Raw genomic sequence first — 46,913 nt, forward strand, 5'->3', positions numbered from 1 at the left:
ATCACACAATGGCCACGATGCCACCGCGATGACAATCCGTCACCCCATCACGAAAATCTTGCCAGATCCCACTTCTCGACCAAGAGCCGCGCCTACTCCACCACCCTCGGCGACCTACGACAGGTGCGCTCCACCCACCGCGCCACCGAAGCACGCAAGCAGCGCGGCCTTCCGGTTCTCGGTGATGAGACGACGCTCGTGCTCGGGCACTGGCGCTTCGCCGGAATGGGCTACACCCCCGGTGAGGCGATCATGGCCGAACACATCCGGCACCGCGTCTCCCAGGCCCGTGCCATCGCGGCGAAACGGGAGGACGGTTGACCGTACCCCGACCGTCCGCCGATCGGCGGCTGTATCGCGTCAGCGAAGCCATGTACCTGCTCAGCATGAGCCGCAGCGTGATCTACGAACAGATCCGATCGGGCCGTCTGCGCTCGGTCACCCAGGGCCGTACCCGGCTCATCCCGGCCTCGGCCATCTCCGACTACGTGGCACTACTCGAACAGGAAGCGAGGGCATCATGACCACACGACGCAGCCGGGGAGACGGCGGCCTCCACTGGGACGAGAAACGACAGCGCTGGATCGCCACGGCCAGTCTCGGCCACGACCCGAGCGGCAAACGGGTCATCAAGCGCGGCAGCGGCAAGACCAAGACGGAGGCCAAGGCGAAGCTCAAGGAGGTGTTACGCGACTACGAGGACGGCCTTGCCATCGCCCCATCGGACTACACGGTCGCGCACGCCGTGAACGACTGGCTGACCTACGAACTCAGCAGGCGGGACACATCCACGGTGGAGACCGGCAAGATCCTTTGCCGGAACCACGTCATACCCGCGCTGGGAGCACGGAAGCTGCGCGACCTAAGTGCACAGGATGTGGACAAGTGGCTCGCCGACAAGGCCGCCACCCTCAGCACCAGCACCGTGCAGCTTCTCCGCTCCTACCTGAACCGTTCGGTCAAGCGCGCGATGGCGAGAGACAAGGTCAAGCGGAACGTCGTAGAGCTGTGCGCGGTCCCGAGAGGTAAGGAGGGCCGTCCCTCCAAGGCGCTCACCCTGGCCCAGGCGGAAGCCGTACTCAAGGCATCCGAGGGCAGCCGGATGCACGCCTACATCGTGGTCGCCCTGCTCACCGGAGCGCGAACGGAGGAGCTTCGGGCGCTGACGTGGTCGCACGTGGATCTGGAGAGCAGGCAGGACGAACAGGTGCCGCCGCATGTGGCCGTGTGGCGCTCCGTGCGGACCGGTGGAGACACGAAGACCCGGAAGTCCCGGCGTACGCTGGCGCTGCCTGATCACTGTGTGAAGGCGCTCATGACCCATCGGGAGCAGCAGGACAAGGACCGCGCCTCGGCGGGTGAACGATGGCAGGAACACGACCTCGTGTTCGCGTCGGCGGTGGGCACTCCGTTGGATGCGGCCAACGTGCGACGGGCCTTCCGACTGATCATCAAGGGTGCTGGCCTCGACCCGGCCCAGTGGTCGCCACGAGAGTTGCGGCACAGCTTCGTGTCCGTACTCTCCGACAGCGGCATCCCCCTGGAGGAGATCTCCCGCCTGGTCGGACATAGCAGTACAGCCGTGACCGAGCTGGTCTACCGGAAGCAGATTCGCCCAGTTATTCAGGGAGGTGCAGTCATCATGGACCGCCTTTTCGGCTCCTGACCTGATGGCAGGAACCCGAACGGCAAAGGCCCGTAACCACTCGACGTCTCCGCATCCACGCCGAGGCATGACGGCGAGGAAGAGGTGTCTGATCGCATCCCAACCAAGATCTAAAACTACTGTGAGTAACATCACCATCACACAGTGGCCACCCTGTCAACCCGCAGGAATGTGATCTCAGTCACGTGGATGTAACGTGACAAAACGGGATGTTCACATAACAACTAGTGGCATTTTGTCTCGAAATGATCAAGTTGCTGCGCGTGGTGGATCGCTACTTGTAATGAGGTTCGGCCCGCTCGGCGCTCGCCGACACGCCCTTGCCTGCCGTAGCCACTAGACTGCTGCAAGCACGAAAACCCCGGCTCCAGATGGGCTTGGGCGTGTGCCTAGTCATGTCTGAAGCCGGGGTCTGTCTTTCGTAGCAGAAGCGACCTTAGCAAATACCTGACGCCCTGCTGTGCAGGGGGTCAGATTTTGACTGGGCACCGGCGTGCTCGCACAGACAGAAAAGTTCTGTTTGTGGCTGTAAGGAGCAGAAAAATGCCGGTCCCTCTGGGAACCACCGCGCGTACCGGTGAGAAGTGCCCCGAGAGTGGCGTGTGGGAAGTCACCACGGCCCCCTCTACCACGGCGCCTATTGCCAAGAGCAACGTCATGCCGCCCTACAGCGGCCGGGCGGTCGTGTGGAAGCTCAAGCGCTACGCGTAGTGCATAGGAGTTAGAGCGCCAGCCCCAGGGGACTCAATGAGTCCCCTGGGGCTGCGTTCGTTTTGCTCAAGCTGGCGACGCCAAGTTCCTCGCAGCCGCTCACGCAGTCAGTACTTAATTCTGATAGTCACGCACTTAGACACGCAGAAGGCCCCCACGATCTTCGTGAGGGCCTCTGAGCTGGAGCCGCCTTGGGGAATCGAACCCCAGACCCCTTCATTACGAGTGAAGTGCTCTGGCCGACTGAGCTAAGGCGGCGTGCCATGTTTCACCACGGCCTACGGCAGTCTACAGGCTCTCGGGGCCTTCCCGCGCCCTGGAATCAGCTGATCTTGGGGCAGCGTGTTCCGTCCCTGGGAACGGTCAGATCGATCAGGTAGTCGTCCACCAGGCGATCCACGCACGCCGAACCGGTCAGGTAGGCGGTGTGCCCGTCACCGTCGAAACCGACGAGGACGCCGGAGGAGAGCTGGGAGGCGAGGGCCTCGGACCACTGGTAGGGCGTGGCCGGGTCGCGTTCGGTGCCGACGACCATGATGGGCGGGGCTCCGGGGGCGTCGATCTTCGCCCGCGGGCCTCCCTTGGCCGGCCAGTACGCGCAGGGCAGCGAGCTCCACATGACGTACGCCCCGAAGAGAGGGGCCTCCGCGGCCGACGCGCGGGCCGCCGCGGCGTAGGCGGCGGTGTCTCTGGGATAGGGGGCGTCGACGCAGTTGACGGCCAGGTTCGACTCGGTCTGGTTGGTGTACTCGCCGTTCGCCTCGCGGTCGATCAGCAGGTCGGCCAAACGGAGCAGGGTGGTGCCGTCACCCTTCAGTGCCTGGCCGAGCGCCTGGCGGAGAACCGGCCAGGCGTGCCGGTCGTAGAGCGGGGTGATCAGGCCGAGGGTGGTCCAGGCCTCGGTCACCGTACGGCCGTCGCCTGTCCTGTTGGTCAGGGGAGCCGTGTCCGCGCGGCGGAGCAGGGCGGCGATCTCCGTGCGGGCGGAGCCGACGGAGCCGCGGAAAGGGCAGTCGGTGGCCGCGAGGCAGTCTCCGAGGAAGGCGTCGAGGGCGACCTCGAAACCGCGTGCCTGCGCGGTGTTCAGCTCCAGCGGGCTGAGCGAGGGGTCCACGGCGCCGTCCAGGACGAGGGCGCGGACGCGGCCGGGGAAGAGGTCCGCGTAGACGGCGCCCAGCTGGGTGCCGTACGACTTGCCGAGGTAGGTGAGGCGGGAGTCGCCGACGGCGGCGCGCAGGAGGTCCATGTCCCGGGCGGCGTCGGCCGTGCCGACGTGCGGCAGGAGCCTGCCCGAGCGGGCCTGGCACCCGGAGGCGAACCGCCGCGAGCCCTCCTCCAGCATGGTGACCTCTCCCGGCGAGTCGGGTGAGCTGTCGAGGCCGACGTAGGTGTCCAGCTCGCTCGACGACAGGCATCGGACGGGCGCGGACCCGCCGACCCCGCGCGGGTCGAAGCCCACGACGTCGAAGCGGTCTCGCACCGCCTTGCTCACCGCCGTGCGGGCCCCTCGCGCGTACTGGACCCCGGAGGCGCCGGGTCCGCCGGGATTGAGGAGAATCGAGCCGATCCGGTCACCCGAGGCGGGAAGCCGGATCACGCTGATCTCGATCTTCTCGCCGTCCGGCTTGGCGTGATCGAGGGGAACGGGGAGCTTCGCGCACTCGAAGCCGTCCCCGCACTCGTCCCATGCGAGCGACGATCTTCCTACCTCGCCACCGCCCGTACCGCTGCCGGAACCGGCGTTGGCACCGGTTCCGGTGCACGCGCCCGCGAGCAGGGCCACCATCGCCAGTACGGCGACCACAGGGGATCTCACGCCTTGTCCGCTCCGTGAGGCGGGTCGTATGCCGATCCGGCATACGAGGTTCGGTCATGGAGCTCCCGACGCGGCGAATCCCCATACTTCTGAGGTGCACGCATCCGCTTCACCTTCTTAAGGCCGGAATGTCAAGATTGTGGGACACGGTCGTCACGCGCTCGGCAGGAGAGCCCTGTGTCCTCCGAATGGCCACCGGTGGCATCTTAGCCACCGGCCTGGCCCCGAAGGCTGTCCTTCACGGTCTGCTACACGAACATGACGATCGGCGAGCGGACGAGGCGTGCACCCTCACCGTCGAGGAGGCCTCATGTCCAGTAGAACATCCCGCCGGGATCCCAGCCCTCCCTGGCCTGCGGGGACTCTGATCTCGACCCTTGACGACAGGGGGCGTAACGAGCTTTTCAGCCTGGGTGAGTCGCAGCGTCACGAGCCCGGAGCGATCCTGATCCGGCAGGGTGACACTCGGTGCGATCATGTTCTTCTGCTCCGTTCCGTCCGGTCCGCGTCGCCCGCCTGCGCGAAGATCACCGCGATTCTCGACAACGGCGCCGAGGCGTTGCTCGGCATAAGACTGAGCGGTGACCTGGTGGGCGAGATGGCCACGCTCCGGGAGACGGACCGCTCGGCGACGGTCACGGCATGCACCCCGCTGGTGGCCTTCCGGATCCCCGCGGCCACGTTCTTCGCCTATCTCGACGAACGCCCCCGTCTGTGGTCCGCGCTGGCCTCCATGATCGCGGAGCGGCTGGAATGGGCCAACCAGCGCCGGCTTGAGTTCACCGCCTTCGATGTCCCGGTGCGACTGGCGCGGGTGCTCGGCGATCTGGCGGCGCGTCATGGATTCGCCGTCGCGGGCGGTACGGACCTCGGCATCAGGCTGTCGCAGCCCGAGCTGGGACGGCTCATCGGGGCGAAGGAGGCCGCGGTGCACAACGCGGTCCGGCTCCTCAAGAGGAACGGGTTGCTGCTGACCGACTACAGGCAGCTGGTCATCACGGATCTGGAGGCGCTTCACGCCTTCAGCACCGCGAACTGAGCTCGCCGCGGCGGTGCCCTGCGGCGACATGGTGACGCGGGGACGTGGTGTGGCGGGGACGTCGTGTGGCGGTGACGCGGCGTGGCGGGATCATCTCCATGCCACGACGAGCACCGTCAACGCTATCGCCGAGACGAGCGTCAGCCCGGTCCAGGGCAGCGCGCTGGACACGTGGCGATACTTGCGCTCGGCGATCCGAGCGAGGAGACGCGTCATCTCCCACGCCTCGTCGATCCTGGTCGCGATGTCCTCACCCACCGTCGGGGGCATGTGGCCGACGGCTCCGGTGATGCCGTATCGGCTCCGCGCGTCCGGCGGCCGCAGGCTCGGCCGGATGGTCTGGAGCATGTGATAGCCGGACACGAGAAAGCCCAGCACGAAGAGGCCCAGCAGCACGGCCCCCGCGACGAGACCGGCGTGGGTGAGTCTGGCGACACCTCCGACCTGGGCCGCGACCATCGCCGCGGCCCCCGCGTGCGAGACGGCCAGGACGCCCACCTTCCCGTCGGCATGCTGAACGTAATTCTGGAACGAGATCGTCACCGCCAGCGCACCATCTAGATCCTGATTCGTTAACTTGTGAGGCTTTTGTCGCATCCAGCGCACCGTTTCCCCTTGTCTCTTGGCATCAAACTCCAGGAAAGGGTGCGAAGAAGGTTCCGAGTATGTATTAATCCACCTTGGGGCTTATTCTCCATATTTGCTAGGGCCACATCCCCTACCAGTAGGGGATGTGGCCCTCGGCATTCCCTCATACTGATGGCTTCAAGCTGGATTTACTACCAGACCGTAAGGAACCGGAAGAATCCATGAAAAGCGGCGATTTCGGACGCGCCCTCATCATGACCAGCGATCTACGAGGATACGGACGAGGAGATAACAAACGCCACGAGGCCATGCAGCACGGCTTCGTCGACCTTCACAGAGGCGCGGCCGCCCAGGCGGGGCTCGATCGGCACCGGTGGGTGATCCAGCCGGGAGGCGACGGCGAGCTCGCGGTGCTCCCCGCCGACGAACCCGACCCTCTCGTCGTCGACCAGTACATACGCGCGCTCCACCAGGGACTCGTCGACCACAACGACGGCCTGGCGCCAAAAGAGCGGCTCCAGCTCAGGGTGGCTCTCGCCTTCGGCACCGCCTACCCGTCGGCCAACGGGTACGCCGGCCAGGCGGTCGTCGAGGCGAGCCGGCTCGTCGACTGGCAGCCGCTCAAAAAGATCTTCAAGATGAGAGAGGACATGAACATCGCCCTCATCCTCTCCCAACGAGTTTTCGAGGATGTGGTGCAGCAGGGACACACTTCCTACGGCGTGGGCGACTTCCACAGGGTGACGATTCAGGAGAAGGAGTTCTCCGGTTCCGCATGGATATGGAGTCCGGAGTTTAATTCTGGAGATCTGCGCCTCCTGTCCGATTCAACGAACACGGAAGCGGACACGCAAGCGGGCGCGAAAACGGACAGCCGGGCGGAGAGCATCGGAACCGGCACTTCCCAGCAGGCGGAAGTGATCAATAATCTGAGTGGTTCCATTGACGCGCGCCGCGCGGTCTTCGGGGTCGGCCGTAAATGACGACAGCGGACCCCCCTCCGGGCGACGATCCACCGGCCGAGCCTCTCCCCGAGCCGGAGCAGAAGGAACGGCAGGAGGAGGAACGGCAGCAGGCCGACCCGGACGAACCGGCCGCCGAGCGCGCCGACGAGGATTTCGACGAAGGTGCCCTCGGCCAGACGGCCACGGTGATCAACAACTTCTTCGCCGAGGTACAGGCGCAGAAGGCGACCTTCGGCATGGCGGGCGGCAGAACCGCGCGATCGACGTCGAGGCGGCTCGACGAGAAGGAGATCGATCACGCCCTCAGGCACTTCGTCAGGCCGCCGGGCTTCGACAGGGCCGTGACGGCCCTGCGCGAAAACCGCGTGGTGGTCCTCGTCGGGAGGGAGGGCATCGGCAAGTGGACGAGCGGTACCGCCCTCCTCGCACAGGTCAAGCTGCCCGCGGACAAGATCGTCGTCCTCTCTCCCCGCCGTGACCTGGACGACCTGCTGGCGACCTCGTTCAGGAAGGACCGCGTCTACTTCATCCACGACTGGATCAACGACAAGGCCGAGAAGGGCCTGCGGCGCTTCACCTTCGACACGCTGAGCGCCAAGCTGGCCCAGGCGGAGGCGCATCTGGTGATCACTCTCAACCGCGCGGAGGTACGTTTCGAGCTTGAGGCGTTCGAGATCGGATGGGAGCCTCCCGACTCCCTGAAGCTGCTCGACGCCCATGTCGGCACGGATCACCCCGCCCTCTCCGACGCCCAGGTCCGTGAACACGTCGCCGGACTGCGCTCCCCGCAGCGGGTCGTCGAGCTGGCCGAGCAGATGATCGGCGGCGCCCGGCACGCGCGGGAGATCCTGGCCGATCTGGACGGCAGTACCGTCGTCCAGTGGTTCGACGGCGAACCGAAACGCTCCGAGGTGCTGGCCGTCGCGGCCCTGGCCTTCGCGTACGGCATACCGGAGCGGGTCTTCGAGCGGCTCCTGGTGCGGCTGACGAGCATCGCGGACGAGATCGAGCGGCAAGGGGCCGAACGTGAGACGCGCCCGATCGGAGAGGACCTTCCGCAGAGCCGGAAGCTGTGGAACAGCCGGCACCCGCTGATCGGCGTATCCACCGAGGCGGGCGAGCCCAGGGTGGTCTTCTGCGGCCCCCGCCACCGCGAGCACGTGATCACCCAGCTCTGCCTGCGCTACGGGTACAAGGTGTGGGAGCCGTTGCGCGAGTGGATCCGCGAGCTGGCCGGGGAGCTCCCCGAGGTCCAGGTACAGGTCGCGGCGGGGCTCGCGCTGCTCGCGAGGACACGACCCGAGGAGGTCGGGGAGTCCTTCCTGCGGCCCTGGGCCGCGGGCCTGGTCCAGGAGCGGCTCACCGCGGCCAACACGCTCTCCATGATGTGCGTGGACGACGTCACCGCGGCCATCGCCTTCGGCACCGCCCTGAGCTGGGTGGAGAACGCCGGGCAACCGCAGGCCATGACCGCGGCCCTCGCCCTCGCGGGCGGCCTCTCCATCCGATATCCGGGTGAGGCCGTCGACTGGCTCTGGTACCTGTCGCTCCGCGGGATCCGGGTGAGCAACGTGGCCCAGAGGGCCCTGACGCTCCTGTTCCAGACCGCGGCGGAACGAGACGGTGAGGCGCTGACCGGCCTGCGGCTGCTCGCCAAGCACCTGGAGCGTGACCTCGGTGAGGGCATGCCACCGCGGTTGGCCAGGAGGGCCCTCGAAGCCGTGCTCGGCGTGCTGGAATCCGACCGGCTGGAGAGCGAGAGGCCACTCATGGCATGGCTGCTCCTGTCCCAGCCGTCAAGCGCCGAACCGATCGGCGTCCTGTGGGCATGGACCCTCCACAACGCCCACCACCGCGCGGAGGCGGTTCGGGCACTCTGCCGCACCCTTCAGGCCCTCGAGGAGCAGGACGGCGCCGTGGCCGCCGCGGAGGCGCTGGGCCAGGTGATCTGGGCGATCCTGCCCGGCGCCGTGTCGGTGCTGGTCAAGCGCGCGATCGATCGCGCCTGCGGCGAGACGCACGCGCGGTGGGATCCGCCGCTCGCCAAGGAGATCGTCCTCGCCCTGCTCAACGCGGGCACACGGCGAAGCCACCAATGACATCAAGGAGAACATCGATGCCCGCGTACAGCGAATACCCCATCGTGGAGGAACGCACCCTCCGGCCTCCCCAGCGGCGACTGGGACTCTTCCCCCGCCGCAACCCCGACGAGCTTCCCGAGACCCCGGTGGGAACGGTCCTCGTCTTCGCGCTGAACGGAGGCTACAAGGCGTACACGGAGGGCCAGCACCTGCGCGGGTCCGAGGACGCCGTCGTGGAGGCGAGATCCGTGAGCGTCGTCTACATGCGCAACCGGCAGGTCACGCTGGCGATCGAGATCCCGTCACGGGACATGGGCTACCAGTTCCTGCTGAAGGTCGCCTTCAGGTGCCGGGTGACCGACGCGGAGGCGGTCGTCTCCGCCGGTATCGAGAACGCCGCGGACGTGCTGACCAACCATCTCCGTGACGACGCGCAGCTGATGCGGCTCGGCACGACGCGGCCGATCGAGGAGGTGCACCTCCTGTCCGAGGAGGTGACCAACAGGGTCCGGGCCTATCTGGAGTTCTACCCTCCCCGGATCGACGGGCTGGAGGTGGCCCTGGTCAACGTCGACCTTCTCCCGCCCAACGACATCCTCGTCCACGGCCAGCGGATCAAACGGCTCAAGTGGGACGGGGAGAGCAAGGAACTGGAGTCGGCGATCGAGAACCGTGACGTCGCCAGGATCGAGGAGATCTTCAAGCGCGGCGCCGAGGCCACCGTGGCGTTCGGCGTCAGCCGGGAGCAGCTGCTGATGACCGACGCCGTCGGCATCACCCGCGAGGCGCGGGAGAACCGGATGAAGGCCCTGTCCGACCTGATCAACGGGATGCCCGACGGAGCACTGGACTTCCTGCCCATCGACACCCACAGGCTCATCGAGAGGATGGTGACGTCGGTCACCGGGGACAGCCTGTTCGCCGAGGCGCCGAAGGCCGTGGAGCCACCCGCGCCGGGCGCCGGCAGGTCGTTCCAGAACGGGCACGACGGCCCGCGCAGGATCGGCCTGGAGGACCTCGATGACTGACGAGGCGTCACCCGGCAGGCACTCGAAGGCCCCGCCCGCCGAGCCGGGCGGACGACTCGACCTGGGACGACGGCTCAGGGTCCTGTCCGGGGTCGACGAGGAGATCCTGGACCAGGTGCCGCTGGAGCGGACCCGGTACGTGGGTCTCGGCGGCGTGGTGCTGGGCACGGCGGTCGTCGCCGGGATCTCGATGTGGTTCGCCCTGAGCCAGGTTCTGGGCGGCTCCCACATCGGGCTGGTCGTTCCCACGGTGATCTGGACGCTCATCGTGCTCAACCTCGACAGGTGGCTCGTCTCGACCGTGACCGGTATCTGGCAGCGCAGGCTCCTGATGCTGGTCCCCCGCCTGCTCGTCGCCGTGGTGCTGGGTTTCGTCATCGCCGAGCCGCTGGTCCTGAAGGTGTTCGAGACCGCGGTGGTCCAGCACGTCCTGGACGGACGCCAGGACGCCCGCAACGCGGAGCGGGCCCTGCTCCTGAGGTGCAACCCCCAGGAGCCCTCCGGCGCGCGGGACCGGCGGGGGTGCGAGGACGCCGAGCTCCTGGCACCGGCCGCCGAGTCGGACGCGACCAGGCTGCGTGACCTGGAGCGCGACGCCGACAAGCTCCGCACCCGGGTCAACGCCGACAACGCGCGACACGACAGGCTGCTCACCCAGGCCACGAACGAATGCCAGGGAGTCAAGGTGGCGGGCACGAGCGGCAGGAAGGGCGCGGGACCGCTCTGCGAACGCCTGGACGCCGCGGCGGCGGCCTTCGCCACCCGCAGCAAGCTGGCCGAGAACCAGAGGAGACTCCGCTCCCTGGACGACCAGGTGTCCACGCTGCGCGGACCTCTCGCCGACAAGCGGGCCGACTTCGGGCAGCGGGTCGAGGCGGACGTGCGAAAGCGGGTGGACGCGATGCCCGGCGCGGACGATCCCGTCGGGCTCCTGGAGCGCATGCGGGCGCTGCACGAGCTGACGGCCGAGAACCCCTACCTGTTCGGGGCGAGCTGGCTGCTCCGGCTGTTCCTGATCCTGATCGACTGCCTGCCCGTCCTGGTCAAGCTCATGGGAGGCACGACCACCTACGACCGGATGGTGGATCGCGCGAACCGTACCCAGGAGAGGATCCACGAGAAGCGTCTGCAGTTCAGCGCGGACGGGCGCGTCGGCGAGCTGGAGCTCCGGGCTCACCGCGACGCGGAGGACCGCCGGCGGCGGCGCCAGCTGATGGACATCGACAGCAAGGCCGCCGACGCCGAGGCACGCGCCGCGGTGGAGGCCATGATCAGGCGCCGGACGGAGGAGATGGGTTTCCAGGGCGTCAAGCACGTCATCAGGGAGGAGCGACGCAACGGCTCCCACCCGCACATCGACCTGACGGGCTCCCAGAACTGACGGGCACCCTGAAACGACAGGCACCCGGAACCGACGGGCACCCTGAAACGACGGCCGTCCCGGGCCGGTGGTCATCCCCGCGGCGAGGGCCCTCTCCGGGGCGAGGGCCCTCGCCGCGGACTCACCAGGTGAGTCCGCGGACGGCCCTCGACGGCCCCGGTCATCTCCCCTCCGGCCCGCCGTCGGCGACCTTCACCGCGTCCCCGTACGCCGCGTCGTGCTGCTTGCGGGGGGAGCACACCGACGCCGAAGGGCACGCGCAGCGGCGGCCGCCGTCCTCCAGGCGGACCACGACGGAGTCGGAGGGTACGTTGCGCCCCACGACGGTTCCCGCCCCCTCGGGGGTGTCGACCTTCAGCCCGACGCGGGGCATCCTGCTGTGCGCGTCGAGATAGAGAGGGTGCTCGTACTTCAGGCAGCACATCAGCCGCCCGCACGCCCCCGCGATGCGCAGCGGGTTGACCGGCAGGTCCTGGTCCTTGGCCATGCGGACGGAGACCGGTTCGAAGTCCTTGAGGAAGGTGGCGCAGCACAGGTCGCGGCCGCAGGGGCCGATGCCGCCCTGCAGGCGGGCCTCGTCGCGGGGGCCGATCTGGCGCAGCTCCACCCGGGCGCGCAGGTTGCGGGCCAGGTCACGGACGAGGGCGCGGAAGTCGACCCGCTGGGGGGCCGAGAAATAGACCGTGTAGACGTTCTCGGCGTCCGTGTAGTCGACGCCGACGACCTTCATGGGCAGCGTGTGCCGCTTGATCAGGCGCTTGGAGACGCTGCGGGCCTCGGCGCGCCGCCGCTTGTTGCCCTCGTCGCGGGTCAGGTGCTCCTCGTTCGCGATGCCCGCGCACACCGGCAGCCCGCCGACCTCCTCGCTCGTCCACTGGGGCGCCCAGACGCACTCGGCCACCTCGGGCCCGGCGTCGGTGGGGACGAGCACCTTGTCTCCGACCTTGGGGCTGTGCTCACCGGGATCGAGGTAGTACAGCCTGCCGTAGCGGGTGAAACTCACCGCCATGATCATGCCCATATGGCTCCAAACCTGGGGGTACGGCTCGTGCTCACCCTACGCGTCATACCCGGGGACGCGGATAGCCGCCCGAAGACCAGGAAGACGAGGTAACGCCCGGCGGCGCGGCACCGCACGGGCCCCCGTCGAGCACCGCCGAGCACCGCCGAAACCCGTCGAGCACCGCCGAGCGGACGCACGCCGGCGCCCTGCCGGGATCGCGCGGCCGGCGCCCTCCCGCGCGGGTCGGAATCGGGGGTTCCTCCCGAAGATGACGGGGGCACGTCACGGAGACGCCCCGCCGGGCCGTCCGCCGCTTCGGTCAGCGACCGAGTTCGGCGAAGGACTTCTCCCAGCGGGAGACGATCATGGAGATGTCGTAGTTCTTGGCCGTCTGGAGGGCGTTGTCGGCCATCCGGAGGCGGCCCTCCTCGTCGTCGATCATCTGGATCAGCCCGCCGGCCAGGGCGTCCACGTCGTCGGCGGGGACCAGCAGCCCGTTGACCCCGGAGGTGATGATCTCGCGGGGGCCCCGGGGGCAGTCGAAGCTGATCACCGGCACCCCGGAGGCGAACGCCTCGATGATGGTCATGCCGAAGCCCTCGAAGCGGGAACTGACCGCGTGGATCGAGGCCTTGGCGAGCTCGCCCTCGATGTCCCCGGTGGGACCCATGAACGTGACGTTGTTGTGCAGGCGCAGCTTGACGGCCTGCTTGACCAGCTTGTCGCCGACCCGCCCCTCGCCGTAGATCCGCAGCTTCCAGTCCGGGCGTTCCTTGGCCACCCGGACGAACGCCTTCAGCAGCCGGTCGTACCCCTTGACCGGCACCAGCCTGCCCGCGGCCAGCACGATCCGGTTCTCCTGCCGGGAGCGCGGGCGCGGCCCGCCGGGCAGCCCGTTGCCGATGGTGAACACCCGGGTGGGCGATCCGTTGAGCATCTTCCGGTAGTCGTGCTCGTCCGCCTCGGTGAGGGTCACGACGGCGTCGAGCTTCGGGTACCAGGTCCGGATCTCCTCGAAGATCCCGGGCTGGTGGGCCTCGAAGTGCAGGTGCTCCTGGGCGATCGTGAGTACCCGTTTACGGGTGTATCGCGCGGCCATGATGTTGAGCCCCGCGCGGGTGGTGATCAGCACGTCGCTGCGCAGCCTGCGCAACTCGCGGACGAGAACCTCGTCACTCCAGGCACTGAAGGAGGCGTACGCGCGCTCCTCGGGGTGGATCAGCGCGCTCTCCTGCGCGCTCAGCCGCTCGGCCTTCTTCGTGTACGGCCAGCGGACCCTGGCTCCCTCCCTCAGGTCCACCAGCGAGCGCAGGCGAACCTGCGAGCCCAGCGGCAGAAAGGGGTTGTCGGTGTGCTGGAAGACGCTGACGATCTCGACCTCGTGCCGCTCGGACATGGCCGTGGCCAGGTCGAAGGTGGCGCGGATGGTCCCACCCATGCCGTAGGCGTTGAGGATGAGAAAGGAGATTTTCACGAGCTCTCCTCCTCGATGCTGAGCGCGACGGCGAGGCTGTCGGTCTCGGTGTAGTACGGCCGGACCCTCACCTGCCCGACACGCTGGGCAGGAAAACGAATTTTGGTCTTCTTGTCCGTTATGTCATCAAGGCGGGTCGCCAGCGGCAGCCGGGTTCCGGAGATCTCCGCGTAGAGATCCCAGAAGACCCGGCGGCGCACCTGATTCTCGGCCATCGGCGCGATCTCGACCCCTCCCTCGAACCACCGCCCCTGGAAGCTCGCGGGCCCGCTCACGGGCTCCGGTCCCCGGCGGGCCACCGCCACGAGCCTGGCCGCCCCCCGGATCGGCTCGCCGTACGCGACGGCGCCCTCGACCTGGATCACACCGTCCTCCGCGGTCACGCGGATCACCTCGACGTACGGCTCGACCTCGCGGACCCGCAGGCCCAGCGTGCCGAGGGAGGTACGGAACGCCCTGATCTCCCGGTTGCGGGGGGTCTCGGCATAGGACCACAGCCCGTCGAGCGAGAAGCCCGGGTCGTCGGTGGCGACGGGCTCGCCGCCGCGCGACGCCATCCAGACACCCGAGGACAGCGTCGTCAGGTCCGTGGCCCCGCACTCCTCACCGGTCTCCACGTGCCGCAGGACGATCCCCGCGACGTTCCCGTCGTTCCCGGTGTTTCCGTCGATCGACTCCGGCCACTCGATTCTCAGCGTGTCGTCGTTGCCCACACGGCTCGTGACGGCCCGCCCACTCACGGACAGGCTCACCCCGTGGCGTGCCCCAATGCTCACCAAGAGTCCCCCGGTCTTCTCTGCTCATCCCCGTAGAGCAGGACACTGCCCACTGATTTATGACGAAATAGCTTATTTTTGCCTGTTAATCCTAACGACACACACTCATACTTTGAGGTGACTTAGCGATGAATGGTTCCATGTAATCGGAAACAGACGGTTAGTGACCACTTGGTACGGCCGCCATCCGTCTTCTCACCAGCCGATATCCGCTCATCCGGCTCCGGGAAAACTCTGAAGTGTCCGATACCGGCCAGAGCTGACCCCCTGAACTCCGTCCCCCGGTGGGCCATGAGACGCTCACCCGAACCGTCGCGTCGACCGGCCGGAAACCTCCCCGATCGTCGTGATAGAGCACGGCCGACTGGACACCGTCCTCCGCGTCGAAACGCACGATCTCGGCGGTTCCGGGCACGAAGGAAAGGCGGCCTCCACCCGCCCTCTCGACGATCCGGCCGAGCACCGCGACAAACGAGCACCACGACAAACGAGCACCGCGACAAACGAACGCCACGACGAACGAGCGGCCGTCGGGCTCGGCGCCCCGGACGGTCACCGCCCCCACGGCCACCAGCGGCACGGCCACCGGCGGCACCACCCAGGACCGGGCCGTCGCGACGTAAAACCAGGCCCCGCACGACGCGGAAGCGCGACCGGTTCGGAAACGAGCCGGAACCGGCCCGACGTGAAAGCCCGACCGGTTCAGAGCCGGGGCCGGTGCAGCGAGATGGTCATCGACTCGACCGCCATCTGCGGGCTGACGTTGGACGCCAGCCGCACCCGGCAGCGCATGATCGCGTCGATCCTGCGCAGGGTGTCCTCCGGCGTGGAGGCGCGGGCCAGATCGTCCAGGTCGGCGCGGCGGTCCTCGCTGGCCAGCTCCACGTGCGCGCCGAACTGCACCGCCAGCACGTCGCGGTAGAACGCCACCAGGTCGAGCAGGGACGCGTCGATGACGTCGCGCTTGGTGCGGGTCGCCCGGGACTTCTGCCGGTCCTCGAGATCCTTGAGCGCCCCGGCACCGCCGCGGATCAGGCCCCTGTTGAGCCCCTTGCCCGTGGAGCCCTCGCCGTAGGCCTGGCGCAGCTCGGTGATCTCCGACTCGTTCAGCACCGCGGTGACCGCGGCGGCCTCGTCCTCGGCGGTCTTCACCAGCCGCTCGGCGGCCATCACGCACTCCCCGACGCCGGTGAGCGACCGGGGGATGGACAGCACCGCCTCGCGGCGCGCACGCGCCTCCTGGTCCATGGCCAGCCTGCGGGCGCGGTCGACGTGCCCCTGGGCGGCCCTGGCGGCGAACTCCGCCATCGCCGGCGGCACGTTCTCTCGCGTGGCCAGCACGTGGGCGACCGCCGCGGTGGGCGGGGTGACGAGCGTGACGAGCCGGCAGCGGGACCTGATGGTGATCATCATGTCGTCCGGGGAGGGCGCGCAGAGCAGCCACACCGTCTTCGGCGGCGGCTCCTCGATGGCCTTGAGCAGCGCGTTGGAGGCCCCCTCGGTCGCCCGGTCGGCGTCCTCGAACAGCACGACGCGCCAGCCGCCCAGCGTCGGTGCCCCGGCCGCGCGCAGGATGAGCCGCCGGGTGTCCTTGATGCCGTACGAGAGTCCCTGCGGGCGGACGATCTCCAGGTCGGGGTGGGAGCCGACCGCCACCTGGTGGCACATGTCGCAGTGGCCGCACCCCTGGTCGGGGCAGAACAGCGCGGCGGTGAACGCCCGCGCGGCCTCCTCGCGCCCGGACCCGGGCGGCCCGGTGAACAGCCACGCGTGGGTCATCCCCGCGCCACGGCCCCCGGCCAGCATGTCGGCACCGGCCGCCGCCGCCCGGCGGAGCGTCGCGGAGGCCCGCTCCTGCCCCACAAGATCATCAAAGACTCCCACGCCCCCCAACCTACCGCCGGGAACGCGGGCTCAGTCGCGGATCGCGCTCCTGCCGGTACGGTACGAGCGCACCGTACCGGCTACCGCCACGCGGGCTCAGTCGCGGATCGCGGGCATGGTGCCGGTGACGTCCTCCGACTCCCTCGGCACCGGATCGGGCAGGATCTCGCGGACCCGGTCATGGATGATCAGGGAGATCTGGCTCTGTGGCAGCGTCCCGTCGACGACCAGGTAGCGGTCGGGCTCGGCGGCGGCCAGCGCCCGGAACTCGCGGCGGACGCGCTCGTGGAACTCCAGCGGCTCCGACTCGATGCGGTCGGCGGCCCCGCCCAGCCGGGCCAGACCCACCGACGGCGGGGTGTCGATCAGCACCGTGAGGTCGGGGACGAGCCCGCCGGTGGCCCAGCTGTTGATCCTCGTGACGTCCTCGGCGTCCAGCGCCCGGCCCGCGCCCTGGTAGGCGAGCGAGGAGTCGACGTAGCGGTCGGAGATCACCATCGCCCCCCGGTACAGAGCCGGGCGGATGACCTTCTCCACGTGCTCGGCCCGGTCGGCCGCGTACAGCAGCGCCTCGGACCTCGCGGACAACCCCTGGTGCACCGCGTCGAGCAGGATCGCCCGCAGCCGCATCCCCACCTTGGTCGAGCCGGGCTCACGGGTCTGCACGACGTCGAAGCCCTGGTCACGCAGCCAGATCGCCAGCAACCTGGACTGGGTGGTCTTCCCCGACCCCTCGCCGCCCTCGAACGCGACGAACATCCCGCGCCCCTGCTCGGCGCTCTCGGGGGCGAACCGCTCGCCGCGCACCGCGGCGAGCAGGTCGACGAAGATCGAGACGCCCCTGCGGTCGTCCATCTGCCGCAGCGCGACGATCCCGACGATCACCGCGAGCAGCCCGCCGACCAGCAGCACGAGGTTCGAGCCGTCGAACCGGTAGACCGGATCCTGGCCGACCCTGATCTGGCGCTCGCCGAACAGGCCCGCCAGGGTCGGCGCGACCGCGACCACCAGCAGCAGGGTCACCCGGGCGAGCGACTGCAGGAAGGAGAACGTACGGCCGCGCAGGTTGTCGTCCACCTCCAGCCCGATCATGGTGTAGCCGATGATCCAGGCGATTCCCGCGCACGCGCCGAGCAGCACGGTCAGCAGGACGACGATCACCAGGTTGTGGACGAGCGCGATCGCGACGAGAACGAGCCCGGCCACCACGATCGCCAGGCCGAACAGCCTCCGCCGCGACAGCTCCCTCAGCAGCTTGGGCCCGAAGAACATGCCCGAGGCCATACCGACGAAGACCGCGCCGAAGACCACGCCGTACGCCGCGTCGCCGCCGCCCAGCGCGTCCACGTAGATCTTGGCCACCCCGACCACCGCGCCACCGGCGGCGAACGCGCCCAGCATGCCGATGATCAGACCGCGGATCAGCCGGTTGCCGCCGACGAACCGCCAGCCCTCGAAGATCTGCCGCAGCACCGACGGCGGGGAGGCGGCCCGCGCGCCGCTCTTCGGGATGTCCTTGAGCGAGAAGATGATGACGGCCGAGACCAGGTACGCGAGCGCGTTGATGAACAGCGCCAGGTAGGTCTCGCGCTGGGCGAGGAACGGCACCAGCCTGCCCAGGAAGTCATCGGCGACCGACAGCAGCGCGAACAGCAGCGCCGCGACGGGCGCGGTGCCGTACGTGACCAGGAGGTTGAGCTGGTTGGCCTCCTCCAGCCGCTCCTTGGGCACCAGGTTGGGCACCGTGGCGTCCTTGGCCGGGACCCAGAAGAGGTTGACGCACTCGACCAGGAACGTGGCGACGATCACCCACTGGTAGCTGCCGATCAGCGGGATCGACAGCACCAGCGCGAAGCGCAGGAGGTCGCAGAAGAACATCGTCAGCCGCCGGTCGAACCGGTCGGCGAACGCGCCCGCGAGCGGGCCCAGCAGAATGGCCGGGAGCATCTTCGCCACGAAGACACCGCCGATGGCCAGGCTCTGGACCTTGTAGCCCTGCGCCGCGGTGAGGTTGCCCGCCAGGGCGGTCAGCGCCAGGAGGTTGAGCCAGTCTCCCAGGCTGCACACCGACATCGCCGTCCACAGCTTGCGGAACGGGGCGTTGGCCAGCACGTGGGGGGGCTTGCGTCGCGCGGTGCTCCGGCCAGGGGTGGTCATAGTGTCAGCGTATCCAGATGCTCGCTGGGCTGGGGAAAACACCAGCCAGGCGGAAATGCCCGGCTGCCCGTCGCATGAGGGTAATACGTCCGCCCCGCGCCTCGCAGGTCGCACCCGCGAAAAGAAGCGCCCGGTACGACTGTTTCCAGAGTTACCTGTCGCGGACTTCCAGAAGGGTGATCTCGGGGGGTGCGCCCACCCGGACCGGCGGCCCCCAGAAGCCCGCGCCCCGCGTCACGTACACCTGGGTGCCGTCCACCTCGCCGAGGCCGGAGACGACCGGCTGCTGCATCGGGACGACCAGGTTGAAGGGGACCATCTGACCACCGTGCGTGTGACCGGACAGCTGCAGGTCCACCCCGTACGTGGCCGCCTGGACGGCCTGGACCGGCTGGTGGGCGAGCAGGACGGTGGACCGGGAGCGGTCGCGGTCGCCGCCCAGCGCCCGCTCGAAGTCGGGGCCGTCACCCGAGGCGACGCCGCCGAGGTCGTTGACCCCGGCGAGGTCGAGCACGGCTCCCCCGTGAGCGATCTCGACGCGCTCGTTGCCGAGCGGGCGGATGCCGAGCCCGCGCAGCTCCTCGATCCACTCCTGCGGGCCGTTGGCCGTGTAGTACTCGTGGTTGCCGGTGACGAAGTAGGCGCCGTATCGGGATTCGAGGTCCTTCAGCGGCCGGGCCAGCGGGCCGAGCTCGGCCACCGTGCCGTCGACCAGGTCACCGACGACGGCGACCACGTCGGCCTCCAACGAGTTGATCATGCGGACGATGCGCCGGGTGTGCTCCGTACCGGTGAGCGGGCCCAGGTGGATGTCGCTGACCACCGCGAACCGCAGGCCGCTCAGGCGCGGATCCAGCCTGGGCAGCACGACCCTGACCGGTTCGATCACCGGGTCGCCCAGGGCCGTCCTGACCCCGAACCCGACCGTGCCCAGCGCCCCCGCCCCGGCGGTGACCGCGGCCGTACGGGCGATGAACAGCCTCCTGCTCATCCCGGCAGGGCCGTGCGGCCCGTCCGGTCCCCTTCCGCCGCGCCGCGCGCCCCCGGCACCCGGAACGACGATCACACCGCCGATCTCGGTCTCCCCCTCGGACACGGACTCCGCCTTGGCCGCGGACCGGTCCGCGGCATCGGGCCGGACGGCCGACACCGGCTGAGCGGCCACGAGCGCGGCCAGCTTCTCCCGACGGGCGGCCACCCCCGGCGGAACCGTGCGGCGCTCCGCCCTCCGTTCCACCCCGCGCAGGACCATCAGGGCCACGCCCCGGGGAATCTCCAGAACGACCAGGACCACGAAGAGGTAGAACATCACCGCGATCCAGAAGAACCCCGGCCACGCCAGGAAGTGCCCCCACTCGCTGCGGGAGGCGACCAACGTCACCGGGGCGAGCACGGCCAGGCCGACGAGGACCCACGTCAGCACCCGGCGGGTCCGTCCGGGCCGCGTGGTCGAGCGGATCAGACGGTGCCACAGGTAGAGGTGGACCAGCGTGACCGCGCAGATGACCAGTGACACGAAGCCCACGATCGACATTGCCTCTCCCGCTCGCCCACCGGCCGTTCCCGGCGCGTTCCGAAGAACGCCCGGGACGGCGAATGCGTTCCCAGAACCCTGGAAACACCGGAAACAGGCGTCAGGCCTTCGCCTTGGCCCTGGTGGTGGGACGCTTGGGCGCCGGGCCACGGGCACGGCGGTCGGCGAGGAGTTCGGCGGCGCGCTCGGTGGTGATCTGCTCGACCTCGTCACCCTTGCGCAGGGAGGCGTTGGTCTCCCCGTCGGTGACGTAGGGACCGAACCGCCCCTCCTTCACCACGATCGGCTTCTTGGAGACGGGGTCCTCGCCCAGCTCACGCAGTGGCGGCGCGGCCGCGGCCCGCCTGCCCCTGGCCTTGGGCTGGGCGAACAGCTCCTTGGCCCGGTCGAGGGTGACCGTGAACAGCTCCTCCTCGGACGCCAGGGAGCGCGAGTCGGTGCCCTTCTTGATGTAGGGCCCGAACTTGCCGTTCTGGGCCGTGACCTCCTGGTCGTCGATCGCCCCGAGCACCCTGGGCAGCGAGAGCAGGAGCAGGGCGTCCTCAAGCGTGATGGTGTCCAGGGACATCGTCTTGAGCAGCGATCCGGTGCGCGGTTTGGGAACGTCGGCCTTCTTGGTCTTCTTCTTGCCCTCGGCCGGCGGTGCCTCCTCCGGCAGGATCTCGGTGACGTACGGGCCGTAACGACCGTCCTTGGCCACGATCACGTGCCCGGTCGCCGGGTCCTTGCCCAGCTCCCGGTCACCCGTCGGGCGCGAGAACAGCTCCTCGGCCATCTCGGCGGTGAGCTCGTCGGGAGCCAGGTCCTCCGGCACGTTCACCCGGGCGCCGTCACGGTCCAGGTACGGGCCGTAGCGGCCCACCCGGATCATGATGTCGGTGCCCCTGATCGAGAACGAGCTGATCTCCTTGGCGTCGATCTCGCCGAGGTCGGTGACCATCTCCTTCAGGCCCTCGTCGCCCTCCACGCCGAAGTAGAACCGGCGCAGCTCCGGCAACCGCTCCGCCCTGTCGTTGGCGATGTCGTCGAGGACCTTCTCCATGTCGGCGGTGAAGTCGTAGTCGACGAGGTGGCCGAAGTGCTGCTCCAGCAGGTTGACCACCGCGAACGCCAGGAAGGACGGCACCAGGGCCGTGCCCTTCTTGAAGACGTACCCGCGGTCGAGGATCGTTCCGATGATCGACGCGTACGTCGACGGGCGGCCGATCTCCCGGTCTTCCAGCTCCTTGATCAGCGACGCCTCGGTGTACCGCGCGGGCGGCTTGGTGGCGTGCGCCAGCACGTTGAGGGCGGACGCGGTGAGCGGGTCGTTCTCGGTCAGGTTCGGCAGGCGCTTCTCGGCGTCGTCCCTGTCGGTGGACGGGTCGTCCGCGCCCTCGACGTAGGCCTTCAGGAAGCCGTGGAAGGTGATGGTCCGCCCGGAGGCGGTGAACTCGACCCGCTCGCCCGAGCCGGACGTGCCGCCCACCTTGACGGTGACCGACTCGCCGACCGCGTCCTTCATCTGGGAGGCCACGGTCCGCTGCCAGATCAGCTCGTACAGGCGGAACATGTCACCGCTCAGCCCGGTCTCGCCCGGCGTGCGGAACTCCTCGCCCGAGGGACGGATCGCCTCGTGCGCCTCCTGCGCGTTCTTGACCTTGCTGGTGTAGACGCGCGGCTTGTCGGGCACGTACGCCGCGCCGTACAGCTTGATGGCCTGGCTGCGGGCCGCCGCGACGGCGGTCTCCGACAGCGTGATGCTGTCGGTTCGCATGTAGGTGATGAAGCCGTTCTCGTACAGGCGCTGGGCGACCTGCATGGTCGACTTCGCGGAGAAGCCCAGCTTGCGGCTGGCCTCCTGCTGCAGCGTGGTCGTCCTGAACGGCGCGTACGGCTTGCGGGTGTACGGCTTGCGCTCGACGGACTTGACCTTGTACGAGACACCGGCCAGGCGCCCTGCCAGGGCGTGGGCGGCCTGCTCGTCCAGGTGAAGCACATCGGCGTTCTTGAGGGTGCCGTTGCTCGCGAAGTCACGGCCTTGGGCGACGCGCTTGCCGTCCACGCCGGTCAGCGTGGCGGTGAACTCGTGCGGGACCTCGTCGCGGCCGGTGTCGAGCAGCGCCTGCAGGTCCCAGTAACTCGCACTGGTGAACGCCAGGCGCTCGCGCTCGCGCTCCACGACCAGCCGGGTCGCCACCGACTGCACGCGCCCGGCGGACAGGCGGGGCTTGACCTTCTTCCACAGGACCGGGCTGACCTCGTAGCCGTAGAGGCGGTCGAGGATGCGCCTGGTCTCCTGGGCGTCGACCAGCCTCAGGTTCAGGGTGCGGGGGTTGGCCACCGCCTCCTGGATCGCCCTCGGGGTGATCTCGTGGAACACCATGCGGTGCACCGGGACCTTGGGATTGAGCACCTCACGAAGGTGCCAGGCGATCGCCTCGCCCTCGCGGTCCTCGTCAGTGGCGAGATAGAGCTCGTCGGCGTCCTTGAGCAGCTGCTTGAGCTTGCTCACCTGTGCCTTCTTGTCGTGGTTGACGACGTAGAGCGGCTCGAACTCGTGATCCACGTTGACGCCGAGGCGTGCCCAGGACTCCCCCTTGTACTTCTCCGGGATGTCGTCGGCCTTCTCGGGGAGATCGCGAATATGCCCGATGCTGGACTCCACGACGTAGCCGCGGCCGAGGTACCCGGCGATGGTCTTCGCCTTGGAAGGCGACTCGACGATCACCAGGCGGGTTCCGCCGGCGTTGCCGTTCTTGGCTGGCACGCTGCTTCCTACCTCGCTGTTCGCATTCGTTCCCCGTTTTCTTCCCCTCGGGTTACCCGGTCTCAGCCGGAGACACTCCCAAGAGAAGCCGCAAGGACGCAGAATAAAGCCCTATGAGTGTCGACGTCCCCCAGCTCACCCTCGGAGACTAATCGCTGTGCTCGACTACTCCTACTTGGTTCTCCACCTTCCGCGTGGCACATCCCGGGACGCAGCCCGGCGGATACTGACCGAACATGCAGAATACGGCGACTGGGAACTCGACCGCCTGCGACTGTATCCCGACGGCCGCCGGGACGTCCGACTGCGCCGGAAGATCATACGCGTGACCAGGACGATGTGACCCCGGACATGGCTTTGCCCGCCCCGGGCCGCGCCCCCGGAACGGGCAAAGCTTCCATGCCTCGCCAGGCGAGCGGACGCCGCGCCACAGGGGCGCGGCCGTCCTGTCTCACCGCCGTCGAGGCGTCTGCGCGCCTTCCTCAGCGGCCCTGGGAAAGCGTGTCCATTGGGTTACTAATGTCTTACTTCTTGCCGAAACGGATCCGGCGGGTGGTGCCGAAAACCGTCGCGGCGGCCGCGGCCATCGCGCCGATCAGCAGGGTGACCAGGGAACCTATGTTCATCCCGGTCACGCCGACGGGCTGGGCCGCGCTCATCAGACCCAGGTCGCCGACCGGCAGGGCGCCGGCCGGGGTCGAGGAGGCCATGCCGGCGACGGGAGCCAGCGGCGAGCCGTTCCCCGCCTCCGCGGCCCGGCCGCTCGCCGGGCCGGCGGGCACGGCGGGCACGGCGGGGAGCTCGGGCAGCCTCGCGGCGGCCGGGAACTGCGACTGGTCCGCCGCTCCCCGGGCCGCGGGCGCCTGGCCGGAAGCGGACGCCTGACCGGCCGCGCCGCCGAGGGCCGGAACGGCCGGGAGGACGGGCAGCAGACCGCTGGTCCTGTGCTTGCCGGGCTTGGAATCCCCGTCATCGTGACCCTTGTCATAGCCGCCGTGACCACCGGGGCCGCCAGGGCCGCCGTGACCGGGGCCACCCGGGCCACCCCACTGGCCGCCGTCAGGTCGGCCGGACGGCCCGCCGACGCGGGAGCCCCCGAGGCAGCCCGCGGCGGCGTCGCCCAGGACGGCCACGGCGTTGCCGCAGATGTTGATCGGCGCGGTGATCGGCGCCACGACCTGGTTGCCACCCAGCACGGAACCCCGGCCGGACGTGGTGTTGCCACCGGCACCCGCACCCGCGCCACCCGAGACCGAGGCGCCACCCCTGCACGCCGCCGCGGCCTGGCCCAGCACGCCCACCGCGTTGCCGCAGACGTTGATCGGCGCGGTGATCGGCGCCACCACCTGGTTGCCACCCAGCACGGAACCCCGGCCGGACGTGGTGTTCCCCCCCGCACCGCCGGCACCGCCGCCGACGACGGACGCGCCGCCCTGGCAACCGGCGAACGCGCCGCCCAGGACGGCCACCGCGTTGCCGCAGACGTTGATCGGCGCCGTGATGGGCGCCACCACCTGGTTGCCACCCAGCACGGAACCCCGGCCGGACGTGGTGTTGCCACCGGCACCCGCACCGCCGCCCCGGCCCGCCCCGGCCGACGCCCCTCCCGGGCAGCCCGACCGGCCGTTGCCGACGGCGTTGCCGCAGACCTCGGCGGGTGCGGTGATCGGCGCGACCACCTGGTTGCCGCTGCCCGCGCCGAAGCGCCCGTCGGTGTCGTTCCCGGGCCGGCCGTAGCCCCAGCCGGGACCGCCGGGACGGGGGCCGTGCCTCCAGTCATCGCCGGGACCGCCCGAACCGGGGCCGCCCGGACGCGGGCCGTGCTCCCAGCCGCCGGGGCGCGGCCCCTGCTTCCCACGATCGCCGTGGTCACCGTAACCGGGCTTGCCGGGCTTGCCCGGCCTGTCGTGCTCTCCGGGGCCGCCCGGCTCGCCGGGCCGACCGGGTCCGTCGTGCTCTCCGGGCTTACCGGGCCACCCCGGACCACCCGGGTGTCCGGGCCCCCCCGGGTGCCCAGGACCGCCGGGCCGTCCGGGCCCACCGGGCGTGCCGGGCCCACCAGGCCCACCGGGCGTGCCGCCGCCGATGACCTCGGCGCCGCCCTCGCAACCGGAGAAGGCCTCGCCGACGACGGCGACCGAGTTGCCGCAGATGTTGATGGGCGCGGTGATCGGCGCCACCACCTGGTTGCCACCCAGCACGGAACCCCGGCCGGAGGTGGTGTTGCCACCGGCTCCGCCTCCGGCCCCGCCCTGGTTGCTCACCGAGGCCCCGCCCCGGCAACCGGCGGTGGCCCCGCCGAAGATCGCGAAAGAGTTGCCGCAGGCGTTGACGGGCGCGGTGATCGGCGCCACCACCTGGTTGCCGCCGCCGATGCTATGGTCACCGTTCGTACGGTTGCCGCCGGCTCCGCCGCCGTTCCCGCCCGGGTTCCGCACCGAGGAGCCACCCCGGCAGCCCGCCTCGGAGCGGCCGAACACCGACACCGCGTTGCCGCAGGCGTTGACGGGCGCGGTGATGGGAGCGACGACCTGGTTGCCTCCCAGCACGGAGCCCCGGCCGGAGGTGGTGTTGCCACCGGCGCCCGCACCGCCACCACCGTTCTCGACGGAGGCGCCGCCCTCGGAGGAGGCGGACGACTGCCCGGCCACACCGACGGCGTTGCCGCTGATGTCGATCGGCAGGGTGATCGGGAGGTTGACCTGGTTACCTCCCCCGATCGAGTTGTCGCCGTCGGTGTCGGCGAAGGCCGTACCGCCGCCCATGGCCATGACGCCCAGTGCGAGCAGTGCTGCGGGAGCCGTGCCCGTAACCCACGTACGCATGATTGAAACTCCTAGCAGTTGGGGGGGACCTGACCCTCGTGAGGGCGTTGCGAAGCCGTGCGAGAGCCCGACAGGCCCGCACAGCGGGGGCTCCGGGGCCGTCACGAGGAATGGGAATTGCTTTTCTCTGCCTGCTCGTCGCTCACCGGCGGAGCGGCTCTCCTGGGGACACAGGATGAGGGCAGGCTCCGCGACCGGCGGATCACCCGGAAGGGGATGGGCCGGTCCGTGAGACGAGATCAGTCAGGAGAGAAAGAAGGGTCGTCCGCCGCTGTGCGGACGACAGGGGGGAGCACGAACGCCGGCGGGACACGCTGCGTCGTCGGCCGCGGGTCGTAGGCGAACCACGCGACATCCCCCGGACCCGGTCCTGGGAGGCCGGATCCACCACCGCTCTGGGGCACGAATCCATTGGCGCCAGAGCCGTGCTCGACGGAGGCGGGTGCCGGGAACCCCGGCCTGGACTGGCTGGTGAGCCCGTCCACACCTCGCCCCGCCATGGCCTCGGCGTTGTGCGTCGCCGACGGCCCGCCGCTGACCGTGGGGAAGTCATCGGCCCTGAGGGCCGATCCGGAAGCGGCTGTGTGAGAGGTCTGGGAGCGGGCACCTCCTGCCACCGCGGTGGTGTCCGCGGCCGCGGGAGCGGCGCCAAGGAGACCGAAGACGACCGCGAGCAGCCATGCGGCGGCCAGGAGACCGCCGATAGCGAGGGCTCGCCTGACGCCCCGCCGAGTGCCGGCCGCGAACCGCGCCATCCGGTCAGCCCGGCCGGGGATCGTGTCGTCGACGGGAAGGGCCACGCGGGCGCGTCGAACAGCGGGCGAGAACGCCCTCCACTGCTCGTGCGGCACGCGCGCCACGTGACCTCCCCAAAGCTCCTGGACGGGCCCGCTTGGACACGAGCCATCCCTCAACGGAGAGTTACGCTAGCACCACATTGAGTCAACGCAACGGATTTCCCGGGAACGGCTCAGCAGCCGTCCAGGAAACGGTCAAGGACCCGGACTCCGAACTGGAGCGAATCCACCGGAACCCTCTCATCGATGCCATGGAACATCCCGGAGAAGTCCAGATCGGCGGGCAGCCTCAGCGGCGCGAACCCGAATCCCCGCATGCCCAGCCTGCTGAACGCCTTGAGGTCCGTGCCCCCCGACAGCGTGTACGGCACGGCCAGCGCGCCCGGGTCCTCGGCGAGGAGGGCGTCGGCCATCGCGCGCACCAGCGGCCCGTCGAAGCCGGTCTCGATGGCGATGTCGTGGTAGACGAACTCCCTGGTCACGTTGGGGCCGAGCAGTTCGTCCAGCGTCTCGAAGAACTCGTCCTCGTACCCCGGCAGGAAGCGTCCGTCCACGTGCGCGGTCGCGGCCTGGGGGATCACGTTGGCCTTGTAACCGGCCTCCAGCATCGTGGGGTTGGCGGTGTTGCGCAGCGTGGCGCCGATCATCCGGGCGAGCGGTCCCAGCTTGGCGACGGTCTTCTCCGCGTCGTCCAGGTCGAGTTCCAGCTCCAGGACCCTGGAGGTCTCCTCCAGGAACGTCCTGACCGTCCGCGTCATCCGGACCGGCCACTCGTACCGCCCGATGCGGCCGACCGCCTCGGCCAGCTCGGTGACCGCGTTCTCGGCGTTGAGCATCGAACCGTGCCCGGCCCTGCCCGTGGCGGTCAGGCGCATCCAGGCGATGCCCTTCTCGGCGGCCTCGATCAGATAGAGCCTGCGCGCCTCGTCGATGGAGACGCTGAACCCGCCCACCTCGCCGATCGCCTCGGAGCACCCGTCGAACAGGTCCTTGTGCTCGTCGGCCAGCCACTGCGCGCCGTACTTGCCCCCGGCCTCCTCGTCGGCGGTGAACGCCAGCACCACGTCCCTCGGCGGCCGTCGCCCCTCGCTGAGCCGCTGCCGTACGACCGCGAGGATCATCGCGTCCATGTTCTTCATGTCGACCGCGCCGCGCCCCCAGACGCAGCCGTCGGCGATCTCGCCGCTGAGGGGATGGTGGGTCCAGTCGGCGGCGTTGAAGGGGACGACGTCCAGGTGCCCGTGGAGCAGCAGGGCGTCACGGGAGGAGTCTTCCCCCGCGATGCGGGCGATCACGTTGGCCCTGCGGCTGTCCGACTCCAGGATCTTCGGCTCCAGCCCGACCTCCGACAGCTTCTCGGCCACGTACTCGGCGGCGTCCCGCTCTCCGGGCCCCGAATTGTCGCCCGCGTTGGTCGAGTCGATCCGGATCAGGTCGCGGCACAGCCCGACGACCTCGTCCTCAGCGTTGATCGCCGTCATGTGGGACTCCTCGTGTTCGGTACGGCTTCCACCTCCCATCCTGCCGCCGCACCTCACTTCCCGGCACCCCGCCCGCACCTGCCCTCTTACCGATATGACTCCGGCTCAAGAGTTTGCTAACCTAAGTCCGCCGACGAGGGATGACGGTCCCACGTGCAGGCACCACGTCCGGGTGGCGGAATAGGCAGACGCGCTAGCTTGAGGTGCTAGTGCCCTTTGCGGGGCATGGGGGTTCAAGTCCCCCCTCGGACACAAATCTTGTACGTATGTGGAGGTTCGGAGAGATCCGAGCCTCCATTTTGCGTTTTCGGGCCTTGTGAAGACGCCGACCGCCGGGCGTATCGCCTCCGGCCTGGCGTGCAGGGCGGCATTTCGATCACTAAAAACGGTGATGTGCCGTTACCGTAAGGCGTTATGGATGCGATCGAGGCCGCCGACCTCATCACCCGCTCATCGTCGCGGACCCCGGGCCGGATCCGCCGCGCCACCGCCCCCCTGGTGGGGCGATGATCGTCGCCGAAGTGGTGGGCCGCACGCTGGCCGCACTCGGCGTCGACACGGTGTTCGGCGTGGTGGGCAGCGGCAACTTCCATGTGACCAACGCGCTGGTGGACGGTGGCGCCCGGTTCGTCGCCGCCCGTCATGAGGCCGGGGCCGCCACGATGGCCGACGCGTACGCCCGCGTGAGCGGCAAGGTCGGCGTCGTGAGCGTGCACCAGGGGCCGGGGCTGACCAACGCGCTGACCGGGCTCGCCGAGGCCGCCAAGAGCGGCACTCCGCTGGTGGTGCTGGCCGGCGAGGCCACCGACACGCGCTCCAACTTCCACATCGACCAGAGCGCCCTGGCCACGGCGGTCGGCGCGGTGCCGATGCGGGTGGACGACGCCGGCTCCGCGATCGAGACCACCGTCCAGGCGTACGCGACGGCGATCCGCGACCGCCGGGCCGTGCTCCTCAACCTGCCGCTCGACGTGCAGCGGGCCGACGCCGGGGCCGCCCCCGACGCGGCCCCGGCCCTCCCGGCGCGGAAGGCAGGCACCCTGGCCCGCGTGTGGCCGGACGGCGGCGCCGAGGCCCTGGCCTGGATGCTGATGCGGTCGGAGAGGCCGGTGTTCGTCGCCGGGCGCGGCGCCCGGCGCGCCCGGCACCAGCTCGAAGAGCTGGCCGATCTCGTCGGGGCGCTGCTGGCGACCTCGGCGGCGGCCAAGGGGCTCTTCCACGGCAACCGGTGGGACCTCGACGTCAGCGGAGGGTTCTCCTCCCCGCTGACCGCCCAGCTCATCCGCGACGCCGATGTTCTCGTGGCCTGGGGCTGCTCGCTCAACGCGTGGACCACCCGGCACGGCGCGCTGATCGGGCCCGATACCGAGGTCGTCCAGATCGACCTGGACGAGGAGTCCATCGCCACCCACCAGAGGGTCTCCCTGGGCCTGGTCGGCGACGTCCCCGAGGCCGCCGCCGCCGTCGCCGACGCGCTGCGTCCCACGGGTTCGCGCCCGTCGGACCCGGTGCCGCGCGGCTACCACACGCGTGCGCTCGCCGACCGGATCGCGGCCGAGCGCGCGTGGCGGAACGTGCCGTACAAGGACGAGAGCGGCAACGGCCGCATCGACCCCAGAACGCTCACCATCGCCCTGGACGACCTGCTTCCGGACGAGCGCATCGTCGCCACCGACTCCGGAAACTTCATGGGATTTCCGGCCATGTTCCTGGACGTCCCCGACGAGAGCGGCTTCTGTTTCACCCAGGGCTTCCAGGCCATCGGCCTCGGCCTGGCCACCGCCGTGGGCGCCGCACTGGCCCGCCCCGACCGCCTGCCGATCGCCGCCCTCGGCGACGGCGGCGCGCTGATGGGCATCGCGGAGCTGGAGACGGTGGTCCGGCTCGGGCTGCCCATGGTGATCGTGGTCTACGACGACGAGGCGTACGGCGCGGAGGTGCACCACTTCGCCGGCCACCGCCTGGACACCGTCACCTTCCCGCCCACCGACCTGGCCTCCATCGCGCGCGGTCACGGCTGCGCCGCCGTCACCGTCTCCGCCGTGTCGGACCTCGACGGCGTGGCCACCTGGCTGGAGGGGGCGCGCGACCGGCCGCTGCTCGTCCACGCCAAGATCACCCGCGAGCGTGGCTCATGGTGGCTGGAGGAGGCGTTCAGGGGCCACTGACCCGCGCTGCCGGGCCGCGGCGATGGCGGCGATCACCGGGTCGTCGTTCGCCGGCCGTCTGCCCTGGAACCCGGTCGGCCGCCGCCGATCCGGCGACCCGCGCCCGGTCGGCGATCTCCCGCGGCGTCTTCCCGCCACGGTGTGGTCGCCGCGCCGGGCCCGTCACGCGAGCCGGTGCGCCGTTACCGGCCGGTGGGGCGGCGCGCGCGAGCCACGGCCGCTCCGCGCCCGGTTCCGGGCGAACGTTCTTGCGGCCTGCCATTTCTCTGTGCCGCGTAGGTGGAGTTTCGCCTAATAACGCTGGACTTTCGTCCTGAAACGACGAAAGTCCGACGAAGTCGACCGTAACATCTAGACAATCCGTACGTAACATTTTAAGATCGCACCAGAATGAGCCGCAAAGTTGGCGAAAGTTCAGGAGGTGCAGCGATTTGCGACTGCAGCGCCGCACTTTTCGCCCCCTGCGCGGCGGGGGGTCGCCGTCCGAGGCCGAGATCGGCGGCCGGGTCGAATCGCCGCGCGTGCGCGCGGCCGTCGGGCCGGAGCGGCCGGGAGCGAACCACCTCACCCACAGGGCCTGGCACCGCACGGCGGCGGCCGAGGCAGGCCCGCGGGCTGTACCGATCACCGGGTTTCCACGACCCCGGCTCACCCCGTATTCGTACCACCGCACTTGATCACGCAGTTCCACCGATCGCGACCCCGCACTGCGGCCGGCGATCGGCCGGTCCCCACCACCCCCCTCGAATGGCCTGGAGGTCGTCATGCGACTGCTGATCTGCCCCACCGCGACCTGCTGACGGCCGGCGCGGCGCCAGGTGGTGCCGCGCCGCCGACACAAGGGAGATAGCCGGGCCGGCAGGGGCGGACGCCGACCACCCTGCCGACCCGGCCTCGCTCATCACCCGCCGGCGGAGGCCGTCGGGCGCTGACGGCACCAGCGCTCACCGGTTACCGGCCTCCCTCGCCGGCGAGTGGGGCGACCCCTCCGTTCCCGCGCCGTGGTCACCCGTGACGACCGGCGACGGCCACCTTCGTGATGCCCTCAACACGTCCGCCCGCGGCCGCTTGACGGCCCGCCCCGACCCCGCAGCGCTCGAAGGCGAGGTGACTCACAACCCCTGACAGAGACCTGTTGACTGTTTTACCCATAGCGGTCACAGTTTGTCCGAACGACGTCGCTGACGGATCTCCCCCCACCCTTACGCGTCGTTGGCGTGATCGGCGCACGCCTGTATGGACTCGTACTACAGGAAGCGAGCACCACCGATCATGTTAAGAAAGCTAGTCGCATGCGTCGCCGTACTGGCGACCGCCCTCAGCCTGGGCCCTCCGGCACAGGCCGTACCGAACACCGCGGCGGCCGTGGCGGTCGCGGCGCCCGGCTACACCCAGGTGACGCTGGCCAAGGGCGTGGCGGAGACCGGCGAGCCGATGGGCCTGACCGTCCTGCCCAACCGGGGCGTGCTGCACACGTCGCGCGACGGCGTGATCCGCTACACCGACGTGCTGGGCAACACCAAGGTGGCGCTCACCATCCCGGTGTACACGCACGACGAGGAGGGTCTGCAGAGCATCAAGGCCGACCCGAACTTCGCGTCGAACCGGTGGGTGTACGTCTACTACGCGCCGCCGCTGTCGACCCCGGGCGGTGACGCGCCCGCCTCGGGAACGGCGGCCCAGTTCGCCCCGTTCAACGGGGTGAACCGGCTGGCCCGGTACACGGTCAACGCGGACAACACCCTCAACGCGGCCTCCGCGGTCACCGTCCTCGACGTTCCCACCAGCCGTGGCATGTGCTGTCACGTCGGCGGCGACATCGACTTCGACGCGGCCGGCAACCTCTACCTCTCCACCGGCGACGACACGAACCCGTTCGACTCCAGCGGCTACACGCCGATCGACGAGCGGACCGACCGCAACCCGGCCTACGACGCGCAGCGCACCTCCGGCAACAGCAACGACCTGCGGGGCAAGGTGCTGCGGATCAAGCCGAGCGCGGGCGGCGGCTACACCGTCCCGGCGGGCAACATGTTCGCGCCCGGCACCGCGAACACCCGGCCCGAGATCTACGCGATGGGCTTCCGCAACCCGTTCCGGATGAACGTGGACAAGGCCACCGGCACCGTCTACCTCGGTGACTACGGGCCGGACGCGGGCAGCGCCAGCGCCACCCGGGGCCCGGCGGCGTCGGTCTCGTTCGAGCGCATCACCCAGCCCGGCTTCTACGGCTGGCCGTACTGCTCGCAGTTCAACGTGCCCTACGTCGACTTCACGTTCCCGTCAGGACCTTCGGGCGCCGCGTTCAACTGCGCCGGCGGGCCGACGAACAACTCGCGCAACAACACCGGCATCACCCAGCTCCCGGCCTCGCGCGCGGCCTGGCTGCCGTACGGGGTCGGCCAGGACCGGTCGGAGCTGTGCTGCGGAAGCTGGTCGCCGATGGGCGCCCCGGTCTACAACTACGACGCCGGTCTGGTCTCGGACGTGAAATTCCCGGCGTCGATGGGCGGCAAGGTGTTCATCAGCGAGTTCGGCCGGCGGTGGATCAAGACGGTCACCCTGAACGGCAGCGGCGGGGTGGGCACGATCGAGCCCTTCCCCACCTGGACCGGCACCCAGGTGATGGACTCGGAGTTCGGGCCGGACGGCGCGCTGTACGTGCTCGACTACGGCACCGGCTGGTTCGGCGGCGACGCCAACTCGGCCGTGTACAGGATCGAGTACAACTCGGGCACCGGCCAGGCCCCGATCGCGGCGATCAACGCCAACCCGAAGGCCGGCAACGCGCCGCTCACCGTGCAGTTCAGCTCGGCCGGGAGCACCGACCCGGACGGCGACCCGATCACGTACGCGTGGGACTTCACGACGAACGGCAGCACCGACTCGACCGCGGCCAACCCGTCGTTCACCTACACGGCCAACGGCACGTACACGGTGACGTTGACGGTGAGCGACAACACCGGTCGTAGCGCCACGGCGAGCACCACCATCAGCGTCGGGCAACCGACGGTCACCCTCAACCTGCCGCTCAACGGGCGGGTGTTCAACTTCGGCGACGCGATCCCGTTCCAGATCAGCGTCGCCGACCCGAACGCCCCGACCATCGACTGCAGCCGGGTGAAGATCAACTACATCCTCGGCCACGACAGCCACGGCCACCAGATGACCAGCGCGACCGGCTGCTCGGGCACCATCCAGACCCCCGTGGACGGTGAGCACGACGCCAACGCGAACATCTTCGGCGTCTTCGACGCGGAGTACACCCCGGTCGGCTCGACCACGGCCATCCACGCGCCGCAGGCCGTCCTGCAGCCGCGGACCCGCCAGGCCGAGCACTACAGCGCCCAGCAGGGCGTGCAGGTCGTGGCCAAGCCGTCGGCCAACGGCGGCAACGCGATCGGGTACGTCGAGAACGGGGACTGGATCTCGTTCACGCCGTACAACCTGACCGGGGTCACGTCGTTCACGGCCCGGGTCGCTTCGGCCGGCGCCGGCGGCACGCTCACCCTGCGGGCCGGTTCGGCGACCGGGACGGTGGTCGGCACGGCCACGGTCGCGCCGACCGGAGGCTGGGAGACCTGGGCCAACGTCACCGGCACCGTGACGCCACCGTCCGGGACGACGAACCTGTTCCTGGTCTTCACCGGTGGCGCGGGCTCGCTGTTCGACATCGACTCCTTCACGTTCACCAGCGGCACACCGCCGACGTCGAACCTCGCGCTGAACAAGCCGGCGACGGCGTCCAGCGTGGAGGCGGCCGCCTACCCGGCCTCGGCCGCGGTGGACGCGTCGGCGACAACCCGGTGGGCCAGCGCCTTCTCCGACCCGCAGTGGATCCAGGTCGACCTGGGCGCCACGTACACGATCAACCGGGTGCGCCTGGTGTGGGAGGCGGCCTACGGGTCGGCGTACCAGATCCAGACCTCGCCCAACGGCACGACCTGGACCAACGCCCGGTCTGTGACCGGCGGCAACGGCGGTGAGGACGACAACACCGGTCTGAGCAACTCCGCCCGGTACGTGCGCATCCACGGCACCACCCGGGGCACGGCGTGGGGCTACTCCCTGTTCACCTTCGAGGTCTACGGAAGCTGATCACCACGGCGGACCCGATCCGCCCTGTCAGGTAACGCCGCCGCGGGGCGTCCGATCGATGGACGCCCCGCGGCGTCGCTCATCATCCGGGCTCCGCTCCCGCCCGGCGCTCGAACGGCTCGCCGCCCCGCGCCTCGTCTCCTTCTCGGCGCACGAGCCGCTCATGCGGCCGGAGTTCGCCGACCTGACGGAGGACGGGCTCTTCGAGGCCCACGGCGTGGTCGAGCAGCGGATCACGGGGATCCGCCGCTTCGTCCGGGGCCGGGTGAGGGACATCAAGCCGCGCCGGGCACGTCGGCGTCGACGACGTGCCCGCTGTCGACCGGCCCCAGGGAGTGAGCTCCGGACGTTTGGCCGTGCGGCCGTCGCCCGAGGATCGGCCGCGCAGGCGGCGGCCGATCCACGGGCCCGCGAACGTGGCCAGCCACCGCATCTCCGCCGCCGCCACCCGCCACGCCCCCGGCGCGGGCACAGGCGGGAAGGGCAGCGCCCACGTGTCGTCGCTGCCGGGCAGCCCCAGGCTGTGGGCCATGGCGGCGGCGATGCGGGCGTGGCCCGTCGGGCTCGCGTGCAGGCGATCGACGCCCCACATCCGCGCGTCCGTGACGAACTCCATCGCGAACGTGTCCACCAGCGTGACCCCGTGCCGGGCGGCGGCGTCGCGGATGCGGGCGTTGAAGTCGAGCACTCTGGGCCGGAGCGGGCGGGCCATCGGTGCGATCTTCCCGATGTCGGGAAATGTAATGGTGACCACATGTGCGCCCGATTCGGTCAGCGCGGCGAACATCTCCTCCAGCACGCCCGCCACCAGTGCGGCGTCGAAGCCGGGACGGATGATGTCGTTCATCCCCGCCATGACCGTGGCCAGGTCGGGGCGCAGCGCCAGCGCGGCGGCCAGCTGCTCGGCGCGGATCTGGCCCGCCAGCCGGCCGCGGACGGCGAGGTTGGCGTAGAGGAGCCCGGGGTTGGCGCCGGCCAGATGCTCGGCGAGGCGGTCGGCCCAGCCGCGGTGGCCGTTGAGCTCGTCGCCGTCGCCGAGGCCCTCGGTCTGGCTGTCCCCGAGCGCGACGTATCGCGTGTAGGCGGTCATGATGTCTCCCTTCCGGCGCGGGCCGTGCGCGCGCCGAGCGCCCGCGCGGTTTCCCCGCACCGGTCGCGAGTCTCGCGTTCCAGCCGGCATCCCGCCGGACAGGAGAGGCGGGGTCCGCGTGCTCGCCCCGGTGCGGGAACGTCTCCTTGCCCTGGTCGCCCGCGGGCGCTCGAAGACCTCCGGCCGGGCGGGGTGCCGGACGATTTCAAAGATCTTGGTGAGCCGGTGGCCGCCGTGTTCAGCGTTGAGAGGCGCCGCCAGGACCGCGTGCTTGGAGTGCCACGGGCCATCCATACTCATGAATTTGAGTAGTCATGGATATGACTATAGATCTGATCGACCCGAGGCGCCACGGGGGGTGACACGCCGCGGCGGCCCGCCGATGGCGCCGGGTACGACGGGTCAACCGGTGGGCGGACGCCACCCGGCGTCGCGACAGCGCGACCTGCGATCGGGACGCCACGCGCCGCCGGCCGCCGCCCCCGATGCCGTCGCCCGCGCCACTGCCGGCACACAGCCCCGCGAGGAACTCGTGGCCGGCTCTCCCTAGTGGAGGCGCAGTCCTGCGATGAGGAGCGCGACCATGCGACGCGCGTCGTAGCGGGGGTCGTTCTCCGCGCCGATACAGAGATTGCCCACGCCACGCAGCAGTTCGTAGGCGTTCACGTCGGGGAGGATCTCGCCCGCCGTGGCGGCGGCGTCGAGCAGCCGAACGCACACGGGGACGAGGCGGTCGAGGAAATAGGCGTGCAGGGTCTCGAAGGCGGCGTCGTTGGAACGCAGCGCCTCGGCGAGGCCGTGCTTGGTGACCAGGAAGTCGACGAAGAGGTCGATCCACCGCGCCAGGGCGGCGTGCGGTGTGGCGCTGTTCGCCAGCAGTGCCGGACCGGCCTCGGCGCACGCCTCGACCTGGTGCCGGTAGACGGCGACGATGAGATCGGCCCGCGTCGGGAAGTGGCGGTAGATCGTGCCGACGCCGACGCCGGCCCTGGCCGCGATGTCGCGTACGGGCACGTCGACGCCAGAAGCGACGAAAGCCGCGGCGGCCGCGTCCAGCAGTGCCTCTTCGTTGCGCCGGGCGTCGGCCCGCTTCCGGGGGGTCGGCGACCCCGATCCGCCGTCGATGTCGACCACCGCGCCGCTACCTCCGTCACTCCACTTGGCAAACGGAACCGTGTTCCGTATATTGGTTAGCGGAACACGGTTCCGCTTGTCCAGGATGCCAGAAGAGGCGAGCCACCACCAAGCCGGGCATCACACACCCGCTTCACCTCCCAGGAGGAACAGTCATGCAGTACCGCACCTTGGGCCGCACCGGCGTGCAGGTCAGCACCCTCGTGCTCGGCGCGATGAACTTCGGCGGTTTGGGACGTACCACCCAGGACGAGGTCACCGCCATGGTCGACGCCGCCCTGGAGGGAGGGATCAACCTCATCGACACCGCCGACATGTACAGCCAGGGCGAGTCGGAGGAGATGGTCGGCAAGGCCATCGCCGGCCGCCGAGACGACATCGTCCTGGCCACGAAGGCGAGCATGCCGATGGGCGACGAGCGCAACCATCGGGGCGGTTCGCGCCGCTGGCTGGTCACCGAGCTGGACAACAGCCTGCGCCGTCTGGGCGTCGACCATGTCGATCTCTACCAGATCCACCGGTGGGACCCGAGCACCGGCGACGAGGAGACGCTGTCGGCTCTGACCGACCTGCGGCGCGCGGGAAAGATTCGCTACTTCGGCTCCTCGACGTTCCCCGCGTACCGCATCGTGCAGGCCGAGTGGGCCGCCCGGGAGAACCACCTGGGCCGTTACGTCACCGAGCAGCCCAGCTACTCGATCCTGCAGCGCGGGATCGAGACCCACGTCCTGCCCGTGACCGAGCAGTACGGACTCGGCGTGCTGGCGTGGAGCCCGCTGGCCTCGGGCTGGCTGTCGGGCGCGATCCGCGAGGGCCGGGAGATCACCACCAGCCGCTCGACACTCATGCCGGAGCGCTTCGACACCGCCATCCCCGCCAACCGGGCCAGGCTCGACGCCGTCGAACGGCTGGCCGCGGTCGCCGACGAGGCCGGTCTGACGATGATCCAGCTCGCGCTCGGATTCGTCACCGCGCATCCCGCCGTGACCAGCGCGATCATCGGCCCCCGCACCATGGACCACCTGCGCTCCCAGCTCGCCGCCGCGGACACCGTGCTCTCCGCCGACGTGCTCGACGCGATCGACGCGATCGTCGCTCCCGGCGTCGACCTCGCCGCGCACGAGAAGTTCGACATGCCGCCCGCCCTGCTCGACGCGGCGCGGCGACGTCGCTGATCGCTCGTCACACCGGGGTCACAGGACGTCGCTGATCGCTCGTCACACCGGTCACAGGACGCCGCGCCCCCCTGCCGCCCGGCGCGTCGCGAGGGCGGGCCCCCCAAGGCTCAAGTCCCCTGGCCGCCTCCGGACCGGAGCGTGTCCCACCCATGTCGAAAGGACCAACCACCCCATGCCGCGAACACCCCGGCCTCGTTTCGGGATCATGACCGCCCCGTCGAACGTCGACTACCACGACGTCCTGCGGGTCTGGCGCGAGGCGGACACGATCCCGGAGATCGAGCACGCGTGGCTGTTCGATCACCTCATGCCGATCGGCGGTGATCCGGACGGACCGACCCACGAAGGCTGGACGCTGCTCTCGGCCCTCGCCGCGCAGACCCGACGGCTGCGCCTCGGCCTGCCCGTGACCAGCAACCGCTTCCGGCCGCCCGCGATGCTGGCCAAGATCGCCGCGACCGTCGACGTCGTCTCCGGCGGACGGCTCGACTTCGGCATCGGCGCGGGCTCGCGCCCAAGCCACCCTCTGGCCCGGCGCGAGTACGAGGCACACGGCCTGCCCTTCCACGACTCCGCCCACGCCGTGGGAAGCCTCGCCGAAGCGTGCGCGGTCATCCGGCGGTTGTGGACCGAGACCGAACCGTTCGACTTCCACGGCACCTACGTCGACCTCACCGGCGCGTTCTGCAACCCCAAACCCGTCCAGCGCCCCCACCCGCCGATCCTTGTCGGCGGACGCTCGGCCGCCGTGCTCCGCGTGGTCGCCGAGCACGCCGACCTGTGGAACATCCCCGGCGGCGACATCGACGACGTCATCCGCCGCAGCGCACTGCTGGACCGCTACTGCGCGGAGATCGGCCGCGACCCCGCCTCCGTCACCCGCTCGATCCACCTGCCGGTCTCCTACGACCGGCCCGGCACCGTCCAGGACGCGATCGGCGAAGCGATCGACGCCGGCTTCCGGCACATCGTCCTCGGGCTGTCTGCGCCCTACCCCGCCGACGTCGCGCGGTGGGTCACCGACGAGCTCATCACCACGTCGGCCTAGAGCCTCTGTACGGGGTCGAGATCAGGGGGATTCGCCCGCGCTTCGTACCCGGCCGGCCGGACTCCCCAACCGCGCCGGGCCGCCTTCGCCGGTCGCGGCCGGATCGCCGGAGTCCGGGCACCGGCGCTACGTCATCCCGGCGGCGATCGGCCTGACCCGTCGCACCACGCCGGCGAGCAGCGTGCAGAGGGCCGAGCCGGCGTAGAGCGGCACGAGTACGCCCGCGCCGACAGAGTCCTCAGGGCAGTAGGCGAAGACCGATGCCGACGACAGCGCGTAGCAGCCGCCGGTCACCCCTGCCGCCGCCGCGCCGGCCAAGTGTGGCCACGGCCTGGTCGCGCCGGCCCTGAGCGAGAGCGCCGCCAGCACGAGGAGCGCGAGCGGCAGCAGGTGCGCCAGCAGGGCGTAGGCCAGCCCGGCCGCGGCCGGATCGGGCCCGGTGCGGTAGGCGCAGATGACGACAAGCGGATCGGCGGGCGGCACCAGCGCGGCATAGGGCACCGCTGCCGACAGGACCGCCCCGCCCCACCCCGCGGCGGCGAATCCACGCCCGCGTTCCCGTAACGGCACGATCCCAACATAGAGGGCGGGCGAGTGCACGGCAGGACGACGCGGAACTTTGACCGCGCGTGCGAAAGCCCCTCCCGGCCAGGGCGGCCGGCGCACCGGGCCACCGGTCCCGGAACGCCGTGTCCGGCACCTCGGCTCCTTGCCGGCCCCCGACGCGGCCGTCGAGGACGACGGCGCGGCGGCGGTGGGCCGCCGCGCCGTGGACGCGGTGTCTCGGGTGTTCCGGGGTCAGCCCGCGCTGCAGGAGACCGTCGGCCAGGTCGAGTTGCCGTTGCGCTGGATCGTCACGCCCCAGTTGTTGCCGCTGCCGTTGGGCCTGGCGGTCAGCACCTGGGCGCTGGGATAGCTCGCGCTGATGTTCCAGGTGGCGAGGACCTTCGCGGGGGACGGGACGTTCATCGTCACGGTCCAGTTGCTCGAACCGCTGACCGAGACGTTGAGGTTGTAGCGGTCACTCCACTGCTCGCCCGCGGAGAGCGACGCGGTGCAGCCACCGCCACCACCGCCGCCGCCGCCACCGCCACCACCGCCGGAGCCGCCCACCGTGATGTTGGAGTTACCGCTGCTCTGGTAGCCCTCTGTCGCGAGGATCATGTAGTCGTGGTTGCCCAGGCTCATTCCACTGCGGGCCCACGCGTCGAAGTGGTTGCCGGAGGTTATGGTCCCACCGGTCTTCTTCGACTGCCGGACGCTCCAGTACTGGTTGAAAGTCCTGATGCCGTCGATGGAGGGGGCGTTGACCCGCGTCGTCTGGTAGATGTCGTACGTGCCGCCGTCGCTGGTGACCGTGCCCTTGTACGTCCCCGTGGGCCGGTAGGTGCCCCAGTTGTCGACGATGTAGTACTCCACGAGCGGGTTTCTCGTCCACCCGTAGAGGGTGAGATACGCGTTGCCGGACGGGTTGAAGCTGCCCGAGTAGCTCACGCTCCTGCGCCCGCCGGTGCTCCAGCCCTTGCCGGCGACGAAGTTCCCGGTGTTCCTCCATGAGGTGCTGTAGTTGCCGCCGGATCCCAGCTCCATGGAGACCGTGCCCTGGCTGTCGGTCCAGAACGAGTAGAAGTAGCCGTTGTTGGTGCCGGTCTGGTTGGTGGTGATGGCCGCGTAGGCGGGGCCGGGCAGCACCGCCACGGCCATGGCCAGCGCCACGGCGCAGACTCGGCCGACGAGCGGCCTGATGCGGCCGCGTCGGCGGCCCTTCGGGGATGCGTGGGCATCGTTCATGTGCGTGCTCCTCGTGAAGTCTGGCGGGGCAGGCAGCGTGATACGACCCGGCGGGGCTTTCGGTGGCCAAGGTGACGTCCACCGCGCGTTGGAGTCGTACAACGCGACTGGGTTGGCCGGTCGCCGCGCGGTCGGCGACCGGAGGACCAGGCCGCGCGGCGGGTGACCCGGATCGACAGTGGTTAGGGCCTGTCAATGGTGAGAGTGTGGGTTTGGCTCGCCGAACTGTCAACAACTTTCAGAAATATATCGGAAACACAATCTTGATTTCGACTCCCCTGAAGGACATTCCCCCTGTTCACAGCTCTCGACCGGCTGGCCGGACTTGGGGTCGGCCAATGAAAACTGTTGTCTCATGATCGAAGTTCGGCCAACGCGACCGAAAGCTTTCGATGCTTTCTTGACAGGTTTCATGGCGATACACAGAATGACTCACCAGACAGGCCTGCTCGCCCCAGCCGGGTGACCGGCGACAGAACCGCAGCTCAACGCGGCTCTGCGCATTCCGTACGCGTTACGCCGCGACCGTACGTGCGTGCGTCCCTCGTCCTTACCGATCGATGTTCCAGTGGAGGAACAGAGTGATCGACAACGCAACCGTCACCGGCGGAAGCCGGGTACGCCGCTCACGCATCCGGAGTGCACTCGTGATGGGTCTTCTCACCGTCCTGGGCGCGGCGTTCGCCGTGACCTCGTCGCCCGCGGCGCGGGCCGCCGACTGCAGTGCCGGATATGTCGGGCTCACCTACGACGACGGGCCCAACCCCGGCAACACCGGCAACCTGCTGAACGCGCTGCGGCAGAACGGCCTGCGGGCGACCATGTTCAACACCGGGCAGAACGCCCAGAACAACCAGGCCCTGGTCCGCGCCCAGCGAGACGCCGGCATGTGGATCGGCAACCACAGCTACACCCACCCCCACCTGGTCACCATGAGCGGCTCCCAGATCCAGTCGGAGCTCCAGCGGACCCAGCAGGCCATCCAGCAGGCCACCGGAACCGCGCCCAGGCTCTTCCGGCCTCCGTACGGGGAGACCAACGCCACCCTGAAGTCGGTCGCGCAGCAGCTCGGCCTCACCGAGATCATCTGGGACGTCGACTCCCAGGACTGGAACGGCGCCAGTACCGCCCAGATCGTGCAGGCCGCCGGACGGCTGCAGAACGGCCAGATCATCCTGATGCACGACCAGTACGCGACGACGCTCAACGCGATCCCGCAGATCGCCGCGAACCTGAGGAGCCGCAACCTGTGCGCCGGCATGATCTCGCCCTCCACCGGCAGGGCCGTGGCACCTGACGGCGGCACCACCCCGACCGACCCGCCGGGCGGCGGCAACTGCACGGCGGTCGTCACCGCCGGCCAGCAGTGGAGCGACCGGTTCAACCTGTCGGTCGGCGTCTCGGGAAGCAGCAGCTGGATCGTCACGGTGACCCTGCGCAACGCCCATCGGGTCACCGCCACCTGGAACGGCACCCCGACCTGGGACAGCACCGGCAAGGTCATGACGATGCGCCCCAACGGCAGCGGCAACAGCTTCGGCTTCACCGTCATGCACGGCGGCGACTGGACCTGGCCGACGGTCTCCTGCCGGGTGGGCTGACATTTCGCTCTCGGCCGGCCCCGCGGCACGGTGGCGGTGGCACCGCCGCCGTGCCGCGAACCGGGCGCGCCGCCGCTCCCCCTTACGCGGGGAGCGGCGGCGCGCCGTCGTCAGGTCAGGAGGCTCCGCATGTCAGTACCGGTGTGGCAGCGGTTCCGTTGGCGGTGAATCCGAACGTGGTGGTGGCGTTGGCGGCGAGGCTGCCGTTCCAGGTCTCGTTCCGGACGGTGACAGCCGCTCCTGAGCCGGACCGTACGCCTCCCCACAGCTGGGTGATGGACTGTGAGCCGGGCCAGGTCCAGCTCACCGTCCAGCCGTTGATCGCGCTGGAGCCGGCACGCACGGTGACATTGGACTGGAAGCCACCGCCCCAGGCGTTCACCGTCTGGATCGTCACCGTGCACCCACCGGGGACGGGAGTCGGCGTGGGCGTCGGCGTGGGCGTCGGCGTGGGAGTGGGAGTCGGCGTGGGCCCGCCGATCACGACGGTCGTGAGGGAGCGCGGCCTGAGGGTGACGGCGCCGCCCGTGACCGTGGCGCGCGTGAGCGAGTTGGAGTTGTCGGTGACGTAGGCGGTGGTGCCACCTTGCAGGCCGTCCCAGGTGACGGCCGAGTTGCCGGTGTTCAGCACCCCGACGACCTTCGATCCGTCGGAGTCGAGGAACGCCGACACCCTCAGCGACGAGTTGCTCGTCGACGTGCCGAGCCGGACCGCGCCCGGCCGGATGAACCGGCTGTACGCCGCCATCGCCCACAGCCGCTTGGACACGCGATATGTCCGCGCTGCCGGGTCGATCTGGATCAGCGCCCGGGTGGCTCCCGAAGAGCCCCCCAGCCAGTAGATGTAGCCGCTGACGTTGCCGACGGTGAGAGCCTGATGGATGCTCTGGGCGATGGTGAAGCCGTCCTGGCCGCTCCCGTCGTCCCAGTTCTCGTTCCAGGTGCTCCCGTCGGGGCCCCATTCCGACATCCAGGTGCGCTTGCTCCCGGGTTGCGGGCTCGTTATCTGGCTGGCGTAGGTATGACCTGTGTAGGTGGACACCCAGCGGCGGGCCTCGGAGTCCGCCTCGATGGCGTTGGTGTACGCCTTGGCCTGGTCCCAGCCGTAGGAGTCGCAACATGCGATCTTGACGTCGGTCGCGATCGGGCCGAGGACCTTGACGAAGGCGGCGGCCTGGGCCGGAGTGAAGCGCATGGACTCGTAGGTCGCCGTGTAATCGGGTTCGTTGGTGAACCCCAAGTCCGTGATCTTGATACCTTCCTGCGCGTAGAACTTCGTGTACTGCGCCAGGTACCGGGCGTAGGCCGCGCTCCACTCGGGCTTGAGGGTGCCGCCGTTGTTCTCGCTCCCGTTGTCCTTCATGTAGCCGGGGGCGCTCCAGGCGTCGGCGTAGAAACGCTTCAGGCCGTACGACTGCGCGACCTTGGCCACCCACACCTGGGCGCCGTCGTCGCCGTCCCATACGTATCTCGGCTGCGCGTCAGGTCCACCCGGGTTCTGCGGCTGGATGGAGATCATCTTGTCGTACGGACTGCCGACCGGCGAGGCGCCGATGCCCAGGCGCAGGATGCTGAGCCCCGCGCCGGTCTCGCGGTCGAACCACAGGCGGAAGACGTCGTTCTGCTGCACCGTCGACAGGTTACGCAGCAGTTCACCCCGGCGGAACGCCGTGGAGACGCCGAAACCGTCCATCTCCTGATAACGCACATTATCTGAAATGGTGATGACAGGCGCGGCTGCGGCCTGCCCGGCCACGGCCTGCCCCGCCACGGCCACCAGTGACGTGCCGAGAAGAGCGATTGCCATGACGATCCGTATCACGGACCCTCCCGAGATCGTGCCATCCGGATACTGCTGGCAGGTGAAGCCGGTCCAACCGAGGCGGCTCAATGGTTTCCATGGCTGTTCGTCCCGCTGCGTACTTGGCTCGCCGACGAGAGTTCCCCTTTCGGCCGCCGCCGCTCCGAGCGTGATCGCCGCGACGACCGCCACCGGTCCCCGAGAAGGGCGATCGCGGAATGGTTGCGCTAACAATCGAGGAAGGCGGTGCGTCCCGCTCGGCACCCAAGTGTGGGAAAAGGCCTGGAAAGGTGTCAAGGAGACGACTGAAAATTTCGGGCGTCTCGCTTCCGCGTGGATGTGGTGACCCGCGAACATCACGTTTCCGCCGCGGCGGATATCAGCCTCTCCACCAGCGAAAACCCGACTTGTGAGGTCAAGGTTGTTCAGCGGTGCCGCTTGACCGTCGAAAGATCGGCGGTTCTGAACGTTTCACTTCCCGCAATGCCCTGACTCCGGCCCATTGAGGTGCGGCCAAGCCTGAAAAGGCGCCGGCGAGCCGGGGCCGGCGACGGAAACGCGCCCGCGATCGTGGTCCGGGACAGAGAAGCCGGCGATGACGCCCTGGAGTACGCCCGGCCATGATGCCACCGGCCATTCAGGACCGCGCGACCGTGATGCCGCCGACACCCTCGCGACCGGGCATCCACCCACCCGCTGAGTGATTTTTGAAATATTTCGGGATTCTGGTGTCGGCCTTTCTTCTTGAAGAAAGGTTTAATACGATTGTTTTCGCTGCTGAACCGAAAGTTTTCGGGGCCGATCCCGAGGGAGTTCTATGAAGCGTTTCCTGACCGTCGGTGCCACCACGCTCATGCTGGCCGGCACGCTGAACGCCGTTCCCGTTCTGGCGGAAGAGCGGCACCCTACGGTCGCCGAGCAGAGCCTGCGCGCGCTCGCCGCCCGCCACGGTCTCGCCATCGGCACCGCGATCGACCTGGACGTACTGCACGACGCGGCCGATCCTCAGTACCGCGCGCTCGCCGCCTCGCAGTTCTCCTCCGTCACCGCCGAGAACGCCATGAAGTGGGAGTCGCTCGAACCCACCCGGGGCACGTACAACTGGGGCCCGGCCGACGAGCTGATCGACTTCGCCCGCAAGAACAAACAGCAGGTCCGCGGGCACGTACTGGTCTGGCAGAACCAGTTGCCGACCTGGCTCACCCAGGGCGTCAGCGACGGGACGATCAGCAAGACGCAACTCCGTGGCATCCTGCGCGATCACATCACCGCCGTCGTCAAGCACTTCAAGGGCAAGATCTCGCAGTGGGACGTCGTCAACGAGGCGGCCAGCGACCCGTGGGACACCCCGTCGTCGATCCACCTGAAGGGCTTCTGGGCGCAGCACCTCGGCCCCGGTTACATCGCCGACGCCTTCCGCTGGGCCCGCGCCGCCGACCCGAACGCCCTGCTGTTCTACAACGACTACAACATCGAGGCGTTCGGCGACCGAGGGCCCTCCGACAAGACCTGGTACGTCTACAACATGGTCAGGCAGCTGCGCGCGAGCGGCGTCCCCATCGACGGCGTGGGCAGCCAGGGGCACCTCGGCACCCAGTACGGCAACTTCGACGCCTTCCAGGTGCTCGAAGTGCTCGACGCCTTCTCGGACCTCGGGCTCGCCACGGCGTTCACCGAGGTGGACGCGCGCAGCCAGATGACCGACGGCGTGCGCGCGGGCGACTCCAACGAGATCAATCCCCGCCTCCAGGCGTCGGCGTCGAACTACAGCGTGCTCCTGCAGGCGTGCCTGGCCAACCGGCACTGCCTGTCCTACACCGTCTGGGGATTCACCGACAGGCACTCCTGGGTGCCCGGCTGGTTCACCGACCCCCCGGAGGGCTTGGCCACCCTGTACGACGAGTCCTACCGGCCCAAGCGCGCCTACAACGTCGTCAAGGCGGACCTGGCCTTCTCCGGGCCGCCCCACGTCCTGCCGAGGGTTCCGCAGAAGCCCCGGCGATGAGCGGCGGCGGGGTGTCCGCCGACTCGGATGCCCCGCCGCTCCCCGAGAGACCACTCCGACGGAGCGGAAAACCGGCTCACCCCCACGAGCGTGGGAGTGAGCCGGAGGAGATGACGTGACGCACGGGCCGGGCCGTGGAAACCACGGCCCGGCCCGGTACGAATCGGATCAGGGACTGGTGCAGGTGGCCGTGGGAGTGGCCGCGGTGCCGTTGGCGGTGAAGCCGAAGGTGGTCGACTGACCCGCCGCGATGGAGCCGTTGTACGCGGCGTTGCGGACGCTCACGCTGGAGCCGGACACGGTGTGCTGGCCGCTCCACAGGCTGCTGATGGTCTGCCCGCCGGGCCAGGTCCACCGTACGGTCCAGCCGTTGACCGGCGCGCTGCCCGCGCTGACCGTCACCGTCGTCTGGAAGCCTCCCGGCCAGCTGTTGTTCGTCGTGATCGTCGCCGCGCACGCCCCCGGAACCGGAGTCGGGGTGATGGTCGGTGTGGGGGTCGGGGTGGGCGTCGGGTCCGGGTCGGGGTCGGCGGCGTTGAGGGCGTTGAGGACCGAGGTGTAGGCGGCCTTCTTGTTGCCCGAGGTGTCGAACAGCAGCGGGGTGGTGTTGGCGCCGAGCCAGGAGTCGCTGTCGCGGACGCCCCAGACGGTGATGCCGTTGCAGCGGGGGACGGCCAGGCAGTCGTTGGTCACCGCGGCGTAGGTCTGGGCGGAGCCGCCCTGGATGTCGAGCTCGGTGATCTGCACGTCGACGCCGAGGGCGGCGAAGCTGGAGATGGTGGTGCGGTAGTTGCTGTTGTAGGCGCTTTGGCTGTTGAAGTGGGACTGCAGGCCGACGCAGTCGATGGGCACGCCGCGGGCTTTGAAGTCGCGGACCATGTTGTAGACGCCCTGGGTCTTGGCCCAGGACCAGTTGTCGATGTTGTAGTCGTTGTAGCAGAGCTTGGCGGCCGGGTCGGCGGCGCGGGCGGTGCGGAAGGCGACCTCGATCCAGTCGTTGCCGGTGCGCTGCAGGTTGGAGTCGCGCCGGCCGCCGGAGTTGCC

34 protein-coding genes and 2 tRNA genes are annotated in these 46,913 nt (G+C 69.6%); 17 read left to right on the forward strand and 19 right to left on the reverse strand.

Features of this window, described 5'->3' with window-relative positions; translation table 11 throughout:
• From ACSDR0_RS38905 to ACSDR0_RS38920, 4 genes are all read left to right on the forward strand, one after another.
• The coding region (locus ACSDR0_RS38905) for a replication initiator (protein ID WP_435293963.1) at window positions 1-321 on the forward strand (321 nt) is incomplete at its 5' end.
• Window positions 318-524, forward strand: a complete 207-nt coding sequence (locus ACSDR0_RS38910; RefSeq protein WP_435293964.1) for a helix-turn-helix domain-containing protein — start codon at window positions 318-320, stop codon at window positions 522-524. The genes ACSDR0_RS38905 and ACSDR0_RS38910, both read left to right, overlap by 4 nt.
• On the forward strand, window positions 521-1,666 hold the full coding sequence (locus tag ACSDR0_RS38915) for a tyrosine-type recombinase/integrase (RefSeq protein ID WP_435293965.1): 1,146 nt from the start codon (window positions 521-523) through the stop codon (window positions 1,664-1,666). The genes ACSDR0_RS38910 and ACSDR0_RS38915 overlap by 4 nt, the downstream gene beginning before the upstream one ends.
• 543 nt (window positions 1,667-2,209) lie before the next feature.
• Window positions 2,210-2,377, forward strand: coding sequence for a hypothetical protein (locus ACSDR0_RS38920; protein WP_435293966.1), 168 nt, complete (start codon window positions 2,210-2,212; stop codon window positions 2,375-2,377).
• A 181-nt stretch (window positions 2,378-2,558) separates the two neighbouring features.
• Here ACSDR0_RS38920 and ACSDR0_RS38925 read toward each other — a convergent pair.
• A tRNA-Thr gene (locus ACSDR0_RS38925) sits at window positions 2,559-2,635 on the reverse strand.
• A 64-nt stretch (window positions 2,636-2,699) separates the two neighbouring features.
• Entirely contained in the window at window positions 2,700-4,163 is a 1,464-nt protein-coding gene (locus tag ACSDR0_RS38930; protein WP_435293995.1) for an alpha/beta hydrolase, read from the reverse strand.
• A gap of 340 nt (window positions 4,164-4,503) precedes the next feature.
• On the opposite strand from ACSDR0_RS38930, the gene ACSDR0_RS38935 reads away from it, so the two are divergent.
• Window positions 4,504-5,232: a Crp/Fnr family transcriptional regulator gene (locus ACSDR0_RS38935; RefSeq protein ID WP_435293967.1), complete on the forward strand. Its 729-nt coding sequence runs from the start codon at window positions 4,504-4,506 to the stop codon at window positions 5,230-5,232.
• A gap of 90 nt (window positions 5,233-5,322) precedes the next feature.
• Here the strand turns inward: ACSDR0_RS38935 and ACSDR0_RS38940 are convergent, their stop codons facing one another.
• Window positions 5,323-5,775 carry a hypothetical protein gene (locus tag ACSDR0_RS38940; RefSeq protein WP_435293968.1) on the reverse strand — a complete coding sequence of 151 codons (453 nt, stop codon included), beginning with the start codon at window positions 5,773-5,775 and terminating at the stop codon, window positions 5,323-5,325.
• Window positions 5,776-6,041: 266 nt separating this feature from the next.
• Here ACSDR0_RS38940 and ACSDR0_RS38945 point away from each other — a divergent pair, with 266 nt between their 5' ends.
• The 4 genes from ACSDR0_RS38945 to ACSDR0_RS38960 are packed head-to-tail and all read left to right on the forward strand — an operon-like array spanning window position 6,042 to window position 11,275.
• Complete coding sequence (locus ACSDR0_RS38945) at window positions 6,042-6,803, forward strand: hypothetical protein (RefSeq protein WP_435293969.1); 762 nt, start codon at window positions 6,042-6,044, stop codon at window positions 6,801-6,803.
• On the forward strand, window positions 6,800-8,884 hold the full coding sequence (locus tag ACSDR0_RS38950; RefSeq protein ID WP_435293970.1) for a hypothetical protein: 2,085 nt from the start codon (window positions 6,800-6,802) through the stop codon (window positions 8,882-8,884). Before ACSDR0_RS38945 ends, ACSDR0_RS38950 begins: the two co-directional genes overlap by 4 nt.
• 17 nt (window positions 8,885-8,901) lie before the next feature.
• Window positions 8,902-9,894 (forward strand): hypothetical protein, encoded by a 993-nt coding sequence (locus ACSDR0_RS38955; protein WP_435293971.1) that lies wholly within the window; start codon window positions 8,902-8,904, stop codon window positions 9,892-9,894.
• A complete protein-coding gene (locus tag ACSDR0_RS38960; protein WP_435293972.1) occupies window positions 9,887-11,275 on the forward strand; it encodes a DUF4407 domain-containing protein in 1,389 nt (462 codons plus the stop codon). Before ACSDR0_RS38955 ends, ACSDR0_RS38960 begins: the two co-directional genes overlap by 8 nt.
• A 160-nt stretch (window positions 11,276-11,435) precedes the next feature.
• Here the strand turns inward: ACSDR0_RS38960 and ACSDR0_RS38965 are convergent, their stop codons facing one another.
• From ACSDR0_RS38965 to topA, 7 genes are all read right to left on the reverse strand, one after another.
• On the reverse strand, window positions 11,436-12,284 hold the full coding sequence (locus ACSDR0_RS38965; protein WP_435293996.1) for a PSP1 domain-containing protein: 849 nt from the start codon (window positions 12,282-12,284) through the stop codon (window positions 11,436-11,438).
• A gap of 313 nt (window positions 12,285-12,597) precedes the next feature.
• On the reverse strand, window positions 12,598-13,752 hold the full coding sequence (locus tag ACSDR0_RS38970; protein ID WP_435293973.1) for a glycosyltransferase family 4 protein: 1,155 nt from the start codon (window positions 13,750-13,752) through the stop codon (window positions 12,598-12,600).
• Window positions 13,749-14,528: a hypothetical protein gene (locus ACSDR0_RS38975; protein WP_435293974.1), complete on the reverse strand. Its 780-nt coding sequence runs from the start codon at window positions 14,526-14,528 to the stop codon at window positions 13,749-13,751. The genes ACSDR0_RS38970 and ACSDR0_RS38975 overlap by 4 nt, the downstream gene beginning before the upstream one ends.
• 702 nt (window positions 14,529-15,230) lie before the next feature.
• Entirely contained in the window at window positions 15,231-16,412 is a 1,182-nt protein-coding gene (locus ACSDR0_RS38980; protein WP_435293975.1) for a DNA polymerase III subunit delta', read from the reverse strand.
• Between the two features lie 96 nt (window positions 16,413-16,508).
• Window positions 16,509-18,569: a dTMP kinase gene (tmk, locus tag ACSDR0_RS38985; RefSeq protein ID WP_435293976.1), complete on the reverse strand. Its 2,061-nt coding sequence runs from the start codon at window positions 18,567-18,569 to the stop codon at window positions 16,509-16,511.
• A 151-nt stretch (window positions 18,570-18,720) separates the two neighbouring features.
• Window positions 18,721-20,103, reverse strand: coding sequence for a metallophosphoesterase (locus tag ACSDR0_RS38990; RefSeq protein ID WP_435293977.1), 1,383 nt, complete (start codon window positions 20,101-20,103; stop codon window positions 18,721-18,723).
• A gap of 100 nt (window positions 20,104-20,203) precedes the next feature.
• Window positions 20,204-22,852, reverse strand: a complete 2,649-nt coding sequence (gene topA, locus ACSDR0_RS38995; RefSeq protein WP_435293978.1) for a type I DNA topoisomerase — start codon at window positions 22,850-22,852, stop codon at window positions 20,204-20,206.
• Between topA and ACSDR0_RS39000 the strand changes: the two genes are divergently transcribed.
• Window positions 22,779-23,195: a DUF5703 family protein gene (locus ACSDR0_RS39000; RefSeq protein WP_435293979.1), complete on the forward strand. Its 417-nt coding sequence runs from the start codon at window positions 22,779-22,781 to the stop codon at window positions 23,193-23,195. The genes topA and ACSDR0_RS39000 overlap by 74 nt on opposite strands.
• Before the next feature lie 181 nt (window positions 23,196-23,376).
• Here ACSDR0_RS39000 and ACSDR0_RS39005 read toward each other — a convergent pair whose 3' ends face one another.
• From ACSDR0_RS39005 to ACSDR0_RS39015, 3 genes are all read right to left on the reverse strand, one after another.
• The gene (locus ACSDR0_RS39005; RefSeq protein ID WP_435293980.1) at window positions 23,377-25,677 is read right to left on the reverse strand and encodes a chaplin family protein; all 2,301 of its coding nucleotides are present in this window, start codon (window positions 25,675-25,677) and stop codon (window positions 23,377-23,379) included.
• 239 nt (window positions 25,678-25,916) lie between these two features.
• Window positions 25,917-26,537, reverse strand: coding sequence for a hypothetical protein (locus tag ACSDR0_RS39010; protein ID WP_435293981.1), 621 nt, complete (start codon window positions 26,535-26,537; stop codon window positions 25,917-25,919).
• A 110-nt stretch (window positions 26,538-26,647) separates the two neighbouring features.
• Window positions 26,648-27,955, reverse strand: coding sequence for a M20/M25/M40 family metallo-hydrolase (locus ACSDR0_RS39015; protein ID WP_435293982.1), 1,308 nt, complete (start codon window positions 27,953-27,955; stop codon window positions 26,648-26,650).
• A gap of 166 nt (window positions 27,956-28,121) precedes the next feature.
• Here ACSDR0_RS39015 and ACSDR0_RS39020 point away from each other — a divergent pair.
• The 3 genes from ACSDR0_RS39020 to ACSDR0_RS39030 all read left to right on the forward strand — a co-directional run bounded on the left by ACSDR0_RS39020 (window position 28,122) and on the right by ACSDR0_RS39030 (window position 34,221).
• A tRNA-Leu gene (locus ACSDR0_RS39020) sits at window positions 28,122-28,207 on the forward strand.
• Between the two features lie 254 nt (window positions 28,208-28,461).
• Complete coding sequence (locus ACSDR0_RS39025) at window positions 28,462-30,123, forward strand: thiamine pyrophosphate-binding protein (RefSeq protein WP_435293983.1); 1,662 nt, start codon at window positions 28,462-28,464, stop codon at window positions 30,121-30,123.
• A gap of 1,272 nt (window positions 30,124-31,395) precedes the next feature.
• A complete protein-coding gene (locus ACSDR0_RS39030) occupies window positions 31,396-34,221 on the forward strand; it encodes a carbohydrate-binding protein (RefSeq protein ID WP_435293984.1) in 2,826 nt (941 codons plus the stop codon).
• An 82-nt stretch (window positions 34,222-34,303) separates the two neighbouring features.
• Here ACSDR0_RS39030 and ACSDR0_RS39035 read toward each other — a convergent pair whose 3' ends face one another.
• Complete coding sequence (locus tag ACSDR0_RS39035) at window positions 34,304-35,311, reverse strand: SGNH/GDSL hydrolase family protein (protein ID WP_435293985.1); 1,008 nt, start codon at window positions 35,309-35,311, stop codon at window positions 34,304-34,306.
• A 546-nt stretch (window positions 35,312-35,857) separates the two neighbouring features.
• The gene (locus ACSDR0_RS39040; protein ID WP_435293986.1) at window positions 35,858-36,445 is read right to left on the reverse strand and encodes a TetR/AcrR family transcriptional regulator; all 588 of its coding nucleotides are present in this window, start codon (window positions 36,443-36,445) and stop codon (window positions 35,858-35,860) included.
• A gap of 155 nt (window positions 36,446-36,600) precedes the next feature.
• Between ACSDR0_RS39040 and ACSDR0_RS39045 the strand changes: the two genes are divergently transcribed.
• Together ACSDR0_RS39045 and ACSDR0_RS39050 are read left to right on the forward strand one after the other, a co-directional pair.
• Window positions 36,601-37,620, forward strand: a complete 1,020-nt coding sequence (locus ACSDR0_RS39045; RefSeq protein WP_435293987.1) for an aldo/keto reductase — start codon at window positions 36,601-36,603, stop codon at window positions 37,618-37,620.
• 208 nt (window positions 37,621-37,828) lie between these two features.
• Window positions 37,829-38,671 (forward strand): LLM class flavin-dependent oxidoreductase, encoded by an 843-nt coding sequence (locus ACSDR0_RS39050; protein ID WP_435293988.1) that lies wholly within the window; start codon window positions 37,829-37,831, stop codon window positions 38,669-38,671.
• Between the two features lie 126 nt (window positions 38,672-38,797).
• Here the strand turns inward: ACSDR0_RS39050 and ACSDR0_RS39055 are convergent, their stop codons facing one another.
• Both ACSDR0_RS39055 and ACSDR0_RS39060 read right to left on the reverse strand, forming a co-directional pair.
• Window positions 38,798-39,241, reverse strand: coding sequence for a hypothetical protein (locus ACSDR0_RS39055; protein ID WP_435293989.1), 444 nt, complete (start codon window positions 39,239-39,241; stop codon window positions 38,798-38,800).
• Between the two features lie 228 nt (window positions 39,242-39,469).
• Window positions 39,470-40,462, reverse strand: coding sequence for a glycoside hydrolase family 11 protein (locus ACSDR0_RS39060; protein WP_435293990.1), 993 nt, complete (start codon window positions 40,460-40,462; stop codon window positions 39,470-39,472).
• A 581-nt stretch (window positions 40,463-41,043) separates the two neighbouring features.
• On the opposite strand from ACSDR0_RS39060, the gene ACSDR0_RS39065 reads away from it, so the two are divergent.
• Window positions 41,044-42,063, forward strand: coding sequence for a polysaccharide deacetylase family protein (locus ACSDR0_RS39065; protein WP_435293991.1), 1,020 nt, complete (start codon window positions 41,044-41,046; stop codon window positions 42,061-42,063).
• 115 nt (window positions 42,064-42,178) lie between these two features.
• On the opposite strand, the gene ACSDR0_RS39070 is transcribed toward ACSDR0_RS39065, so the two are convergent.
• Window positions 42,179-43,870, reverse strand: a complete 1,692-nt coding sequence (locus ACSDR0_RS39070) for a cellulose binding domain-containing protein (protein ID WP_435293992.1) — start codon at window positions 43,868-43,870, stop codon at window positions 42,179-42,181.
• 811 nt (window positions 43,871-44,681) lie between these two features.
• Between ACSDR0_RS39070 and ACSDR0_RS39075 the strand changes: the two genes are divergently transcribed.
• Window positions 44,682-45,869: an endo-1,4-beta-xylanase gene (locus tag ACSDR0_RS39075; RefSeq protein WP_435293993.1), complete on the forward strand. Its 1,188-nt coding sequence runs from the start codon at window positions 44,682-44,684 to the stop codon at window positions 45,867-45,869.
• A gap of 168 nt (window positions 45,870-46,037) precedes the next feature.
• Here ACSDR0_RS39075 and ACSDR0_RS39080 read toward each other — a convergent pair.
• A partial coding sequence (locus ACSDR0_RS39080; protein WP_435293994.1) for an endo-1,4-beta-xylanase occupies window positions 46,038-46,913 on the reverse strand: 876 nt, incomplete at its 5' end.

The organism is Streptosporangium sp. G11, from assembly GCF_051192615.1.
Classification (GTDB): Bacteria; Actinomycetota; Actinomycetes; order Streptosporangiales; family Streptosporangiaceae; genus Streptosporangium.

What these genes read in the sequence shown, in the direction of transcription:
- ACSDR0_RS39045 (WP_435293987.1), top strand. Translation starts at nt 36,601, where the DNA reads ATGCAGTACCGCACCTTGGGCCGCACCGGCGTGCAGGTCAGCACCCTC.
- ACSDR0_RS39015 (WP_435293982.1), bottom strand. Translation starts at nt 27,955, where the DNA reads ATGACGGCGATCAACGCTGAGGACGAGGTCGTCGGGCTGTGCCGCGAC.
- ACSDR0_RS38920 (WP_435293966.1), top strand. Translation starts at nt 2,210, where the DNA reads ATGCCGGTCCCTCTGGGAACCACCGCGCGTACCGGTGAGAAGTGCCCC.
- ACSDR0_RS39000 (WP_435293979.1), top strand. Translation starts at nt 22,779, where the DNA reads ATGGTCTTCGCCTTGGAAGGCGACTCGACGATCACCAGGCGGGTTCCG.
- ACSDR0_RS38965 (WP_435293996.1), bottom strand. Translation starts at nt 12,284, where the DNA reads ATGGCGGTGAGTTTCACCCGCTACGGCAGGCTGTACTACCTCGATCCC.
- ACSDR0_RS39030 (WP_435293984.1), top strand. Translation starts at nt 31,396, where the DNA reads ATGTTAAGAAAGCTAGTCGCATGCGTCGCCGTACTGGCGACCGCCCTC.
- ACSDR0_RS39025 (WP_435293983.1), top strand. Translation starts at nt 28,462, where the DNA reads ATGATCGTCGCCGAAGTGGTGGGCCGCACGCTGGCCGCACTCGGCGTC.
- ACSDR0_RS38950 (WP_435293970.1), top strand. Translation starts at nt 6,800, where the DNA reads ATGACGACAGCGGACCCCCCTCCGGGCGACGATCCACCGGCCGAGCCT.
- ACSDR0_RS38990 (WP_435293977.1), bottom strand. Translation starts at nt 20,103, where the DNA reads ATGTCGATCGTGGGCTTCGTGTCACTGGTCATCTGCGCGGTCACGCTG.
- ACSDR0_RS39075 (WP_435293993.1), top strand. Translation starts at nt 44,682, where the DNA reads ATGAAGCGTTTCCTGACCGTCGGTGCCACCACGCTCATGCTGGCCGGC.
- ACSDR0_RS38960 (WP_435293972.1), top strand. Translation starts at nt 9,887, where the DNA reads ATGACTGACGAGGCGTCACCCGGCAGGCACTCGAAGGCCCCGCCCGCC.
- ACSDR0_RS38945 (WP_435293969.1), top strand. Translation starts at nt 6,042, where the DNA reads ATGAAAAGCGGCGATTTCGGACGCGCCCTCATCATGACCAGCGATCTA.
- ACSDR0_RS39035 (WP_435293985.1), bottom strand. Translation starts at nt 35,311, where the DNA reads ATGACCGCCTACACGCGATACGTCGCGCTCGGGGACAGCCAGACCGAG.
- ACSDR0_RS38955 (WP_435293971.1), top strand. Translation starts at nt 8,902, where the DNA reads ATGCCCGCGTACAGCGAATACCCCATCGTGGAGGAACGCACCCTCCGG.
- ACSDR0_RS38915 (WP_435293965.1), top strand. Translation starts at nt 521, where the DNA reads ATGACCACACGACGCAGCCGGGGAGACGGCGGCCTCCACTGGGACGAG.
- tmk (WP_435293976.1), bottom strand. Translation starts at nt 18,569, where the DNA reads ATGACCACCCCTGGCCGGAGCACCGCGCGACGCAAGCCCCCCCACGTG.
- ACSDR0_RS39005 (WP_435293980.1), bottom strand. Translation starts at nt 25,677, where the DNA reads ATGCGTACGTGGGTTACGGGCACGGCTCCCGCAGCACTGCTCGCACTG.
- ACSDR0_RS39050 (WP_435293988.1), top strand. Translation starts at nt 37,829, where the DNA reads ATGACCGCCCCGTCGAACGTCGACTACCACGACGTCCTGCGGGTCTGG.
- ACSDR0_RS39060 (WP_435293990.1), bottom strand. Translation starts at nt 40,462, where the DNA reads ATGAACGATGCCCACGCATCCCCGAAGGGCCGCCGACGCGGCCGCATC.
- ACSDR0_RS38935 (WP_435293967.1), top strand. Translation starts at nt 4,504, where the DNA reads ATGTCCAGTAGAACATCCCGCCGGGATCCCAGCCCTCCCTGGCCTGCG.
- ACSDR0_RS38930 (WP_435293995.1), bottom strand. Translation starts at nt 4,163, where the DNA reads ATGGTGGCCCTGCTCGCGGGCGCGTGCACCGGAACCGGTGCCAACGCC.
- ACSDR0_RS39070 (WP_435293992.1), bottom strand. Translation starts at nt 43,870, where the DNA reads ATGGCAATCGCTCTTCTCGGCACGTCACTGGTGGCCGTGGCGGGGCAG.